Below are 52,744 nucleotides of genomic sequence, written 5' to 3'. Positions count from 1 at the left end.
GCCAGCAGGCGATAAAGCGGAAGCTCAGGCGGTTAAGTCTATCTTCGGCGAATCTGCCAGCCGCGTAATGGTGAGCTCCACGAAATCCATGACCGGTCACCTGCTGGGTGCGGCGGGTGCAGTAGAGTCAATCTACTCCATCCTTGCGCTGCGCGATCAGGCTGTTCCACCAACCATCAACCTGGATAACCCGGATGAAGGTTGCGATCTGGACTTCGTTCCTCACGAAGCGCGTCAGGTTAGCGGTATGGAGTACACCCTGTGTAACTCCTTCGGCTTCGGCGGTACCAACGGTTCTCTGATCTTCAAAAAGATCTGATCCTGACGTCCCGATAGCTTTTAAAAAGGTCCGCTTGCCGGGCCTTTTTTATTAAGCCTAATCTTCTTGTCGGCTGCATGACATCCTGCCAGACTAAATGCCCACGCATAAGGAGCCACCATGTTTTTAATCAATGGCCTTGAGCAGGACACGCTGCCTGCCAGCGACAGGGCGATACAGTTCGGTGATGGTTGCTTTACGACGGCGCGCATTCTGGATGGCGATGTCTGCCTGCTGGAGGCGCACATTCGACGTCTGCAGCATGGCTGTGAAAAGTTAATGATTCCCTTTAGGCACTGGGACATATTGCGCCAGGAAATGTGCCAGCTGGCAACCGGGAAGGACACCGGCGTACTCAAAGTCATCATCAGTCGCGGCAGTGGTGGCCGGGGCTACAGCGCCGCATCGTGTATCAACCCAACGCGTATTCTCTCCGTTTCTGCTTATCCTGCGCATTATTCTCGCTGGCGAGAAGACGGCGTCACGCTGACGCTGAGCCCGGTTCGACTGGGACGGAACCCGATGCTGGCCGGGCTTAAGCATCTCAATCGCCTCGAGCAGGTGCTCATTCGTACTCATCTTGAACAGACGGACGCCGAAGAGGCGCTGGTTCTTGACAGCGAAGGGTTCATTACGGAATGCTGTGCGGCTAATTTACTCTGGCGGCAGGGGGGAGAGGTGTTCACTCCGTCGCTGGAACACGCTGGCGTAAATGGGTTAATGCGTCAGTTTTGTCTGCAACAGCTGGCACGCTCTGGCTTTCACGTTGTCGAAGTTAGCGCAGGAGAAGCCGCGCTACAGACTGCCGATGAAGTCATCATCTGCAATGCGCTGATGCCTGTTATACCCGTCCGTGCGTATGGCCAACAACGCTGGTCTTCGCGCGAGCTGTTTCAGTTTTTAGCCCCGATATGTGAGCAAACCAGATAGTCATGAAAAAAATGTTGCGCTTTGTCCTTATCCTCATCGTTGCGCTGGGCGTCGCTGGCGGAGCTGGCGTATGGAAAGTTCGCCAGCTGGCTGACAGCAAGATCCTGGTTAAAGACGAAACGATCTTTACCCTGAAAGCGGGAACCGGCCGCCAGGCGCTTGGGGAACAGCTCTATGGCGACAAGATTATCAATCGTCCACGGGTATTCCAGTGGTTATTGCGCGTGGAGCCTGAGCTGTCACATTTCAAAGCCGGTACCTATCGCTTTACGCCGGGAATGACCGTCAGAGAGATGCTGCAGCTGCTGGAAAGCGGCAAGGAAGCCCAGTTCCCCCTGCGATTTGTGGAAGGGATGCGCCTGAGCGATTACCTCAAACAGCTGCGCGATGCGCCGTATATTAAGCATACCCTGAAGGATGACAGCTATCAGACGGTGGCCGACGTGCTCAAGTTTGAGCATCCTGAGTGGGTGGAAGGTTGGTTCTGGCCGGATACCTGGATGTATACCGCAGGCACGACCGATGTGGCGATTCTTAAGCGGGCGCACAAAAAAATGGTCGCCGCCGTGGATGCCGCCTGGGAAGGGCGAATGGACGGGCTGCCGTATAAAGATCAAAACCAGTTTGTCACCATGGCCTCAATTATCGAGAAAGAGACCGCCGTTGCCGCCGAGCGCGATCGGGTGGCGTCAGTATTTATCAACCGTCTGCGCATCGGCATGCGTCTGCAAACCGACCCTACCGTTATCTACGGCATGGGCGAGAGCTATGCCGGCAAGATCTCAAGAAAAGATCTGGAGACGCCAACGGCGTATAATACCTACGTGATTAGCGGATTACCGCCAGGTCCGATTGCCACGCCGAGCGAAGCGTCGCTTAAAGCCGCCGCGCATCCGGCGAAAACACCGTATCTCTATTTTGTGGCTGATGGAAAAGGGGGACACACCTTTAACACCAACCTTGCCAGCCACAATCGCTCTGTTCAGGACTATCTGAAGGCACTTAAGGAAAAAAATGCGCAGTAAATACATTGTCATTGAGGGACTCGAAGGGGCGGGTAAAACCACCGCCCGCAACGTGGTGGTGGATACGCTGAAATCGCTTGGCGTCGCCGACATGGTCTTCACCCGCGAGCCGGGCGGTACGCAACTTGCGGAGAAACTGCGCAGCCTGGTGCTGGATATTAAATCCGTCGGCGACGAAGTTATCACTGACAAAGCCGAAGTGTTAATGTTCTACGCGGCGCGCGTACAGCTGGTTGAGACGGTGATCAAACCCGCCCTGGCCGATGGCAAGTGGGTAATCGGCGATCGTCACGATCTGTCGACTCAGGCTTATCAGGGCGGTGGACGCGGTATTGACCAGACCATGCTGGCAACGCTGCGCAATGCCGTACTGGGGGATTTTCGTCCCGACCTGACGCTCTATCTGGATGTGACCCCGGAAGTGGGTCTTAAACGCGCCCGCGCGCGCGGCGAGCTCGACCGCATTGAACAAGAGTCGTTTGATTTCTTTAACCGCACCCGTGCGCGCTATCTTGAGCTGGCCGCACAGGACAGTTCCATTCGTACCATCGATGCAACGCAATCCCTGGATGAGGTGACGCGTGACATTCAGCAAACCGTGACGCTGTGGGTGCAGGAGCAGCAGGCATGAAATGGTATCCATGGTTGCGCCCGCACTTTGAACAGCTGATCGGCAGCTATCAGGCGGGGCGGGGGCATCATGCGTTACTGATTCAGGCATTGCCGGGAATGGGCGATGATGCATTGATTTATGCCATCACCCGTTTTCTGATGTGTCAGCAGCCGGAAGGGCACAAGAGCTGTGGTAAATGCCGTGGCTGTCAGCTGATGCAGGCGGGCACGCATCCTGACTACTACACCCTCGAGCCTGAGAAGGGCAAAAGCGCGCTCGGTATTGATGCTGTGCGGGAAGTCAGTGAAAAATTGTACGAGCACGCGCGACTGGGCGGCGCTAAAGTGGTCTGGCTCAAAGACGCCACACAGCTTACCGAGGCGGCGGCTAACGCCCTGCTGAAAACCCTGGAAGAGCCGCCGGTTAAAACGTGGTTTTTCCTCTCGTGTCGTGACCCGGGACGATTACTGGCGACGCTGCGCAGCCGTTGTCGTCTTCATCACCTGGCGGTGCCCCAGGAATCGTGGGCGCTGAGCTGGCTTGAGCGTGAGGTGACAACGTCACCTGAGAGTGCGCTGACCGCCTTGCGCCTGAGCAGCGGCGCGCCCGCGGCGGCGCTGGCATTACTGCAGCCTGACGTCTGGTCAGAGCGAGAAACGCTCTGCCGGGCTGTTGAAACGGCACTGAATAATCACGACTGGCTAAGCGTATTGCCTGCGCTTAACAGCGATCGGGTCGTTGAGCGTCTGCACTGGCTGGCCTCGTTGCTGCTGGATGCACTCAAAACTCAGCAAGGGGCAACGCTGCTGACCAACCCGGATGCGTGGTCGCTGGTGAATACGCTGGCGAACCGCCTCTCAGGGACGATTCTTCATGCGATGCTTCATGAAATTTGCCAGAGCCGAGAACAGCTTTTAACCGTGACGGGCCTTAATCGCGAGCTTTTACTGACCGGCCAGTTACTGCGTATCGAACATTACCTGCAACCCGGCTTCACACCGCCTGTTTCCCATCTCTGAGAGAGACATTATGTTTTTAGTCGACTCACACTGCCATCTTGATGGCCTGGATTATCAATCCCTGCATAAAAACGTGGATGACGTGCTGGCAAAAGCCGCTGCCCGCGATGTGAAATTCTGTCTTGCGGTGGCAACCACGCTGCCGGGCTACCGCTCCATGCGTGAGCTGGTGGGCGTTCGCGATAACGTGGTGTTCTCCTGCGGCGTGCATCCGTTGAATCAGGACGAGGCGTACGACGTTGAGGATCTGCGCCAACTGGCAGCAGAAGAGGGCGTGGTGGCGATGGGCGAGACCGGGCTGGACTACTTTTACACGCCGGAAACCAAACCGCGTCAGCAGGAGTCCTTCCGCAACCATATTCGCATTGGCCGGGAGCTGAACAAGCCGGTTATCGTCCACACCCGCGACGCGCGTGCGGATACCCTGGCGATCCTCCGGGAAGAAAACGTGACGGATTGCGGTGGCGTACTACACTGTTTCACAGAAGACAGAGAAACGGCGGGTAAGCTGCTTGATTTGGGGTTTTATATCTCGTTTTCGGGGATCGTGACGTTCCGTAACGCTGAGCAGCTGCGTGATGCTGCACGTTATGTTCCGCTCGATCGCATTCTGGTGGAGACCGATTCTCCGTATCTCGCACCGGTACCGCATCGCGGTAAAGAGAACCAGCCCGCTATGACGAGAGATGTGGCTGAGTACATGGCCGTACTGAAGGGCGTCAGCATTGATGAGCTGGCCCGCGTGACGACGGAAAACTTCTCCACGCTGTTCCATATCGACCCCGCCCGCCTGCAATCTGTCTGATACACCTGTTTTTTTTAGGCTCGTAATTAATAAGTAAAGCGAGTAAAGTTCACCGCCTCATTTGGGGCGGTGAGGGTGTTTTTAGACACATCCGGACATGCTTTTTGTAAATAACTGAAAGTTTTTCGACCGCCTTAAGCTGAAACGTGATAGCCGTCAAACAAACTCAGAGGGAATTATTTTACTCTGTGTAATAAATAAAGGGCGCTTAGATGTCCTGTCCACGGCACGGTACTCCCCCCGGGCCAATGCGTGAAAGCGTAAAAAAAGCACAAATACTCAGGAGCACTCTCAATTATGTTTAAGAATGCATTTGCTAACCTGCAAAAGGTCGGTAAATCGCTGATGCTGCCAGTATCCGTACTGCCTATTGCAGGTATCCTGCTGGGTGTCGGTTCTGCTAACTTCAGCTGGCTGCCAGCCGTAGTCTCCCACGTGATGGCCGAAGCAGGCGGTTCTGTCTTTGCTAACATGCCGCTGATCTTCGCGATCGGTGTGGCTCTGGGCTTCACCAATAACGACGGCGTTTCTGCTCTGGCTGCAGTGGTTGCCTACGGCATCATGGTGAAAACCATGGCTGTGGTTGCGCCGCTGGTTCTGCATTTACCGGCAGAAGAGATCGCCGCGAAACACCTGGCGGACACCGGTGTTCTGGGCGGTATCATCTCCGGTGCGATTGCAGCGTATATGTTCAACCGCTTCTATCGCATCAAGCTGCCTGAGTATCTGGGCTTCTTCGCGGGCAAGCGTTTCGTTCCGATCATCTCTGGTCTGGCAGCGATTTTCACTGGCGTGATCTTGTCCTTCATCTGGCCACCAATCGGCTCCGCTATCCAGACCTTCTCTCAGTGGGCTGCTTACCAGAACCCGGTTGTGGCGTTTGGTATCTACGGCTTCATCGAGCGTTGCCTGGTGCCATTCGGTCTGCACCACATCTGGAACGTTCCATTCCAGATGCAGATTGGTGAATTCACCAACGCAGCAGGCCAGGTATTCCACGGCGATATCCCACGTTACATGGCGGGTGACCCAACTGCAGGTAAACTGTCTGGTGGCTTCCTGTTCAAAATGTACGGACTGCCTGCAGCGGCGATTGCTATCTGGCACTCTGCGAAGCCAGAGAACCGTGCAAAAGTGGGCGGTATCATGATCTCCGCAGCGTTGACCTCGTTCCTGACCGGTATCACCGAGCCGATCGAGTTCTCCTTCATGTTCGTTGCGCCGATCCTGTACGTTATCCACGCGATTCTGGCGGGCCTGGCGTTCCCAATCTGTATTCTGCTGGGTATGCGTGACGGTACGTCCTTCTCTCACGGCCTGATCGACTTCATCGTTCTGTCCGGTAACAGCAGCAAACTGTGGCTGTTCCCAATCGTCGGTGCGTGCTATGCCGTTGTTTACTACACCATCTTCCGCGTGCTGATTAAAGCACTGGACCTGAAAACCCCAGGCCGTGAAGATGCGACAGAAGACAGCAAAGCTGGCGCGACCAGCGAAATGGCTCCTGCACTGGTTGCCGCGTTCGGTGGTAAAGAGAACATCACTAACCTGGACGCGTGCATCACTCGTCTGCGTGTGAGCGTTGCCGACGTCGCGAAAGTAGACCAGCCGGGTCTGAAAAAACTGGGCGCAGCGGGCGTAGTTGTTGCAGGTTCTGGTGTACAGGCAATCTTCGGTACCAAATCCGATAACCTGAAAACCGAAATGGATGAGTACATCCGCAGCAACTAAGTTGTGACCTGGGGAGACTAAGGCAGCCGAATGGCTGCCTTTTTTATTTGTGTCGCAAAAAACGCCACTGAGACGCGCAAGCGGTCACTCTTCACTCAGCTGATGAACATTCAGGAAAGAAATCGAGGGAGGAGGTTGAAAGGACAGGAGAAACTCGCTCATACTCTTGAATTGTGTCACACACCGATCCCGGGAGTGTGTTTACAGCGGACGCATTGCGCCAGATTAAACAAAAAAGGAAAAGGTCATGGCTGAAGAAACGATTTTCAGTAAAATTATCCGTCGCGAAATTCCGTCGGATATCGTCTATCAGGATGAACTGGTGACGGCTTTCCGGGACATTTCCCCTCAGGCCCCGACGCACATCCTTATCATTCCCAATATTCTGATTCCGACTGTAAACGACGTAAAAACCGAGCATGAAGTGGCGTTAGGTCGTATGCTGACGGTGGCCGCGAAAATCGCTGAACAGGAAGGGATTGCAGAAGACGGTTACCGTCTGATCATGAACTGCAACCGTCATGGTGGCCAGGAAGTGTATCATATTCACATGCATCTGCTGGGTGGACGTCCTCTGGGGCCGATGCTGGCACATAAAGGTCTTTGACATGCGTAAAGGGCGTATTGCAGCGCTGGTAGTGACGATGATGATTGTGGGGTGCAGCACGCGCCCGGCGATCCCCGTGAACGATGAACAGACGCTGGTCATGGAATCCTCCGTGCTTGCCGCGGGCATCACGGCGCAACAGCCTGCGCTGACCATCAGTGAAATCAACTCATCTGCCTCCTCTACGCTCTTTAATGAAAGACACGAACCCGTGACGGTCCACTACCGTTTTTTCTGGTATGACGTAAGAGGTCTCGAAATGCATCCGCTGGAGGCGCCGCGCAGCGTCACCATTCCGGCCAGGTCGTCGGTAACGCTCTATGGCAGCGCCAACTATCTGGGTGCGCATAAGGTGAGACTTTATCTTTATCTCTGAGGGGTGAACCTTGATTAAAAACTTGAGCCGCTATGCGCTCGTGACAGCTTTCGCGCTGTTCCTGGCAGGGTGTGTGACCCGAACTGAACAGCCTGCGCCTGTGGAAGAGGCGAAACCGGGCACAGAACAGCCGACGCAGCCAACGCAGCCGCAGCCAACCGTGCCGTCCGTACCGTCTATACCGGCGCAGCCTGGCCCGATTGAGCATCCGGACCAGACGTCGCAGCCTGCACCGCGCGTGCGCCACTACGACTGGAACGGGGCAATGCAGCCGATGGTCGGTAAAATGCTGCAGGCGCAGGGCGTGACGGCGGGCAGCGTATTGCTGGTCGACAGCGTCAACAACCGTACCAACGGTTCACTGAACGCGGGCGAAGCGACAGAAACCCTGCGCAATGCTCTGGCTAACAACGGCAAGTTTACGCTGGTCTCGGCTCAGCAGCTCGCGGTAGCTAAACAGCAGCTGGGCCTGTCGCCGCAGGATAGTCTCGGCACACGCAGCAAGGCGATCGGCATTGCCCGTAACGTTGGCGCACAGTATGTGCTTTACTCTAACGCCACCGGTAACGTGAATACCCCAGCCCTGCAGATGCAGCTGATGCTGGTTCAGACAGGCGAAATTATCTGGTCAGGTAAAGGTGCGGTTACGCAACAATGACAGCACGCGTGAAGAGATTCTGACGCGCTATTTTCCTCAGCACCGCCTTATCGCGCCGCAGGCCCACTCCGGGCTTGGCGGCGCGAGTTGCATTATAGCGCAGGGCGAACGACGTCTGGTCTTGCGGCAACATCACGACCCCTATGCGCCCGCCTCCCATTTCCGTCGTCAGTTTCGCACCCTGAGGCGTCTTCCGTCAGATCTCGTGCCTGCCCCCCGTTTTTTCAGAGAGAGCTGGATGGCCGTCGACTATCTGGACGGTGACGTGAAAAGCGCGCTGCCGGACACGCCGGCGCTCGCGGCGATGCTGTATCATCTGCACCGGCAGCCACGTCTGGGATGGCGAATCACGTTATACCCGCTGCTGGAACGCTACTGGCAGCAGGCCGCGCCTGACAGACGCACCCCAGTGTGGCTGGCGCATCTCAAGCGGTTGCGTAAAACGGGCGAGCCGCAGCCGATTCGGCTCTCGCCGCTGCACATGGATGTTCATGCCGGAAATATTGTGCATACGCCAGCGGGCATCAGGCTTATCGACTGGGAGTATGCCGGAGATGGCGATGTGGCGCTGGAACTGGCGGCAGTCTGGACGGAGAGTGACGCCGCGCGGCAAATGCTCATCAGGGACTACGCCCAGGTGGCTCATATTGACCCCGAGGCGCTGAGGCGTCAGGTCAGATGCTGGCGACCCTGGGTCGTCATGTTAATGGCTGGCTGGTTTGAAATGCGCTATCGCCAGTCCAGAGACAAACACTTTATTGCGCTGGCAGACGATGCCTGGCGTCAGTTACAAACGAAAGGATAAGAGAGGTGGATGTGGGTCCAGTCATGTTGGATGTAGAAGGGTTTGAGCTGGATGCGGAGGAGCGTGAAATTCTGGCGCATCCGCTGGTGGGTGGCCTGATCCTGTTTACCCGCAACTATCACGATCCGGCGCAGCTGCGTGAGCTGGTGCGTCAGATCCGCGCCGCGTCGCGCAATCATCTGGTGGTCGCCGTCGATCAGGAAGGCGGCCGCGTGCAGCGTTTTCGCGAAGGGTTTACCCGCCTGCCGGCTGCCCAGTCTTTTGCCGCGCTGTTAGGCACGGAAGAGGGGGGGAAACTGGCGCAGGAGGCCGGCTGGCTGATGGCCAGCGAAATGATCGCCATGGATATCGACATCAGTTTTGCCCCGGTTCTGGACGTGGGGCATATCAGCGCCGCCATTGGCGAGCGTTCATACCATGAAGATCCGCGTATTGCGCTGGCCATGGCGACCCGGTTTATCGACGGTATGCACGATGCCGGAATGAAAACCACCGGGAAACACTTCCCGGGCCACGGCGCGGTGACGGCGGACTCACACAAAGAGACCCCGCGCGATCCGCGCCCGGAAGCGGAAATTCGCGCCAAAGATATGTCGGTGTTCAGGTCGCTGATCACCGACAACAAGCTTGATGCCATTATGCCTGCGCACGTGATTTACAGCGACGTTGACCCGCGCCCTGCCAGCGGCTCTCCGCACTGGCTGAAAACCGTTCTGCGTCAGGAGCTGGGGTTCAATGGCGTGATCTTCTCTGACGACTTATCGATGGAAGGGGCGGCGATTATGGGCAGCTACGCTGAACGCGGTCAGGCGTCGCTGGATGCAGGTTGCGATATGATCCTGGTCTGCAATAATCGTAAAGGTGCCGTGAGCGTGCTGGATAACCTGTCGCCGATCAATGCAGAGCGTGTTACACAATTGTATCATAAAGGTTCATTTAGCCGTCAGGAGCTGATGGATTCGGCGCGCTGGAAGACGGTCAACGCCCGGCTTGAAGACCTGAATGAGCGCTGGCAGGCATATAAAGCCAGCCTGTAAACCCTCCCGGAAGGCGTAGCGTGGTGAGAAGACGATGATCATCTATTTACACGGTTTTGACTCAAACAGTCCTGGTAATCATGAGAAGGTGCTGCAGCTGCAGTTTATCGATCCGGATGTACGGTTGATCAGCTACAGCACGCGCCATCCGAAGCATGATATGCAGCATCTGCTCAAAGAGGTGGACAAGATGTTGCAGCTCAACGTCGACGATCGGCCGCTTATTTGCGGCGTGGGGCTGGGTGGCTACTGGGCGGAGCGGATTGGCTTCCTGTGCGACATTCGCCAGGTGGTGTTCAATCCTAACCTGTTCCCGAACGAGAACATGGAAGGCAAAATTGACCGCCCGGAAGAGTATGTCGATATTGCGACCAAGTGCGTCAGCAATTTTCGTGAGAAAAACCGCGACCGCTGCCTGGTGATCCTTTCACGTAATGATGAAGCGCTCAACAGCCATCGGGCAGCAGAACTGCTGCATCATTACTATGAGATCGTCTGGGACGAAGAACAGACCCACAAGTTCAAGAACATCTCCCCGCATCTGCAGCGTATCAAAGCGTTTAAAACGCTGGGTTAATCCCTTATCCGCAGGCATCAAAGCCCGGCCGCGAAAGCGTACCGGGCTTTCTTTTTGACCAGAATTGTCTACTTTTAAGCCATCAAAACTTGATGCATATCAATTTTGGTATGACCAATGCGCCTGACGTGGTATTCTCAATGCACCTGAATGGTTTCAGTGCTGTAACCTGTTGTTAATTAAGGGTTATTTTTATAACTTTTAATTAACAATTGGTTAATAATTTGAGGGGGTCACGTTGACTACGCCATTGAAAAAGATAGTGATTGTAGGCGGTGGTGCTGGCGGGCTGGAGCTGGCTACACAGCTGGGCAAGAAGCTGGGTCGCGGTAAAAAAGCCAAAATTACGCTGGTGGATCGTAACCACAGCCACCTGTGGAAACCGCTGCTGCACGAAGTGGCGACCGGTTCTCTGGATGAGGGCGTGGACGCGCTCAGCTATCTGGCGCACGCGCGCAACCACCATTTCCAGTTCCAGCTGGGCTCGGTGGTGGACATCAACCGTGAAAGCAAAACCATCACCCTGGCAGAGTTGCGCGATGAAAAAGGGGAGCTGCTGGTTCCTGAGCGCAAGCTGCCGTACGACACGCTGGTCATGGCGCTGGGCAGTACCTCCAACGACTTCAACACGCCGGGCGTGAAAGAGCACTGTATCTTCCTCGATAACCCGCACCAGGCGCGTCGTTTCCATCAGGAAATGCTGAACCTGTTCCTGAAGTACACCAGCAATATGGGTGCGAACGGTAAGGTGAATATCGCCATTGTCGGCGGTGGTGCGACGGGCGTTGAGCTGTCTGCGGAGCTGCACAATGCAGTGAAACAGCTGCACAGCTACGGTTACAAAGGGTTAACTAACGAAGCGCTGAACGTCACGCTGGTCGAAGCCGGTGAACGCATCCTGCCTGCGCTGCCTCCGCGAATTTCCGGTGCGGCACACAATGAGCTCACCAAACTGGGCGTACGGGTGTTGACGCAGACCATGGTGACCAGCGCCGACGAAGGCGGCCTGCACACCAAAGACGGCGAGTATATCAAAGCGGATCTGATGGTCTGGGCGGCAGGTATCAAAGCGCCTGACTTTATGAAAGAGATCGGCGGTCTGGAAACGAACCGCATTAACCAGCTGGTCACCGAGCCAACGCTGCAAACCACGCGTGACCCTGACATCTTTGCTATCGGTGACTGTGCCTCCTGCGCGCGTCCTGAAGGTGGATTCGTGCCGCCGCGCGCGCAGGCCGCTCACCAGATGGCAAGCCTGGTGCTGCACAACATTCTGGCGCAGTACAAAGGCAAGCCAATGAAAGCCTATGTCTATAAAGACCATGGTTCACTGGTATCGCTGTCAAACTTCTCTACCGTCGGCAGCCTGATGGGCAACCTGATGCGCGGCTCAATGATGGTAGAAGGGCGCATTGCCCGCTTCGTGTATATCTCCCTCTACCGTATGCACCAGATTGCGCTGCACGGCTACTTCAAAACCGGGCTGATGATGCTGGTGGGCAGAATCAACCGCGTGATCCGTCCGCGTCTGAAGCTGCACTAATCTTTCACTCCCTCCGGGTCCTCCGGAGGGGGTTTTTAGCATTTCATGCTGTAGATCACAGTTTGAGTGCTTAAGAGTTCTCCTAAATACAATATATCTCCTCTCAACGCCCCTTTTTTGATCCTTTATCTTATTGGCGAAGCGATGCCTCCATTGCAAAATTGTTACCAATAGCAACAAAGGAGGAAGTCCCGTGAATAAATCAATGTTGGCGGGTATAGGGATTGGCGTCGCGGCTGCGTTAGGTGTGGCTGCCGTTGCCAGTCTCAACGTATTAGATCGCGGCCCGCAGTATGCGCAGGTGGTTTCTGCTACACCGATTAAAGAAACGGTAAAAACGCCTCGTCAGGAGTGCCGTAACGTCTCCGTGACGCACCGTCGTCCGGTGCAGGATGAAAACCGCATTGCCGGTTCTGTTCTGGGCGCGGTAGCGGGTGGCGTGATTGGTCACCAGTTCGGCGGCGGCCGGGGTAAAGATGTGGCGACCGTGGTCGGTGCGCTGGGTGGCGGCTATGCCGGTAACCAGGTACAGGGCGCGATGCAGGATAATGATACCTACACCACGACTCAGCAACGCTGCAAAACCGTCTATGACAAGTCGGAAAAAATGCTGGGCTATGACGTGACGTACAAAATTGGCGATCAGCAGGGCAAAATCCGCATGGATAAAGACCCGGGCACGCAAATTCCACTGGATGGGAATGGCCAGCTGGTTCTGAATAACAAAGTGTAAAAAAGATGTTCTCTGAATTTAGCTCCTCATGCGCTCAGGCTGAGGAGCTTTTTTTTGCTTCAGATTTTCAGTAGCTCTGGCCACAGTCGCAGCGTGGTTTCGCTAATATTCTGCAGTTTTTCCAGCGTAGCCCCTTCACGGGCGCTGATCGACATCCCCTGCAAAATACAGCTCAGGTATTGCGCCAGCAGTTGAGGGTTGCATTGCGCAGGGATTTCACCGCGCTGCTGGCGCTGAGCCAGAAAGGCGCTGAGCGTCTCCTCCTGCATGGCATGCCGCGATTTCACCGTATTGGCAATCTCTTTCGAGGACGCCGCCAGGGTGGCAGAGGTGTTAATCATAAAGCAGCCCGCAGGCGTCTCTTTACTGGTGAAGCAGGTCGCGACGGCGGTGAAATAGTCGCGAAGCGCCTGTTCGACGCTTTTCTCTTCACAGAACAGCTGGGCTTCGTGTTTCGCCGCAAAGCGCGAAATGTATCTGTCCAGCACTGCCCTGAACAGCCCCTCTTTATTGGTAAATTCGGCATACAGCGTCGGCGCTTTGGCTCCGGTGGCTTCTACCAGATCGGAAAGCGAGGTTGCTTCATACCCATGTTGCCAGAAGAGAGTCATGGCCTTATCAAGCGCTGCATCCCTGTCAAACACTTTTGGTCGGCCACGGCTTTTCTTCGCACAACTCGTGACATCGGTTGTCATGTGCCGTTGGTCCTCTGTTGGTTTGGTGAATAACCATTATAAAAATAAACGCAACCCACCACCAGTGCTGAATGCTTAAAAATATATTAATCATATCTATATGAAAAATAACGACTTTAAAATTAAGTTAATGGTCGTTATAAAATTATGTTGACGCGTGACCTGGATCACATTTATGATTTACCTATCGATCGTTAACTAAATAGATAACGACCTCCAAATTCATCTGCTAAAGGTAAACATCATGAAAAACGTAAAAACCCTCATCGCTGCTGCTGTCCTGAGTTCACTCTCTTTCGCAAGCTTTGCTGCTGTACAGGTACAATCCACTCCGGTCGATCAGCATAAAGTCGGGACAATCTCTGCGTCTGCCGGGACTAACCTGGGTTCCCTGGAAGATCAGCTGGCGCAAAAAGCGCAAGAGATGGGTGCAAAATCTTACCGCATCACCTCTGTGACCGGTCCTAACACCCTGCACGGCACGGCTGTCATCTACAAATAAGCCGGGCATAAACCCTCATTTATGCCACTGCAATAAAAAAACGCCCTGCTGAGCAGGGCGTTTTTTTTATTTATGATTTACATCGATTGCTGGATTACATCGTGATGCAGGGTGACATCGGTCGGCATGCCTGACCGGGCCTCCATCGCGTGCTCCATCACCACGCTGTTGGTATTCGCATTCGTTTTGAAGCTCACCATCGCGGCATTCAGGTTAATGGGCAGCGTCTGCGGATCATCGCCAATGTTTTTCGATAGCGGCTGGTGAATTTCGACCAGCCGCACGCCGCCCGGCTCCTCAGAAACCTTAATCGGCGTATTGATAATATTCACTTTGGTTCCCGGTGTAACGACGTTAAACAGCGTTTTGATATCGTCATCGCGCAGACGAATACATCCGGAACTGACGCGCATGCCGATGCCAAAGTCCGCATTCGTGCCGTGCAGCAGGTAAACACCACCGTAGGCTGCCAGGCGGATCGCGTGGTGTCCCATTGGGTTATCCGGGCCTGCCGGCACCACGGCTGGAAGATCGATGCCCTGAGCTTTATAACGGGCTCGAATATTGGCCGTCGGGGTCCAGGTTGGATTCGCGCGTTTATCCGAGACGGTGGTGACCATCGTCGGCGTCAGGGTGTCGCCGCCCAGCTGACCAATACCAATCGGGTAGACGGTCACCTCATTTTTACCCGGCGGGTAATAGTACAGACGCAGCTCGGCCAGGTTTATCACCATCCCCTCGCGCGGGGCGTCCGGCAGAATCGTCTGTAACGGGATAGTCAACACGCTGCCCGCTCGCGGAACGTACGGGTCGACGCCGGGGTTCGCCTGCAGCAGAGCCAGAAAACCGACGTTATATTTTTTGGCAATGGCTTCCAGTGAACCGCCATTATTTTCAACCACATGAAAGCGGTTTTCACCCACCACCTTGCTGCCGGGCGGAGGAAGGGGCCAGGTATTTGCGCGAGCGGGAAGCGCCACCGCAACGGTGGCTGCCAGCGCAAACAGGGTTAACCAGCGAGTAAAACGCGAAAAGGTCATCATCACCATAATCCATGCAAATGATAAGGTTATTGTTTTATAAGGCGTTAATGATAATTATGACGAATGGGTGTGTCGGGAAGATCGGGTGAAGTGCAAAGAGTTTGTAAATTGTCCCCCCGTAGCACTGGGCTAACAGGGGGAAGGGAGGTTATGCGATCGCGTTCTCTTCCAGCTGACGCATAAAGTTACGCACCCAGTCCATACGGGTTTTGCGCTCCGTCAGCTCCTGGGTAAATTTCAGACGGGTTGGGCCATCCAGACGGAAATGCTGCGGCTGTTTTTGCAGCAGGCCGATGAGCCACATCGGGTTGACGTGGTTCTTCTCGGCGAATTCAATCACGCCGCCTTTTTCATTGCCTTCGAGCTTACGAATCCCCAGCTTCTGCGCCTGCTGGCGCAGTCTCGCGATATCCAGCAGATTTCTCGCCGCATCGGGCAGCAGACCAAAGCGATCGATAAGCTCAACCTTGATCTCTTCCAGCTCGTTCTCCTTCTTCGCGCTGGCGATGCGTTTGTAGAATGAGAGTCGGGTATTCACGTCCGGAATGAAATCATCCGGCAGCAGGGAAGGCATACGCAGCTCGACCTCGGTCTGCTGGCTGGTGAGGTCTTCCAGCGACGGCTCGCGTCCGGCCTTCAGGGCATCAACCGCGTTCTCCAGCAGCTCCATATAGAGCGAGAAGCCGATGGTTTCCATCGAGCCGCTCTGGTCTTCACCCAGCAGTTCGCCGGCACCGCGGATCTCGAGATCGTGCGTGGCCAGCGCAAAGCCTGCGCCGAGGTCTTCCAGCGAGGCGATGGCTTCCAGACGCTTTTGCGCGTCGGTGGTCATCGCTTTCGGATGCGGCGTCAGCAGCCAGGCGTAGGCCTGATGGTGTGAACGCCCGACGCGACCGCGCAGCTGGTGAAGCTGCGCCAGACCAAAGTGATCCGCGCGTTCAATGATGATGGTGTTTGCCGTCGGAATGTCGATCCCGGTTTCGATGATGGTGGTGCACACCAGCACGTTAAAGCGCTGGTGGTGGAAGTCGTTCATCACCCGTTCCAGCTCGCGCTCGCGCATCTGCCCGTGACCGATAGCGATACGCGCTTCCGGTACCAGTTCCGCCAGCCTGTCCGCCGCTTTCTGGATATTTTCCACGTCGTTATAGAGGTAGTAGACCTGCCCCCCACGAAGCACTTCACGCAGAATGGCCTCACGCACCACCAGATTATCGTACTCGCGGACAAAGGTTTTCACCGCCAGACGGCGAGCCGGCGGCGTGGCAATAATCGACAGATCGCGCATGCCGCTCATCGCCATGTTCAGGGTTCGCGGGATCGGCGTTGCGGTCAGGGTCAGGATGTCGACGTCGGCGCGCATCGCTTTGATGCGCTCTTTATGACGCACCCCGAAGCGGTGCTCTTCGTCGACGATCAGCAGCCCCAGATCTTTCCACTTCACGTCGCTTTGCAGCAGCTTGTGGGTGCCGATCAGAATGTCGATTTTACCCTCGCTGGCCTGTTCCAGTATCTGGGTCTGCTCTTTGTTGCTGCGAAAACGCGACAGCATCTCGATGCGAACCGGCCAGTTGGCGAAGCGGTCGCGGAAGTTGTCGAAGTGCTGCTGAGCGAGCAGGGTGGTCGGCACCAGCACCGCCACCTGCTTGTTGTTTTCGACCGCAAGGAAGGCGGCGCGCATCGCCACTTCGGTTTTGCCGAAGCCAACGTCGCCGCAGACTAAGCGGTCCATTGCCAGCGGCTGGCACATGTCGCTCAGCACGGCGTTGATGGCCTGAGCCTGATCCGGCGTGGTTTCAAACGGGAAGCTGTCACAAAACAGTTGGTACTGTTCCTTATCATGCTTAAAGGCGAAGCCCTCTTTGGCCGCGCGCTGGGCGTAAATATCCAGCAGCTCGGCGGCCACGTCGCGCACTTTTTCCGCGGCCTTCTGGCGCGCGCGCGCCCAGGCATCGCCGCCCAGCTTGTGCAGCGGCGCGTTCTCTTCGGCACCGCCCGCGTAGCGGCTGATCAGATGCAGGGACGACACCGGAACATACAGTTTGGCGTCGTTAGCGTAGGTCAGCATCAGGTATTCACCTTTAATGCCGCCCGCTTCCAGCGTGGTCATCCCCTGATAGCGTCCAACGCCATGCTCCAGGTGAACAATCGGCTGGCCCGGGTGCAGCTCGGCCAGGTTACGGATCAGCGTGTCCGGGTTGATGGTCCGACGGCTGTCCTGACGGCGGCGTGCGACGCGCTCGCCCAGCAGGTCGCTTTCGCAAATCAGCGCCAGGTTATTGAGCGTGTCGATAAAACCGTGCTCGGCGGCGCCAATCATCAGGTAACGACCGTTTCCGGTCGCTTCGCTCAGGCGCAGGATGCGCTTCGGCGCCACCTTAATGCGTCCCAGCAGCTCACCTAACGCTTCGCGGCGGCCTTCACTCTCAACGGAGAACACCACCGGGCCGGTAAAGGACTCCAGAAACTTGCGCAGATTATCCAGCGGGGATTTCTGCTGCGCCTGGACGGCCAGGTCCGGCAGCGTCCGGAAGGCGAGGTTGGTGTTGGCGGCCTTGTCGGCAAGCGAATCGGTTTTCAGCTGCATGCGCGGCCAGCGCTTCAGCTCGGCGTTGAGCTCGTCGGTACGCAGCCACAGCGCTTCCGGCGGCAGTAGCGGGCGCATCGGGTCAACGCCCCGGTTTTCGAAGCGCGCGCGGGTTTCACTTTCAAAGCGGCTGGCGCTGGCGTCGATATCGCCGGTAGTAACAATCAGCGTATTCGCCGGGAAGTAGCTGAACAGGGCAGGGAGCGGCTCGTTGAAGAACAGCGGCTGCCAGTATTCGATCCCGGCAGGCAGCGTGCCTTTACTGACCTGCTGATAAATATGTTCCGCGTCGCGCTTCACCTCGAACTTATCGCGCCACTGGCTGCGAAACAGTTCGATAGCGGTTTTGTCCGTGGGGAACTCATGCGCGGGCAGTAAATTGATGGACTCCACTTCTTCCAGCGTGCGCTGCGTGTCGGCGTCGAAGACGCGCAGGCTGTCGATTTCATCATCGAAAAAGTCCAGACGATACGGCTGGTCGCTGCCCATCGGGTAAAGGTCGAGCAGCGCGCCGCGGGTCGCGTATTCCCCGTGCTCCATCACCTGGTCGACGTGGCGATAGCCGGCCCCGTCAAGCTGCGCGCGCAGGGCATCACGGGACAGTCGCTGGCCTTTTTTCATCACCAGCGCGTGACCGTGCAGATAGCTGTGCGGACAGACTCGCTGCATCAGGGTGTTCACCGGCACAATCAGCACGCCGCGCTGCATGGTCGGGAGTTGATAGAGCGTCGACAGGCGCGAGGAGATAATCTCCTGATGCGGAGAGAAGCTGTCATACGGCAGCGTTTCCCAGTCGGCCAGGCTGAACACCAGATTATCGGTGAACTGGCGAATTTCGTCGTGCAGACGCAGGGCGTTTTGCATATCCGGGGCAACCAGAATCACCGGGCCTGGATGACGCTCGGCGATTTCCGCCACCAGCGTGGCGCACGCCGCGCCCGTGAGTTCACCCAGCTGGCGTTGGTCGCCCGCTTTGACAGGTAAGGAATAACGATAGTGTTCAGGCATGGCTATGTCAGAGTCTCTTATGGATATACCAACAGTATTGGGGCATATCACTGATACGCAATGTCTTTATTATCCTCGATCGTTTTACATAAGCAAATCGTAACCGCACGGCTGGGCTAAACGCCCCCGAAACGGGGGCGAAGAGGGCATTAACGCGTTGAAGGTGACAGGGTCAGCGTAGCGGGAGGAGAGAAGAAAACGTCGCCAAACAGCGCGGTGGAGATCTTACGCACCCCGAGTCCGGCCAGGGTACAGACCAGCAGGCTGGCAAACGGATAGACAAGAATTAGGGATAGCTCGGCCCAGACCGGCCAGTAAGCGGCATTCATCTCGCCGATCAGGAACAGGCTAAAGGCCTCAATCAGGATGCGGTGGGTGGTATAAATCGCAATGGTGTTTGAGCCAATCACGTTCAGCAGATTGTTCGGGTGAACGGCATAGCGCTGCTCAAGGCTATAGAACAGCTTCATGATCAACACAATCGACAGCAATGAGAGCAGCAGCGGAACGTTAGCAAACCACAGCACCACGGAGACGGCGGCGAAAGCGCCGGTTGCCAGCCAGATGCGGCGCAGGTTGACGCTTTTCATCCACGCCATCAGCGCTGCGCCATACCACGCCCCGAGGCTGTAGTAGATCATGTTGCGTACCACGCTGTTCATTCCCCACCACGGCAGCGGCATGAAGTTGATCGCGATGCTTGCCAGCGCCAGCAGCCCCAGTACCGGCAGCTTCCAGCGGCTCAGCAGTTTACACAGCGTGAAGTAGACCACCAGAGCATACAGATACCACAGGCTGGTGCTGGCGGTGAGCATGCCTTGCACAAATCCTGAGAGCGAGTCGGCGTAGGCCGCGTTCGACGAGGTGGCAAGCTCACGCTCGGGCGCCAGCCACGCGTTCAGGTGGGCCAACGCCTGCCATTGCAGGACACCCCATAGCGCCAGCACCCAGACAATGCTCCAGATCCGCTTGTCGAGACTGGTTCGCCAGTCCACCTCGTCGATATAACGACGGATCAGGTAGCCGGAGATAAAGAAGAAGACCGGCATACGAAACGGTGCGAGATAGAGGTTAAAATAGACCCAGCATTTGGCGAGAAGGCCGGAGAGCGGGTGTTGCAGCCCGATCAGATGCGGATAAAACGTGATAACCGAATGATAGATAACCACCAGGCAGATACACAGCCCTTTTATCTGGTTAATCCATAATGCTTTTTGCTTCATTGTTCGCCACTACCTTATTGCCATAAACGAACGAGCAATTGTTGTAAAACGACACCAGGATGTAATGGGTAACAGTCTGTATCAGGAGGTTTTTCGGAAAAGGTGGAGGTTGCGAGGTGAGTATTCAGACAATAGCACCCTGATTTATCTGAATTTTTCGGAAAAATGATTACCAAAGCTTACTGTTTCAGTCATTTACGCTTAACGGATTCGCTTATATACTCGTGGGTCTGCTATCAGCAAACAGACGGATTTCATGTATCAACCTGTCGCACTCTTCATAGGCTTACGCTACATGCGTGGGCGCGCCGCGGACCGCTTCGGTCGCTTTGTCTCCTGGCTTTCGACTATTGGCATTACGCTTGGCGTGATGGCACTGGTGACGGTGCTTTCCGTCATGAATGGCTTTGAGCGCGAGCTGCAAAATAACATCCTGGGGCTGATGCCGCAGGCCGTTCTCTCATCGACTAACGGTTCGGTTAACCCACAGCAGCTGCCGGAAAGCACGGCGAAGTTACAGGGCGTCACGCGCGTTGCGCCGTTGACCACCGGTGACGTGGTGCTGCAAAGCGCCCGCAGCGTGGCGGTCGGCGTGATGCTGGGTATCGACCCGACGCAAAACGATCCGCTGACACCATATCTGGTTAACGTGAAGCAGACCGATCTGGAAGCCGGAAAATACAATGTGATTCTGGGTGAACAGCTTGCCGGCCAGCTTGGCGTCAACCGTGGTGACCAGCTGCGGGTGATGGTCCCTTCTGCCAGCCAGTTTACGCCGATGGGACGCCTGCCAAGCCAGCGCCTGTTCAACGTGATTGGTACCTTTGCCGCTAACAGCGAAGTCGATGGCTACCAGATGCTGGTGAACATTCAGGATGCTTCACGCCTGATGCGCTACCCGGCGGGGAATATCACCGGCTGGCGCCTGTGGCTCGACGCACCGCTGAAGGTCGATACCCTCAGCCAGCAAAAACTGCCGGACGGCACCAAATGGCAGGACTGGCGCGAGCGCAAAGGCGAATTGTTCCAGGCCGTGCGGATGGAAAAAAACATGATGGGGCTGCTGCTGAGCCTGATCGTGGCCGTGGCCGCATTTAACATCATTACCTCGCTGGGCCTGATGGTGATGGAGAAGCAGGGCGAAGTTGCCATTCTGCAAACCCAGGGGCTCACGCCGCGCCAGATCATGGCGGTGTTTATGGTGCAGGGGGCCAGTGCCGGTATCATCGGCGCGCTGCTCGGCGCCGTGCTGGGGGCATTGCTTGCCAGCCAGCTCAATAACTTAATGCCGATCATTGGCGCGCTGCTTGACGGCGCGGCGCTGCCGGTGGCTATCGAGCCGCTGCAGGTGGTCGGTATTGCGCTGGCAGCGATGGCCATTGCGCTGCTTTCTACGCTTTATCCTTCCTGGCGCGCCGCCGCCACTCAACCCGCTGAGGCTTTACGTTATGAATAAGATCCTGTTGCAATGCGACAACCTGTCCAAACGCTATCAGGAAGGTACTGTGCAAACCGACGTGCTGCACAATGTGAGCTTTAGCGTGGGTGAAGGCGAGATGATGGCGATTGTCGGCAGCTCCGGCTCGGGCAAAAGTACGCTGCTGCATCTGCTGGGCGGGCTGGATACGCCAACCGAAGGCGACGTGATTTTCTCCGGCCAGCCGATGAGCAAAATGTCCTCGGCGGCGAAGGCCGAGCTGCGCAACCGCGAGCTGGGCTTTATCTACCAGTTCCACCATCTGCTGCCGGATTTCACGGCGCTGGAAAACGTGGCGATGCCGCTGCTGATTGGCAAAAAGAAACCGGCAGAAATTAACGCTCGCGCCAGCGACATGCTGAAAGCGGTAGGGCTGGGTCATCGCGGCAACCATCGTCCCTCTGAGCTTTCCGGCGGCGAGCGTCAGCGCGTGGCGATTGCCCGTGCGCTGGTCAACAACCCGCGTCTGGTGCTGGCGGATGAGCCTACCGGTAACCTGGACGCCCGCAATGCGGACAGTATTTTCCAGCTTCTGGGCGAGCTGAACGCCTCGCAGGGCACCGCGTTTCTGGTGGTGACCCACGATCTGCAGCTGGCAAAACGCATGGGGCGTCAGCTTGAGATGCGCGACGGCCATCTGAACGCGGAACTGACCCTGATGGGAGCAGAGTAATGGCGTCACCGTTATCGTTACTCATCGGTTTACGTTTTAGCCGCGGCCGCCGTCGCGGCGGCATGGTGTCGCTGATCTCCGTCATCTCGACCATCGGTATTGCGCTGGGTGTGGCGGTGCTGATTGTCGGCTTAAGCGCGATGAACGGTTTCGAGCGCGAGCTGAATAACCGCATTCTGGCGGTCGTGCCGCACGGGGAGATCGAACCGGTTAACCAGCCATGGACGAACTGGAGCGATGCGCTCGCCAAAGTTGAAAAAGTGCCGGGCATCGCCGCGGCCGCGCCCTATATTAACTTTACCGGGCTGGTGGAGAGCGGGGTAAACCTGCGCGCCATTCAGGTGAAAGGAGTCAACCCAGTCCAGGAAGCGCGTCTCAGCGCGCTGCCGAACTATGTGCAGAACGGCGCGTGGGCCAACTTCAAGGCGGGCGAGCAGCAGATCATCATGGGTAAAGGCGTGGCCGATGCCCTGAAGGTGAAGCAGGGCGACTGGGTGTCAATCATGATCCCGAACGCCAGCGCCGACCACAAACTGCAGCAGCCTAAACGCGTGCGCCTGCACGTTACCGGTATTCTTCAACTGAGCGGCCAGCTTGACCACAGCTTTGCGATGGTGCCGATGGAAGATGCGCGCCAGTATCTCGACATGGGCGACAGCGTGACGGGTATTGCCATTAAGGTAAACGACGTCTTTAACGCCAACAAGCTGGTACGCGACGCGGGCAGCGTGACCAATAACTATGTCTACATCAAAAGCTGGATCGGCACTTACGGGTATATGTACCGTGATATCCAGATGATCCGCGCCATTATGTATCTGGCGATGGTGCTGGTGATTGGTGTGGCGTGCTTTAATATCGTCTCGACGCTGGTGATGGCGGTCAAGGACAAGAGCGGCGACATCGCCGTGCTGCGTACGCTGGGGGCGAAAGACGGTCTTATTCGCGCCATCTTCGTCTGGTACGGTTTGCTGGCGGGGCTGTTCGGCAGCCTGTGCGGCGTGGTGATTGGCGTGGTGGTTTCCCTGCAGCTGACGCCGATTATCAACGGGATTGAAAAACTTATTGGTCACCAGTTCCTGTCGGGTGATATCTATTTTATTGACTTCCTGCCGTCTGAACTGCACTGGCTGGATGTTTTTTATGTGCTGCTTACAGCACTTTTACTGAGTCTGCTGGCAAGCTGGTATCCGGCGCGTCGCGCAAGCCGAATTGATCCGGCGAGGGTATTAAGTGGCCAGTAATTACGTCATGATCTAGCGGCTTTCGGGTCGCCAGATCGAAAGAGGAATGCGTTATGTATTATGGATTTGATATTGGCGGCACCAAGATTGCGCTCGGCGCGTTTGATAAAGACCTCAAACTGCAGTGGGAAACCCGCGTTCCCACGCCGCGCGAAAGCTACGACGAATTTTTAACCGCCATTGCCGCGCTGGTGGCGCAGGCAGATGAACGTTTCGGCGTGAAAGGCAGCGTCGGCATCGGTATTCCGGGCATGCCCGAAACCGACGACGGTACGCTTTACGCGGCCAACGTGCCTGCCGCCAGCGGTAAACCGCTGCGCGCCGATCTCTCTGCTCTCCTTGAACGCGACGTGCGTTTAGACAATGATGCCAACTGCTTTGCGCTCTCTGAAGCCTGGGATGATGAATTCCGTCGCTATCCGCTGGTGATGGGGCTGATCCTCGGTACCGGCGTCGGCGGAGGAATCGTCGTCAACGGTAAGCCCATCACCGGCCGCAGCTACATTACCGGCGAGTTTGGCCATATCCGCCTGCCGGTGGATGCTCTTGAGGTGGTGGGGCGTGATTTCCCGCTGACACGCTGCGGCTGTGGCCAGCACGGCTGTATTGAGAACTACCTTTCCGGCCGCGGGTTTGCATGGCTTTACGAACACTTCTATCATCAGAAACTTGAGGCCCCTCAAATCATTACCCTGTGGGAGCAAGGGGATGCGCAGGCGCGTGAGCACGTCGAGCGCTATCTGGATCTGCTGGCGGTGTGTCTGGGAAATATTCTCACCATCGTCGACCCGGATCTGCTGGTGATCGGGGGAGGGCTCTCAAACTTTACCGCGATTACGGAACGGTTGTCCGGGCGTTTGCCCCGACATTTATTGCCGGTTGCCCGCGTGCCGCGTATTGAACGCGCGCGACACGGGGACGCAGGAGGGATGCGCGGAGCCGCATTCCTTCATCTCACCGATTAGTTTACGAGGTTTCTATGCTGTCGCGTCGCCAGGGTCGACTCAGCCGTTTTCGCAAAAACAAACGCCGCTTACGTGAGCGCTTGCGCCAGCGGATCTTTTTCAGAGACAGAATAATGCCAGAAGCGATGGATAAACCCAGAGTGGTGGTGCTGACCGGGGCGGGGATCTCCGCCGAGTCAGGAATTCGAACCTTCCGCGCGGCGGACGGGCTGTGGGAAGAGCACCGCGTGGAGGATGTCGCCACGCCGGAAGGTTTTGCCCGCGACCCGGATCTCGTGCAGGCGTTTTACAACGCCCGCCGTCGTCAGCTTCAGCAGCCTGACGTTGCGCCTAATGCGGCGCATCTGGCGCTGGCGAAGCTGGAAGAGGCGCTGGGCGATCGTTTTCTGCTGGTAACGCAGAATATCGACAACCTGCACGAGCGGGCCGGCAACAAGAACATCATCCATATGCACGGTGAGCTGCTCAAGGTTCGCTGCGCCTGGAGCGGTCAGGTGCTTGACTGGAAAGAAGACGTGCTGCCGGAGGATAAGTGCCACTGCTGCCAGTTCCCGTCGCGCCTGCGACCGCACGTGGTCTGGTTCGGCGAAATGCCGCTGGGAATGGATGAGATCTACAGCGCGCTGGCGATGGCCGACGTGTTTATCGCCATCGGCACATCCGGCCACGTTTATCCGGCGGCGGGGTTTGTCCACGAAGCGCGACTGCACGGTGCGCATACGGTTGAACTCAACCTTGAGCCAAGCCAGGTGGGCAGCGAGTTTGAAGAGAAACACTACGGTCTGGCAAGCACGGTTGTCCCGGAGTTTGTCGACAAGCTGCTGAAAGGTCTGTAACGCGAATCGCGTGAAAAGGCACCCGCTGGACGGGTGCCTTTTTATTTAAGAATGAAAGAACGCCAGCGTCTTCTCCAACGATTTAGCCTGCTCGTCCAGCGAGAGCGCCGCCGCTGAGATCTGCTGAACCAGAGAGGCGTTCTGCTGGGTGGTGCTGTCCATCTGGTTAACGGCAGTGCTGACCTGGCTAATCCCGCGGTTCTGCTCGTCCAGCGCCTGAACAATGTCGTTGATGACCAGATGCACGTGCGACACCGCCTCAATCACCTGTTTCATCATTACGCCGGTCTCATTGACCAGCTCAACGCCTTTACTGACGCGGCCTGAGGACTCGGCAATCAGCTGAGAGATCTCTTTGGCCGCGTTAGCGCTTCGCTGGGCAAGATTGCGCACTTCACCTGCGACTACCGCGAAACCGCGCCCCTGTTCGCCGGCACGCGCTGCTTCAACGGCCGCATTCAGCGCCAGGATATTGGTCTGGAAGGCGATGCCATCGACGATGTTGTTAATCTCACCGATCTTACGCGCGCTCTCGTCAATCTCCCCAATCACCACGACTACGTCGTTCACCAGCGTTTCGCCATGCCCGGCGAGGCTCGCGGCGCGATCGGTCAGCGTCGTCGCCTTATGGGCGTTGTCGGCGTTATTCTTCACCGTGACCGAAATCTCTTCCATGCTGGCTGCCGTTTCAACAATTGCCGCCGCCTGTTCTTCGGTTCGCGAGGCGAGATCAAGGTTGCCCGCCGAAATTTCGCTGGTCCCGCCGTGCACGGAATGGCTGGCTTCGCTGATATTGTCGACGATGCGCTTAAGCTGCATCTGCATGGTGTGCAGGGCATAAAAAATGCTGTGGGTATCTCCGGAGCGAACCGGGATGGTGTTGTTCAGCTCCCCCCGGGCGACGGCCAGGGCGATCCCGGCGGCCTCGGAAGGTTCTCCCCCCACCGGACGGTCAACCTTGCGGGTAAAGATCTGCGCCATCACCAGGCTAACCGCCACGATGCTTAACACCATCAGGATGATGGCTTTCAGCAAAAATGCGCGCGCTTCGGCCATCACTTCGCTGACCGGGGTGATAATGGCGAGTTTCCACGGCGTCTGGCTATTACCGACGGCGATGTCCTGCCAGGTGATAAACACATCTTCCTTCAGCAGCGGATCGTTTATCCGGGTGACGTCATGACCGGCAATCTGACCGGCGTAAGGCTTGCCTGCCGCGCGCTTGTCCGGGCTGGACACCACGTTATTACCCGCGGAGAGGAGCAGAGCGTAGCCTGTGCCGTTCCACGGTTTAATCGCGCCGATCGTCGATTGCAGCGTGGCGAGTGAGAAGTCAGAGGTGACCGAGCCCAGAAACTGACCGTCACGCATGATGGGGGCGGCAATCGAGGTGAGCATCACGTCCACGCCGTTGTAGGGGTAAATATAGGGTTCGATGATCACATCTTTATGCCGCTGTTTCGGCAGCAGATAATAATCACCGCTGCCGGGCGTTTCGATGTCCGTCAGCAGGTGTAAAGCCGGTTTGCCGGTAGCGTCGCGGTCGACGTAGCGGGCGTAGCGTCCGGCAGGATCTTCACCGCTCTGACCGGCAAAGGCGGCATCTTTATCGTCAAACGCGTTGGGCTCAAAGGCCATCGACATAGAGAGAAACTGGGGATGAGCCGACAGATAGTGGATGAGCAGCTGGTTCAGGCTCTGGCGATCGAATACCCCCGCCTCGCGCAGCGCCAGCGCGCTGTTGCCCATGTCCCGGGCGGCAGTCAGGGCAGAATCCAGCTGTTTGCTGACCTGTAAAGCCTGTACCTCGGCTATCTGGCGGATATGTTTTTTGGCCAGCACCTCCTGCTGCGCCATCCACTGCCACATCATAAACCCGATCGTTGCCGTAAAGCCCACCGTCACGGTGAGGAAAATGGACAATAGCATCAACGTCTTGACTCTTATTTTAGATCTTCGGACCATGGCGTCTTTCATTCTCATCTCCCGTAATGTTGTGCGTGTCGGGCAGGCACATATTCCTTATCGGATATATTTCCTTCTTTCTGTAGAGGGCCGGGGATATTTAATTTAAATTCCAGAATAGTAAATCCCGTTAATTAGTGTGGATGCTTTTATTTTGTGCATTCAATCAAAATAGTGCTCGATAATGCTCGTTATCGTCGTGTAGAAAGAGGATGCTAATAAATATAAAGTGGTAGAGGAGGATGGGATATGTACGGATTTATTGCGCGACAACCCATTTTTAACCCTGAAATGAATACGGTGGCCTATGAGCTGCTCTTCAGAGACGGGATGACAAATCGTTTTCCGGATGTGTCGGCGGAATATGCCACGTCCAGAATGATATCCGATCAGTTTTTATGCGTGCCGTCCCAGCGCATCGCCGGGGCGCATACGTCGTTTATTAATTTCCCGTCGCGAATGGTCATTGACCGCAGTGGTGAAGCGCTGGATAAAGAGAGCGTGGTCATTGAGATCCTTGAAGATGCTGTGCCAGGGGCCGAGCTGCTGCAGGCCGTCAGGGAGATGAATGCGCATGGCTATCAGTTTGCGCTTGATGATTTTACCCTTGCACCAGAATGGGATGCATTTTTACCCTATATTTCAATCCTGAAATTCGACGTCAGAAATTACACCTTAGCGCAAATTAAAGCGTATCTGAAAGCGCGTAAACACCTGACCGGACATATTAAATATCTTGCTGAAAAAATTGAGACTAAAGAGGAATTCAACCAATACAAGGAGGAGGGATTCTCGCTGTTTCAGGGTTATTTTTTCTGCCGTCCGGAGGTCATTAAATATAAACGGCTGTCGCAAAATCAGCTGGCGATTTTTAGGCTGCAAATGGAGGTCGGACGCAATAAGCCTGATTTTCGGATCGTCGAGTCGTTGATAAAAACCGATCTCACGCTCTCTTATAAAATCATGCGCTACATGAAGCATACGGCGTTTAAGCATGTGGGTGCCTGTAATTTCAGCAAGTTAACCCTGAGTGAGGTGCTCAGATACCTCGGGGAAAACCAGCTTAGACGGTTTGTTGCCGTCGTGGTCCTCGCCAGTGCGGGCAATGATACCGTCAGCGAGCTTTACCCGTTGAGTATGATGCGCGGTAAGTTCTGTGAACTGATAGCTGAGACGATGAAAGAACCGGCGCTGGCTGAAAATGCGTTCATGTGCGGCCTGTTTTCTTTGCTCGATACCCTCCTTGAGCTGCCGATGGCAGAGTTAATGAAGCAAATTGCGGTGCCGCAGAGCGTGAGCAATGCGCTATGCGACCAGGAGGGACGGCTAGCCGATATGGTGAGCCTTTGCCGTTACTATGAACAGCAACAGTGGGACGAGGCGACCCGGGTTCGTCAGGCGCTGGGTCTGTCGGATGAGGACGTGGTGGAGGCGATGAGAAAGGCGACGATCTGGGCAGGAGAGAATGCGGTCAGTTAATCCTTCCTCACGTCGTACAGACGGCGCGAGGAAGAACGCGATACCGTTTATCGGCCCGCTTTTAATTTCTGATAATACTCTTCATAGAGGCGGCTGGCGTCACCGACATCGTTCTGCCATTCACCTTTACTGATGGTTTCAGCATCCGGGTAGAGCGATTTATCGTTAGCCACTTCCGGCTTCAGCAGCTTGCGTGCCGCGAGGTTTGGCGTCGGGTAGCCAATCGTCTCGGCAACCTGTTTCGCTACGTCCGGGCGCAGCAGGAAGTTAATCAGCTTCAGCGCCCCTTCAACGTTTTTCGCGTTGGCCGGAATCGACAGACTATCCATCCAGAAGATCCCGCCCTCTTTCGGCCAGACCACCTCAAGCGGCGTACCGGCCTGGCGGGCCACATACGCGGAGCCGTTCCACACCATCCCCAGATTCACTTCGCCTTCCATATACGGGTTAGCCGGGTTATCAGAGTTGAACGCCGCCACATTAGGCATCAGCTTTTTCAGCTCGGTATACGCCGCTTCAATCTCTTTTGGATCCGTCGTGTTGCCCGAGTAGCCCAGCTTGCGCAGCGCCACCTGGAATACTTCACGCGCGTCGTCGGTTAACAACAGGCTGCCTTTGTACTCCGGTTTCCACAGGTCGGCCCAGCTCGTCACCGTTTTCGGATCGACGGCCTCGCTGTTAACGCCAATCGCAGTTGCCCCCCAGATATACGGAATGGAGTAGTCGTTATTCGGGTCGAACGGCTTGTTGAGCATCTCCGGATCGAGGTTTGAAAAATGAGTTAGCTTTGTTTTATCGATCTTCTGGATCATGCCCTCTTTGCGCATTTTGTCGACAAAGTAGGTGGAAGGAACCACCAGATCGTACGCGCCGTCTTTGTAGGTTTTGAGCTTGGCATACATGGTTTCATTCGACTCGTAGGTCGAGTAGATCACCTTGATGCCCGTCTCTTTGGTGAACTGTTCCAGCAGGCCCGGCGGCACATACTCGGTCCAGTTGTAGAAGTAGAGCGTTTTGCTGTCATCAGCGTGCGCGGCACCCATGCCAAGCACCAGCGCCGCAGCGGCGAGCATTTTTTTCATTTCATTGTCCCCTGAGATTTTGTTTTATCACGAGCAATAACCTGGCTGGCGATCACCAGAACCAGCGAAAACACCAGCAGAATGGTCGCCAGCGCGTTCACCTCCGGTGAGACGCCGACTTTCACCATTGAATAGATCTTCAACGGCAGAATTTCATAGCTCGGCCCGGTCACGAAGGAGGACACGACCACGTCATCCATCGACAGGGTGAAGCTAAGCAGCCATCCGGCCGCCACGGCGGGCATCGCCAGCGGCAGGATGATTTTACGCAGGATGGTCATCTCGCTGGCGCCAAGATCCTTCGCCGCCTCCAGCATGCGTACGTCGAACCCTTTCAGGCGCGCGAAGACGGTCACCACCACAAACGGCAGGCAGAAGGTGATATGGGAAAACAGCAGCGACCAGAAGCCAAGCTGAACGCCCAGCAGCATAAACAGCACCAGCAGCGAAATCGCCATCACGATATCCGGCGACATCATCACCACAAACAGCATGCCGCTGACGAACGGCTTACCGCGAAAGCGATAGCGATAGAGCGCCACGGCGGTCAGGGAGCCAATCAGCGTGGCGAAGGTGGCGGAGAAGATCGCCATCGTCAGCGAGTGCTGAGCGGCCTGCAGCAGGCTGTCATTGTTCATCAGCAGGCTGTACCAGTCGGTGGTAAAGCCCTGCCAGTTAATCCCAAAGCGCGAGCTGTTAAACGAGTTCACGATCAAAATTATGATCGGGATATACAGGTAAGCGTAAATGGCGGTCATAAAACCGCAGCGAAGCAGTCGACCGATCATTCGAGTTCCACCTTCTTATTCAGCAGCCGTGAGGCGCGCCAGTAGACCAGCAGCATCAGACCCATCACCACCGTCAGCGTGATGCTGGTGGCGGACCCAAACGGCCAGTCGCGAATATTCAGGAACTGGCTCTTGATCACGTTACCGATCAGCAGATTTTTCGCCCCGCCCATCAGGTCAGAAACGTAGAACAAGCCCATCGCCGGGAGCATCACCAGTAGACAGCCCGCAATAATACCGGGCATCGTCAGCGGAATAATGATACGGATAAAGGTCTGCAGCCTGTTGGCACCCAGATCTTTTGCCGCTTCCAGCAGCGGTTTATCCAGCTTCTCAATGCTGGAGTAGAGCGGCATCACCATAAACGGCAGCAGGATATAGACCAGGCCGACAATCACCGCGCTCGGGGTAAACATGATGCGTATCGGCGTATCAATCACCCCCAGCCACAGCAGAAACTCATTCAGGTAACCCTTTGTGCTGAGGAAAATCTTCAGACCATAAATACGGATGAGCGAGTTCGTCCAGAAGGGAACAATCAGTAAAAACAGCAGCAGGGGGCGCACCTTTTGCGGCAGGCCCGCGAGGAACCACGCGAAGGGATATCCCAGTACCAGGCAGGCAATCGTGGCAATCAGCGCCATATTGAGCGAGTGCAGCAGCACGTCAAAATAGAGCGGATCGAGCAGACGCGCGTAGTTGTCCAGCGTAAAGACCAGCGAAACGAAGCTTGCGTCGTCGCGGGTCAGGAAGCTGGTGGCAATGATCATCAGGTTGGGTAAAAAGACAAACAACACAAGCCAACCGACGATCGTGGCAATCACCACATTCTGGAATTTACTTGTGTTCTTCATCAGCCAGCACAACCTCCCAGCTTTCTACCCAGTTGATAACCATTTTCTGGTCGAGAGAGTGGTCGAAGTCAGGGTCGTCTTCGTTAAAGAATTCGCTGACCATCACCATTTTGCCGTTCTCCAGCTCGACGACAGACTCCAGCGTCATCCCTTTGTAGTTGCGCTCGCGGATATAGCCGATTAACCCTTCGGCCTCGGTATTGCCGTGAATTTCATCGACGCGCAGATCTTCCGGGCGCAGCAGAACGTTGAGCTTTTGTCCCTTTTCGACGGGGAAATTTACCGTGATATTGCACTCGCGTCCTTCGACGCTGGCGCGCACGCGCTGGTCGTCCAGACGCTCAATCACCGTGGCGTCAAAGATATTGATCTCGCCAATGAAGCTGGCGACAAACAGATTCTTCGGCTCTTCGTAGATTTCACGCGGCGTGCCGTCCTGCTCGATTTTGCCGTCACGCATCACCACGATGCGGTCGGACATGGTCAGGGCCTCTTCCTGATCGTGGGTGACGAAGACAAAGGTAATGCCGAGCTTGCGCTGCAGGGCTTTGAGCTCATTCTGCATCTGCTTGCGCAGCTTGTAATCCAGCGCCGAGAGGGATTCATCCAGCAGGAGCAGACGCGGCTTGTTGACCACGGCGCGGGCGATGGCCACGCGCTGCTGCTGGCCGCCGGAAAGCTGATGGGGTTTACGCTGAGCAAACGTCTCAAGCTGCACCATTCGCAGGGCGTCGGTAACGCGCGGTTCGATCTCGCTCGCCGGGGTTTTTTGCATCCGCAGGCCAAATGCCACGTTCTCAAACACGGTCATGTGCGGGAAGAGGGCATAGCTCTGAAAGACAGTGTTGACGTGGCGGTCTTCGGCGGGAACCCGGGTGATGTCCTGGTTCTCAAGATGGATATGGCCGTTATCGACGCTTTCCAGCCCGGCGATAAGGCGCAGTACGGTTGTTTTGCCGCAGCCGGAGGGGCCAAGCAGCGTCAGAAACTCACCGTCATTGATGGTGAGAGTGAGGTCAGAAATGACGTCCTTGCCATCAAAACTTTTACGAATTCGTTCCAGTTTCACCAGCGGTGAACGGGTTTGTGTATTCAATTTTTGCGCTGTCCCATATAGACGCCTCAGGCAGCAGACTGAAGCGGGGTTTGTGTGTAACCACCTTGGTGACTCGTAATGAGGGCGGACATTCTACGGCAATCCCCTGCAATCGCCAATCCTTGTCACTGATTCATAAGCTACATTTACTAACGCATAACGATATAAACGGAAAATATTCTCGTTTGCGGGATAAAAGTGACCTGACGCAATATTTGCGTTTTGATGCTTATTGATAATGTTGTCACAAAAAGTGAGGGTGACTGCATGGATAAATTACTTGAGCGTTTTTTACAGTACGTTTCGCTGGATACCCAATCTAAGCCGGGTGTTCGCCAGGTGCCGAGCACCGAAGGCCAGTGGAAGTTATTAAATCTGCTCAAAGAGCAGCTTGACGCCATGGGGCTGGTCAACGTCACGTTAAGCGAGAAAGGCACTGTGATGGGAACGCTGCCGGCGAATGTCCCGGGTGACATTCCGGCAATTGGCTTTATCTCCCATGTCGACACCTCTCCGGATTTTAGCGGTAAACATGTGAACCCGCAGATTGTGGAAAACTACCGCGGCGGCGACATTGCGCTGGGCATTGGCGACGAAGTGCTCTCGCCTGTCATGTTCCCGGTGCTGCACCAGCTGCTGGGCCAGACGCTGATCACCACCGACGGCAAAACGCTGCTGGGGGCGGATGATAAAGCGGGGATCGCGGAGATCATGACCGCGCTGGCGGTGCTGAAGGATAAAAACATTCCGCACGGGGACATCCGCGTGGCCTTTACGCCGGACGAAGAGGTCGGCAAGGGCGCGAAGCACTTCGACGTAGAGGCCTTTAACGCGCAGTGGGCCTATACCGTTGACGGCGGCGGCGTCGGTGAACTGGAGTATGAAAACTTCAATGCCGCGTCCGTTACGATCAAAATTGTCGGCAATAACGTTCACCCCGGTTCGGCGAAAGGCGTCATGGTGAACGCGCTGTCGCTGGCGTCACGAATTCATGCGGAAGTCCCGGCGGAAGAGAGCCCTGAACAGACCGAAGGGTATGAAGGTTTCTATCACCTGACCAGCATCAAAGGCACCGTGGACAGCGCGCAGATGCACTACATCATCCGCGATTTCGACCGCAAAGCCTTTGAGGCGCGCAAGCGTAAGATGATGGAGATCGCCAAGAAGGTGGGTAAAGGATTACACCCTGATTGCTACATTGAACTCATCATCGAAGACAGCTATTACAACATGCGCGAGAAGGTGATGGCGCATCCGCATATTCTCGATATCGCCCAACAGGCGATGCGCGACTGCGATATTGAACCGCAGCTGAAGCCGATTCGCGGCGGCACCGACGGTTCTCAGCTGTCGTTTATGGGGCTGCCGTGCCCGAACCTGTTTACCGGTGGCTATAACTACCACGGCAAGCATGAGTTTGTGACGCTGGAAGGGATGGAAAAGGCGGTGAAGGTGATTGTGCGGATAGCGGAGTTGACCGCGAAGCGGTAAGAAAAAGCCCGGTGGCGAAGCGCCACCGGGCATTACAGCAACTCAGTCCTCAAAGAACCAGTACCCGCTGTTGACCAGCGCGGCAAGCATCGCGAGGAAGGATGGGTCTTCCAGCGCATCACCAAAGGTGTCGGCAGTCAGCACCAGATGGCTGGCAATGGCTTCCAGCGCCGGACGGTGCGGTGAGTCCAGCTTCTCGCCGTTGACGAACACGTCCTCACCAATGCGCAGCACGCGTAATCCGCCCAGACGTACCAGCTTATCGCCCTGCTGGAGCGCATCATAAATCTCGTCAGCCTGATACGGCGGCTCCGGCGGCGCAACGTCCAGCTCGTGACGAGACTGGCTGATAAACTCGCCAAACCACTGTTTGAAGTGCTCCGGCTCGTTAATCAGATCCAGCATCATGCCGCGCAGCTTATCCAGCTCTGCGGGCAGGATATCGGCCGGATGCTCGCGCGCAGGTACATCAGGGTCGCTGTAACGATAGCTGCCCAGCTCGCGTTGCAGAACGTAGTCGGCAAATCCGCTGATCATCTCGCGGCCGCTTGGCGCGCGGAATCCTACGGAGTAGTTGAGTGAGTTTTCCAGCGAGTAGCCCTCGTGAGGGAATCCCGGCGGAATGTAGAGAATGTCACCCGGCTCCAGCTCTTCGTCGATAATCCCTTCAAACGGGTCAACCTGAAGCAGGTCCGGATGCGGGCAGTGCTGCTTCATTGGCACTTTTTCGCCCACGCGCCAGCGGCGGCGGCCCGTACCCTGAATAATAAACACGTCGTACTGGTCCAGATGCGGACCGACGCCACCGCCAGGAACGGAGAAGGAGATCATCAGATCGTCCATGCGCCAGTCGGGCAGGGCGCGGAACGGACGCATTAAGGCGGCCGTTGGCTCGTGCCAGTGGTTGACCGCCTGCACCAGCAGAGACCAGTTGTTTTCACCGAGGTGATCGTAGCTTTCGAAAGGACCGTGGCTAACCTGCCATTTCCCGTCCTGGTGGCTGACCAGACGGCTGTCGACTTCGTTTTCCATGGCCAGGCCGGCCAGTTCGTCAGGCGAGATGGGGTCGACAAAGTTGCTGAACCCGCGCTTCAGAACCACCGGGCGTTTCTGCCAGTAACGTTCAATAAACTCGGGCCAGTTAAGTGTTAAGTGATAATCCATAATTTTTTTATTCCGCAGGCTCTTACTGACTCGGATTATAACGGAAGCTCAGCCCCCCGGCTGCGAGATCCTCGCATTTTTCACATAACGGGTTAACTATCGTTCGATGTGGGCTGCTGGCGACCAAAAATGACCTCCATTCTGGCGCCGCCCAGCAGGCTTTCGCTGGTTTCGATTTTTCCGTCGTACTGATCGACAATCTCGCGCGCGACGGCTAATCCTACGCCCTGGCCTGGACGTAGCGTATCGGCGCGCTGACCGCGATCGAACACCACGTCACGTTTATTGCGCGGGATCCCCGGGCCATCATCCTCAACGATGATATGCAGCTCGGTTTCCGTCTGACGTGCAGACACTTCCACGAACTCCAGACAGTATTTGCAGGCGTTATCCAGCAGGTTACCCATGACTTCCATGAAGTCATTTTTTTCACCCACAAAGCTTATCTCTGGCGAGATATCGAGGCTGATGTTCACCCCTTTACGCTGATACACCTTGTTGAGGGCGGACGTGAGGTTATCCAGAAGCGGCGCTACCGGATGCAGCTCGCGGCTCAGAAGTGCGCTTCCTGAACGCATGCTGGCGCGATGCAGGTAATAGCCAATTTGCTGTGAAATACGGCTGATCTGTTCCAGCATCACCGGCTCGGCATCGTCAACGCTCAGCTTCGAACTGCGCATTGAACGCAGGGTACTTTGCATCACGGCCAGCGGGGTTTTCAGGCTGTGGGTCAGGTCGGTAAGGGTGGTACGGTATTTATCGTAGCGTTCGCGTTCACTTTTCAGCAGGCGGTTGAGGTTACGCACCAGGCTGGTGAGCTCGCGGGTGGTTTCCGGGTTAAGCTTTTCGCGATGATGTTCTTCCAGTTCCCGAACCTCTTTCGCCAGTGATTCGATGGGGCGCAAGCTCCACCACGCCGCCACCCACAGCAGCGGGATCACCAGCAGCAGATTTGCCGCCAGAACGTAGATGAACCAGCTCCAGACCATATAAGAACGCTTCAGCTCGACCGGAATGGTGTCGATCACCACGATGGTCAGCTGCGGCATGTTCAGCGTCGCCGGGTAGAGGTTAATCGCGACGGAGTGCGTCATCTCCGTTTCGGCGTTGTCGGCGCGGATCTCGTTCAGCTTTTGCTGCAGGGAGCGATCTTCACGGATCAGCGAGCTGGTGGTGTTGAGATCGGCTTCAATTTCATGAAAACCGTTGGTTTTGAGCCAGTCCGGACGAATACTTTTGACCAGCCACGGGATGTCCCGCTGCGCCCACAGTAGCTTCCCCTTTTCGTTATAAATCAGGGCCAGCGTGGGACTCTGCTGATTGAGGTTTTCCGGCATTTCGACGGTGATTTTATTGTTTTCCCACTTCGCCAGGGTATAAAACAGGTTGCTTTCGCCACGCAACAGGCGAAAGGTGGTTTTATCAAAGCTGACGCTGTAGCCCACCAGGGCGACCATGCCGTAGGAGAGCGACAGCACCAGCACGACGGCTGCCGTTGCCAGTAAAAAGCGCACCCGCAGCGAGAGGGGCAAAATATGGCGCAAGATCCGTCTCATTTAGCGTAATTCGAACAGGTAGCCCTGGCCACGGACGGTAGTAATCACATCCTGCGGATATTGCGCCTGAATTTTCTTACGTAAACGTCCCATCAGCACGTCAATAGTATGGCTCTCGCGCAGTTCAGCATCAGGATAGAGCTGTAGCATCAAGGAGTCTTTGCTCACTACCTTGCCGTTGTTACGGATCAGCGTTTCCATAATGGTGTATTCGAAGGCGGTGAGCTTGATCACTTCATCATTGATGGATAATTCCCGGCGGGAGAGATCGACCTGGAAAGGCGGGATGGAAATAACCTGTGAAGCCAGCCCGCTGTTGCGGCGTAACAGCGCCTGCATGCGCGCCGCCACCTCTTCAATATGGAACGGCTTGGTGACGTAATCATCCGCACCCGCGCTGAGCACTTCAACCTTATCCTGCCAGCCTTCACGGGCGGTCAGCACCAAAACCGGCAGGGAGACATCATGGCTGCGCCAGCGGCGAATTAACGACAGACCGTCTTCGTCAGGCAACCCTAAATCGACAATGGCGATATCCGGCAGGTGTTCATTGAGATAATAATCGGCTTCTTTTGCATCTTCAGCATCGTCCACCTGATGTCCCATCTCCTGAAGCTGAACCTTCAGGTGATGACGTAGCAATGCGTTATCCTCAACAACCAGTACGCGCATCATCTCTTCTCCCTAAATAATTGGTATGAATAGTTTAACGCTGATTATGTTGTTGTGGGGATAAACATTGAGTAAACCGGGGAAAAGCATCCCCCTTTTCGGGCGAAAAGGGGGAGAGGGGCGTTACTTCAGCTCGTCGACCATGGTGATGGCGCGGCCAATGTAGTTCGCCGGGGTCATCGCCTTCAGGCGCGTTTTCTCTTCTTCCGGCAGCGCCAGACCGTCGATAAACTGCTTCATGCCTTCGGCGTCAACGCGTTTGCCGCGGGTCAGCTCTTTCAGCTTCTCGTACGGTTTTTCGATACCGTAACGGCGCATCACGGTCTGGATTGGCTCTGCCAGCACTTCCCAGTTGTGATCCAGCTCGTCCAGCAGACGGTCACGGTTCACTTCCAGCTTGCTCACGCCTTTCAGGGTGGACTGATACGCGATCAGCGCGTAGCCGATGCCCACGCCCAGGTTACGCAGTACGGTGGAGTCGGTCAGGTCGCGCTGCCAGCGGGATACCGGCAGTTTGCTCGCCATATGCTGCAGCACGGCATTCGCCAGGCCCAGGTTGCCTTCGGAGTTTTCGAAGTCGATCGGGTTCACTTTGTGCGGCATGGTGGAAGAGCCGATTTCACCCGCGATAGTTTTCTGTTTGAAGTGGTTCAGGGCGATGTAGCCCCACACGTCACGATCGAAGTCGATCAGGATGGTGTTGAAGCGCGCGATGCAGTCAAACAGCTCGGCGATATAGTCGTGCGGCTCAATCTGGGTGGTGTACGGGTTCCACTGAATGCCCAGAGAGGTCACGAACTCTTCGCTGAACTGGTGCCAGTCCACTTCCGGGTAAGCGGCGATGTGGGCGTTATAGTTACCGACCGCGCCGTTGATTTTGCCGAGGATCTCAACCTGCTCCAGCTGACGGTACTGGCGCTCCATACGGTACGCGACGTTCGCCATCTCTTTACCCATCGTGGATGGGGTGGCTGGCTGGCCGTGGGTACGGGAGAGCAGCGGAATGTCGCGGTATTCCACGGACAGCGCTTTTACCGCGTCGATGATTTTACGCCAGTAAGGCAGCACCACCTCTTTGCGCGCGGTGGAGAGCATCAGCGCATGAGACAGGTTGTTGATGTCTTCAGAGGTACAGGCGAAGTGAATGAACTCAGACACGGCGTGCAGCGCAGGGACGCTTTCCACTTTCTCTTTCAGGAAGTACTCAACCGCTTTCACGTCGTGGTTGGTAGTGCGTTCAATGGTTTTAATGCGCGCGGCGTCTTGTTCGCTAAACTCAGCAACGATTTTATCAAGGTAATCGTTTGCCTTTTCGTCAAAAGCAGGAACTTCCTTGATTGCTGCCTGGGCGGCCAGCTTTTGCAGCCAGCGTACTTCAACCTGAACACGGAACTTCAGCAAACCATATTCGCTGAAGATCCCGCGCAGCGCGCTGACTTTATCGCCGTAGCGTCCATCGACAGGGGATACGGCGGTCAGTGAGGATAATTCCATAATTCGCAACTCCGGGAGGTTAACAATGAGCAAGAATTTGTTTTGCCTGAGTGGTCAGGCGATTACGAGAAAACATTAACTGCAGGCGGCCACCGCCAACCTGATGCCACAGCACGGCGGCGCGGATCCCAGCCAGCAGGGACGCACGCACTTTTGCCTGTACCTGCGGACTTTGCAGCACGGCAGGGGAACCGGTGACCTGAATACGCGGGCCCAATGGGCTGATAACGTCAACATAAATGCCGGCCATGGCGCTGAGCAGCGTGTCGGACTGCAGATCAAAATGGTCGAGCTGACGCTGTAACCCGGCAATACGATCGCCCAGGGTATTGAGCGCGCCTTTTGCTGCGCTCAGCTTACGCTCCAGCACCATCAGGCTCAACGTGTAGCGGGTCAGCTCCGCGTTTAATCCCTGACGGCTGCTGGCGTTAAGCACGCCAAGCAGGGTTTCAAGACCGAGACGAAGATTGGTTTCACTGCCGCCGAACACACCCAGGGTCGAGCCGGGGTTGAGATCGATAACGCTGTTGAGTGAAACGTGCAGGGCGTCAGCATCGCAATGACCCTGATGCGCCAGCTGTTGCACCAGACGGGCTGACTGGCAAATTCCCGCCAGTGCCAGGGTGATGTCATAGTAGTTCTTCGCCACACGGTCTCCTTTATGTGTGCAATCGTATTAAACAGCAGGCAGCGGCAGGCGCTGTTCAATGATCCCGCCGCCCAGGCAGATCTCACCGCTGTAGAAGACAGCAGACTGACCCGGGGTGACGGCGGCGACCGGCTCGTCGAAGCGCACCTCAATGCGATCGTCATCAAGCGCGGTAATGGTGCAAGGAATATCGGTCTGGCGGTAGCGGGTTTTCACCGTGCAGCGCAGCGTGCCTTTCAGCGGCTCACGATCGACCCAGTGCAGCTGCTGGGCGATAAGGCCAACGGACATCAGACGCGGATGATCGTGACCCTGGGCAACAACCAGAATATTGTTTTCGACGTCTTTGTCGACAACATACCACGGATCTTCGCTACCTTCTTTGGTCCCGCCGATACCCAGGCCTTTACGCTGGCCGAGCGTGTGGTACATCAGCCCCTGATGCTGGCCAATCTCTTCACCGTCGACGGTGACAATTTTACCCGGCTGTGCGGGCAGGTAACGTCCCAGGAAATCGCGGAATTTGCGCTCGCCGATGAAGCAGATGCCGGTAGAGTCTTTTTTCTTCGCGGTGATCAGGTCCAGCTCTTCGGCGATTTTACGCACCTGCGGCTTTTCCAGCTCGCCGACCGGGAACAGGCTCTGGGCGATTTGCTCGTGGCTCAGCGTATAGAGGAAATAGCTTTGATCTTTATTGCCGTCCAGACCGCGCAGCAGCTGGCTTTTGCCATTCATGTCTGCACGACGCACGTAGTGACCGGTCGCGATGTAGTCTGCGCCCAGATCTTCTGCAGCGAATTCGAGGAAGGCCTTAAATTTGATCTCTTTGTTGCACAGAATATCCGGGTTCGGCGTGCGGCCCGCTTTGTACTCTTCGAGGAACAGTTCAAAAACGTTGTCCCAGTATTCTGCGGCAAAGTTAACGGTGTGCAGTTCAATGCCGAGCTTATCGCATACGGCCTGCGCGTCGGCGAGATCCGCAGCGGCAGTGCAGTATTCCTCGCCATCATCTTCCTCCCAGTTCTTCATGAACAGGCCCTCCACCTTATAGCCCTGTTGCTGTAACAGGTAGGCGGAAACGGAGGAATCGACACCGCCGGACATGCCGACGATCACTTTTTTCTGGCTATTATCTGACATGGAATACTCACGACATTGAACTTCAAGGCGGCGTATTCTATCACGCCCCCCCACCATTGGCACCCTCTGTAAACGGCCAGTTAAATGCGCCGATGACATCCAGCGGTAAGCGGCCAGCAGACTGCCAGCAGCGAATGCTTTCCGCAACCAGCGGCGAGCGCAGGTTTGGCGCGTTCAGGATCTCGTTGGCAGTGACCCACAGACAGCGGTCGATATCGTCATCCTGCGGCTCTGTGGCGCACGTTTCGCTAAGCTCAACGGCAAATAAAAAGCGCAGGAACGGAGTGTGATCGGGCGCGATCCACTGGTGCATACGGATGAAGTGCTGGGGTTCAGCGTGAATGCCGGTCTCTTCCCACAGCTCGCGTTTCGCGGCCTGCAGCAGGGTCTCATTGGCTTCAAGATGCCCGGCAGGCTGGTTCCACAGCGCTTTGCCGTTAATGCTCTCTTCGACAACAAGGAATTTACCCTTAGCGTGGACCACGCAGGCAACCGTGACATGAGGTTTAAACATAGTGACTCCTTAAGGGGTGACGTCTCGCCATTCGCCGTTTGCCAGCGTTTCCAGCGTGTAGCTGCCCATGGCGTAGCGAATCAGACGCAGGGTAGGGAAGCCGACGTGCGCGGTCATGCGGCGAACCTGGCGGTTGCGGCCTTCATAAAGGGTAATTTTGAGCCAGCTTGTAGGAATGGATTTGCGTTCGCGAATCGGCGGGTTGCGCGGCCACAGCCACTCCGGTTCATTCACGCGTTCAATACCTGCGGGCAGGGTGGGGCCGTCGTTCAGCGTCACGCCGCTGCGTAATTTTTCCAGCGTTTCTTCGTCCGGCTCGCCTTCGACCTGGACGAAGTAAATTTTACCGGTGCGTTTCCCGGGCTGCGTGAGCTTCGCCTGCAAGGCGCCGTCGTTGGTTAAGACCAGCAGGCCTTCGCTGTCGCGGTCCAGACGGCCCGCGGCGTAGACGCCCTGAACAGGTATATAGTCCTTCAGCGTGCTGCGCCCGGCTTCATCGGTAAACTGCGGCAAAACATCGTAGGGTTTATTGAACAAAATAACCCGCTTCGGCTGGGTTTCCTGCGGTCTTCTGGCGGCTTGTCGCGAGCTGAATCGCTCAACCCGGTGTTTTGTAAAAGAAGTTTTCTTCATGGTATTTTCAGGCGTTATCAATTGCCGCATTATAGCCTAATAACGAAGACCTTTCATGGCGCAGGACAATCAGGTACTATCGAAGGGCTCATTACAATTTATTAACATAAGATCAGTAACAACCAGAAGCGCTCGAAGGAGAGGTTAATGGAAAGCAAAGTAGTTGTTCCGGCGGAAGGTAAAAAGATCACCCTGCAAAACGGCAAGATTAACGTTCCTCACAATCCGATTATCCCGTTCATCGAAGGTGACGGTATCGGTGTAGACGTTACCCCGGCAATGCTGAAAGTGGTTGATGCCGCTGTTGAGAAAGCCTACAAAGGCGAGCGTAAAATTTCCTGGATGGAAATTTACACCGGTGAGAAATCTACTCAAGTTTATGGCCAGGACGTCTGGCTGCCAGCAGAAACGCTGGACCTGATCCGCGACTACCGCGTTGCTATTAAAGGCCCACTGACGACGCCAGTTGGCGGCGGTATCCGTTCCCTGAACGTGGCACTGCGTCAGGAGCTGGACCTGTACGTATGTCTGCGTCCGGTTCGTTACTATCAGGGCACCCCTAGCCCGGTTAAGCACCCTGAACTGACCGATATGGTTATCTTCCGCGAAAACTCAGAAGACATCTACGCGGGTATCGAATGGAAAGCCGACTCTGCTGACGCAGAAAAAGTGATTAAATTCCTGCGCGAAGAGATGGGCGTGAAGAAAATTCGCTTCCCTGAGCATTGCGGTATCGGCATTAAGCCGTGCTCCGAAGAAGGGACCAAGCGTCTGGTGCGTGCAGCCATCGAATATGCAATCACCAACGACCGTGACTCTGTGACCCTGGTTCACAAAGGCAACATCATGAAGTTCACCGAAGGCGCGTTCAAAGACTGGGGTTACCAGTTGGCGAAAGAAGAGTTCGGCGGTGAGCTGATCGACGGTGGCCCATGGCAGAAGATCAAAAACCCGAACACCGGCAAAGAGATCATCATTAAAGATGTGATCGCCGATGCGTTCCTGCAGCAGATCCTGCTGCGTCCTGCAGAATACGACGTGATTGCCTGTATGAACCTAAACGGTGACTACATCTCTGACGCTCTGGCAGCACAGGTTGGCGGTATCGGTATCGCCCCTGGCGCGAACATCGGTGACGAGTGCGCCCTGTTCGAAGCGACCCACGGTACTGCACCAAAATACGCAGGTCAGGACAAAGTGAACCCAGGCTCTATCATCCTGTCCGCAGAGATGATGCTGCGTCATATGGAATGGTTCGAAGCCGCAGACCTGATCGTTAAAGGTATGGAAGGCGCGATCAACGCGAAAACCGTAACTTACGATTTCGAACGTCTGATGGAAGGCGCTAAGCTGCTGAAATGTTCAGAGTTTGGCGACGCGATTATCGCGAACATGTAATCCAGTTTCTGGGTTAAACAAGAGCGGGGGCCTGAGGGTTCCCGTTTTTTTTGCCTCTGCCTGCGGGAGACAACACGATGCTAGCTACTGTCCTTATCGCTGTCGTTGCACTCATCCATCTCTACATTCTTGTGCTGGAAATGTTCCTGTGGAATACCAAAACAGGGCACAAGGCCTTTAATCTGCGTCCCGACTTTGCGCGCGACACCCGCGTGCTGGCTGCAAATCAGGGGCTGTATAACGGTTTTCTGGCGGCCGGCCTGCTCTGGAGCCTCTGGCTCGGCGAAAAGGGGATTCAGGTGGCTATCTTCTTCCTGGCCTGCGTGTTGATTGCCGGACTTTTTGGCGCGGCCACCGCCAGTCGAAAAATTTTGTATGTACAGGCCGTGCCCGCACTCGCTGCGCTGCTTGCGTTACTTATCTGAAGCAATGCTTTGGTTGAGATAACGCGTCCGATATACTCGTGACGTTACCCTTAAAGGCCAGAGACGAGACTGTTATGAATAACGATATCCCACTGAAATATTATGACATTGCCGAGGAGTATGCGACGGAAGCCGCAGAGCAAGTCGCGGAGTCAGAACTCGACGCGCTGGCACATTATTTCCAGCTGCTGCTCACCCGTTTATCGAATAATGAGGAGATCAGCGAGGAGGCTCAGCAGGAGATGGCCGCTGAGGCCGGGATCCGTGCGGGTCGTATTGATGATATTGCGAATTTCCTCAATCAATGGGGAAATGAATAGTCTGCTTTAAAAACCGTTATGCTGATGCTTTGCGATACAGCTCAGCATCACGCTATCGGACCACATGCATTTTTTCCGCAGAATATGCGAAGCAGGTTTGTCGATAAACAGCACGAAAATCACGGTCAGAAAAAAGAGTACCACTGGAAAAAGTAAGGATAATTTCACGTTTTTAACCAAAATAAGAGTGTGTTTCCGGGGAATCTACCATCTGATTGTGACGACTATATGTTTTTGCGTAAAAAATGGAAACGCCAAATCTAAAAAAAGGTCATGCCAGGCTTCTGGTTACGGTGCAACACCGGTGAGTCGTTTCGCCAGCTCGCTCCGGGTGAGTGCTTTTGAAAAATACCATCCCTGAATCAGCGCATCGGGATATCTGCTCGCAATAAAGCGATACTGAACTTCATTTTCCACGCCCTCGAAAACAAGCGTTTTATTCAACTTCGCGAGGGCATCGCTGAAGATAGCAAAGATGTTTTGCTTATAATGTTCGCTGATGCCATCCACCAGTGACTTATCGATTTTAATCTCATCATATTCAAGCAACGACAGGCGGGCGAGGTTTGAATTTTGCACGCCAAAATCATCTATTGATATTTTAACGCCGAGCGACTTGAGCTCCTGACAGAACCCCTCGAGGATATCTGCCGTGGAAACGGCTTTCTCAGAAAGTTCGACCTTCATCAGAGAAAGGGGAAAGTGATTGGCTAAACACGCTCGACGCAAAATGTTAATGAACTGCCCATCTTCAATTTCCTTCCGCCCAACGTTAATGGAGACGATCAGCTGATGTTTAATCGCCAGCGGGGCAATTTCTGAGAGGGATTTTTCGATAATATTATTATAATATTTTTTATACAGACCGATTTTTTTTATTAATGGGATAAACAGCTCCGGAGAGACGTCCCCATGCTTTTGGTCGCGCCATCGCGACAGAACTTCTACACCCACGATTTTTTGATCGTGAATGCGGATAATAGGCTGGTAGTTAACGCTGATGGTATTGGTCAGGACGGCCTTGATCAGCGTACGTTCCAGAGAAAAACGGTCTTCATAGATACGGAAGATAAATAACGTTATCGCGACCCAGATAAAAAAGAGTATGGCCGTGAGAAACGAAAAGATAAACAGGGGTAACGAGGCCAGCCCTGCATCGTGATGCTTCACGATGACGCACAGGTCCCAGAAGGCGCTGCACTGCGTCAGGGTCAGGGTAAACAACGACGAATGCAGCCAGCTCTGCTGTGTTAGCTCAGGGGAGGTCGTAAAAAAGGTTCTGCCGAAGTCTTTGGTGGTGGTACTCAGGGAATAGCTTGCCGTAACCGGGGTGAATTTATCGTAAGCATAGCGAGTGGTGAAGATAATAATATTATTATAAATTGCCGCATTGCCCGTGAAAAAATCTTTTCTGGAAAACTGCGCCAGAAGAAAGCCTCTCGGCGTTTTATGCAGTTCCGCAGGAAGCGCTACGGGCGTTGCAAGTTTACCCCAAAAAGCAGTACAGACTATTTTTCCCTTCTCGATAAAGCCAATATCGTCGAAATAATAGTTATTCAGCGTTATTTGTCTGTAACTATCAAGACTGGTTTTATCACATCCCTGCGTAGTAATGCTTTTAAGGGCCAGCGCTATGCTTTGGGACAGGTCTTCCGAATAATGTAATAGGGTAAGGGATATCTCACGCTGTTTGCTCTTCTGCTGCCCCACGATAACAGCATTGACCGCATAAAGAGACAGGATGACCAGGAGCGTTGAAACGATCGCAACGGCAACGAGTTTTTTCATTTTCCAGTTATCCTGTCCGCTCCCTGATTTGACAAATCTTAACACAGCCAGGGCAAGGCACAAGCCTGATAATCACGTCAGGTGATCAAATTCGGGCAGGTGAACTCATACGAAAGTATCAGTTTTTTAAGACAATTCTCAGCTAAGCTATTTTCATTGTTATAAGCAATACCGGGTAAGTACAGGCTCTTCTTCCAGAACATCGATGCTTGTTTTTTCTATTAAGGAAAACATCGTGCGCAACGTGATGAACCCTATTCTGAGTGCCTTGTTTCTTTTTCTGAGCGGCATTCTGATTATTAACTGGCAGCTATGGCAGATGGCGAAGGCTAATAATAGTCATACCGCCATGGCAAGCACCCAGAAAATAGAAAATATCCTGGCGGAAGCCGTCAGTGCGGCCAGCACGGCGAAGCGCGTTGCTGAGCAGGGGTGTACCAGCAGCGGACAGCTGGCGCTGGGGACAGAAGCCGCGCTAAAACCACATCTGCGCGCCATCATGATCCAGCAGCAGGGTAAAATCATCTGTACTTCCCTTCCCGGGAATGGCGTATTGATTGTGCATCCGGAGACGTTACCTGAACATAAATTAATGCTGCTGCCCGGCAATCGACTGGTGAACGGCGTCCCGGTGCTTGTCTTCCAGATGCCCATCTCGGGAGGGCGTGTCATCGTCAGCGTCAGTGATGCGCATTTGCAGGACGTCATCGCGAACGCATCAAACGGCGTTGATCTGGGGTTGGTTGTCGGCAATAGCATGCTTGGGCGCAATGGTGATGTGACCGGCTGGAAAGCGGCCTCGTGGACGGGGTTACTTACGGCATCTACACAATTCCCCTTTAGTCTGGCCTGGCAACCGCCTGCCTTTTTTAGCCTGACGCGGCTGCTGCAACAGGGATGGAGCCTGATACTACTGATTCTCGTGCTATCGGTGGCGGTGGGCATTTTGATCCGCCGTTACAAGGGGAAATGCACCTCATTTGAAGACGACTTACGTAAGGCCATTTTGCAGGGGGAGATCGTGCCGTATTACCAGCCGATCGTGAACGGTGATACCGGCGGGCTGTATGGCGTTGAAGTCCTGGCAAGATGGAAGCATCCAAAGTCAGGCTTTATTCCACCGGATGTCTTTATTCCAATTGCCGAACGTAGCGGTTTGATTATTCCGCTAACCAAAGGGTTGATGGCGAAAGTGGTGATGCAGCTTAAGCCGCTTTTGCCTAAGCTCCCGGACGGGTTTCATATCGGGGTGAACATCAGCGCCAGACACATCAATGCGCCATCCTTCATCGGTGACTGTCGTGTCTTCGGGAAGGGGTTTCAGGGTAAAGAAGTCAAACTGGTTCTCGAGGTGACCGAGCGTGAACCGCTGATCGATAATCCTCACCTGGTGGAAAACCTTAACATGCTGCATAACGCCGGTTTTGTCATTGCACTGGATGATTTTGGTACCGGCTATTCAGGTCTTTCATGCCTTAATGCGCTTGCCATTGATTATATTAAAATTGATAAAAGCTTTGTGAACCGGGTTTCAGATGAAAAAGACTCAACGATCCTGCTGGACTGCGTCATTGACCTGGCGAAAAAACTCTCATTACGCATTGTGGCTGAAGGCGTAGAAACGAAAGCGCAGCTGGAGTATCTCAACCGTAATGAGATTACGCTGTTACAGGGTTATTATTTTGGTAAGCCCGTCTCCTATATCGATTTTATTAAAGTCATTTTATCTAAGCCCCGGGAGACGGTAAGTTTGTAAAACGAAATTACGACGAGCTTCTGTTGCATGCTTAAGTGCAATTCATTTTCCTCTTATCCTGAGCTTTGTTACAGTGACAAGAGTTGTCAGCCAGGGATGTCAGGCGTGATAAGGTGGAAAAGCTCGTGCATGTGAAAAATACTTTTTACACAACAACCATTACCGTCATCATTGTCTCATTGATCATCTCGCTGTCGCTTGCCGTCCAAATTGCCACGTCCAGACAGCAGTCAATCCAGCAAATTAATACCAGCGTCGCTAACCTGAGCCATACCCTTGATGTGTACACCGAGGGGATCATGCGCCAGAGTGAAATGTTAATTACTACCGTTTCCGACATAATCGAAATTTATGGTATGACCCCGCAGCAGGCGACCCATATTCAGCGGATGATAAATAATCAGGATAATCTCCTTACCCAGATTAATAATGTGGTTGTTTACGATGCTCAGGGCGATATCTTTACCGCGTTGCACGAAACTTTTACGGGCCCACGCAAAGGATCGGACAGGTCATTTTTTATCTATCACAAGGAAAATAAAAATCAGCAGATTTTTATTGGCGAGCCCGTAGTCAGCAGAACCAATGGTAAATGGGTCATCACCATTAGTCGGCGCCTTGAAACCCACACCGGGGCATTTAACGGTGTTGTGGTGGTGACCCTGGGTATCGAAAATTTTCTCGCGCTCTACGGGCAGATTAATATTGGTCACGCGGGCGTCATTGGCTTAACAACAGAGTCAGGCGTGCTGCTGGTCCGTTATCCTTTTAAAAATACCTATATTGGCACGATTGTTTCCGATTCACCGCTCTTCAGGAAATACCTCAAGGTACAAAATACCGGGATAGCCAGTTCCATTTCGCGGTTTGATAAGATCGAACGCATTTATGCCTATGAGAAAAACAGACGCTACGGGCTGGTCACCACCGTGGCCGTCAGCATTGATGAGGCCCTTGCACCCTGGCGCAAGCAGGCGATTCAGTTGGCGGTACTCATTTTCGTGTTCACGGCGATACTCATCGTCGCGTCATACTTCCTGTATTCCGACTTATCCAGAAAAAACCGAGATAACAAGGCGCTGAAGATTATCGCCTCTGAGGATGCGCTGACCGGGCTTTACAACCGTCGCATTTTTGATGAAAAAATCCTCTCGGAAATCGCGCTTTGTGCCGCGCATGATGCACCGATTTCGATACTGATTGTGGACGTGGACTTCTTCAAAAAATACAACGATAACTACGGCCATCCGGAAGGGGACCGCTGTCTGGCGCTGCTGGGAAACAGTCTCAGGGAGAGTCTTACTCGTGGTAATCAGATCGTGGCGCGCTACGGCGGAGAGGAGTTTGCGCTGATATTACCTGATACGGACATCCAGGAAGCGCTTCGTCTGGCCCAGACGATTATTCGCAATGTGTTCTCGCTGCAAATCGCCCATGCCTTTAGCCCCTTCGGGCGGGTAACGGTCAGCGTCGGAATTTCTACCGCACGTGCCGTCGACATCGCGGGCAGCCAGCAGAATATCATTATCGCAGCTGACCAGGCGCTATATCAGGCAAAACGCGCGGGACGTAACCGGTACGCGTTTGTTGGGGTATGACAGGAAAAAACACATAGAGTGATGCTTGTCACAAATTTCCTTTCTCAGATCCTGTGCTATTCTTTTTTGTGTCGTTGATTTAATGACAAAAACCATACAGAGAGGAAAGTTATGGGAATTTTATCCTGGATTATCTTTGGGCTTATTGCGGGTATTCTGGCGAAGTGGATCATGCCGGGCAAAGATGGCGGTGGGTTTATCGTCACCGTAATACTGGGTATTGTCGGTGCGGTAGTCGGCGGCTGGATCAGTACGCTGTTCGGTTTTGGCAAGGTCGATGGCTTTAACTTCGGCAGTTTCGCCGTCGCGGTGATCGGTGCGCTGGTTGTTCTGTTTATCTACAGAAAGATCAAAAGCTAAGTTCTGAAAACGATGAAAAAGGCTGCCGGATGGCGGCCTTTTTACGTATCGGGTTTACCACCAGCCAAGCTGCGCGCCGGCAAACGCCGCAATGGCAACGATCAGCATAATGACGGTTGTCTTCCGCATTTATGCCCCCGGAGCCGCGTAGCCGCCGACAAAAAACCACGCTAAAAAAACCACCGCCGTTATAAATATAACGACCGGGAAGAGGATCCCTATTCTCATACCATCACCTGTTTCGGTTTCAATAACGCCGTAGAGTGTACGGGGTTAATCCATGGTGAGAAAGCGTGTTTTGCTTTTTCCTTTCTTATCCTGATACATCGCCACATCCGCGGCGCGTAACGCGCTGTCAGGATCGGTTACAGCAGGGTCCACTTCGATAACGCCGAAGCTGGCTCCCGGATAAATAATATGAACGCTGCCCAGCCAGTATTCGCCGGCGATGCAGGCGCTGAGGAGCGTTTTGAGCAACGTAAGCTGCGCGTTATCCCCGTCCTGGTGGGGCTGGCTCAGCGACGCGACCAGAAATTCATCACCCCCCAGACGACCGATAATATCGTCCTGCTGTTTCTCTTCGGTCAAACGCTTGCCCACTTCTATCAGGAACTGGTCGCCAGCCTCGTGGCCGTAACGATCGTTAATCAGCTTGAAATCATCCAGATCGATAAATGCGATGATGGCGTTACGCTTCAGGTGCCGGGCCAGAGAAAAGAGGGTGGTCAGATCTTCAAAAATGGCGCGACGGTTGGGTAAACCGGTAAGGGCATCCGTATAGGAGTGCGCGATGAGGGCCGCATTGGCTTCGCGAAGCTGGGTCACCAGCGACTCTTTCTGAATGGACTGGGCAATCAGCCCGGCGAAGAGCTTCAGAACCTGTTCACCGCGCTCGCTCAGCGGCTTTCTGGCCGTGCTGGTGGCGCAGAGCGTTCCGTAAAGTGAACCATCCGCAAGATGGACTGGAATACTCATGTAGGTGGTAATGCCAAGCGCTTTTGCAGCTTCACACTCGGGCCAGCGTTCGGGCACGTCGTTGCTGAACATCGTGTCACTGTCCAGCGCGCGTTTGCACAGCGTCTCATCCCATGGGACGCTCAACCCCTCCGGGATCGTCATCTGTTTGCTGTTGCGGGCATAGAGGATGTGCTGCAGCCGCGCCTCGATATCCACCTTCGTCAGGTAGGTCGACTCCATGTCGGTGACAATCTCCAGCATCTCCAGCAGCTGGCGAACGAGGCTTTCAAGGGATTGCTCGGTGGCAAGGGTTTCTGAAACGCGAGCGAGGATAAGATCCGACATGACGTAGAATGACTCCCAGGCAGAAGACGTCTGCATCTGCATGTTATGCTGAGTTTTTAGGCTTCTGGCATAGTAAAACATGAATACAGAAAATTTAATATATGCAGGGAGCGGGCAGCAGGATAGAAAAAAAGCCCCGTTGTTGAGACCGGGGCAAAGACATCTTGATTACGGAATGATGTTCTCTGGTCATATCGAGAACATGCCACACTATAGTGCTGAAAAGTGCAGTTAAAATGGAGAAATCATGGAGAACGCGGCGATGACCCGTTACCCTTAGACTGTCATGATGTCACAAGGATCAATGAGATGAGATTTCTGCTTCTGGCGCTGGCGCTTCCCCTGGCCGCCTGCACCGCAAAAACCACGCCACCCGATGCACCGAAACCGCCGCACGTTATCGGTATGGCGAACCCGGCCTCCGTCTACTGCCTGGAGAAAGGCGGGGAACAGATCCCGGTTCAAAGTCCGCAGGGCGTTCGCACCGAGTGCAAATTACCGGGCGGCGAAGTGATCGATGAATGGACGCTCTATCGTCGCGATCATCCACAACCCACCAGGTGACAGACGGATACCGCCTGCGATACACTTCTCTTTAGGATTAATCTTAGCCAGTTTCTGGCGTTCGTTTCCGCGAGAGAAGTATGTTTCAGCTAAAACCGGGCAGCATGGCGATGATCGTGGGTGCCCGCACGGCGTCAGGCCGTCGAAATATTGGTAAATCTGTTGAGCTGTTTGGCCTGTGCCAGCCTGGCCTGCGCTTCGTTAACCCGGTCAACGGCGTGATGACGCAATTACCGACCACCGCAGATCGTGCGCTCTGGCTGGTGACGGGGGATGTCTACGCCTTTGACAATCAGCACGGCTTTGCGTTTGTCCGCGCCGAACATCTGATGCCGCTCACCCCCGATGAAGCGCCGCAAATCCTCGATGAGCTGGCGATCGGCTGATCACAGGTGGCGCAGCCAGTCGGCTAAGACCAGGGCGTGATTTTGCTCCGTGTTTTTGGCAGCAAAGAGCAGGGTGACGGTCTGCCTGTGCGCCAGCGTTGCCAGACGCACGCCCTCGTCAGCATGCTGCGCCAGCTCTTCCCGATAGGCCTGACTGAAGGCGGCGAAATCAATGGTTTCGCTATGAAAGGCCTTGCGTAGTTCAGTTGAGGGCGTGAGCGCTTTACACCATTCGTCATACGCGAGGTCCGTTTTCTTAACACCGCGCGGCCACAGCCTGTCCACCAGTACCCGATAGCCGTCGTCAGGGCCTGCCTGTTCGTACACGCGTTTGCATTGAATCATGATTCCACCCTCCCAATTTAAGGTATTGTGATAATTGCAAAAGATCGGTAGTCTGAGGTTCCTTATGTTATCTGATAATACTCTGGCATAAGGAACCTTTCATGGAACACCTCCCGGTTAAAACGACGCTGCGCATTGCGCTGGTTGGCGATTACAATCCCAGTGTAATTGCGCATCAGGCGATCCCGCTGGCCATCGACGACGCCGCCGCAGTGCTTGACCTCACCGCCGATTACGACTGGCTTGCCACCACGGAGCTGACAAGCCCTGAAGATCTGGTGGGCTACGATGCCATCTGGCTGGTACCCGCCAGCCCCTATAAAAACACCGAGGCCGCTTTTATCGCCGCGCGCTATGCCCGTGAAAACAGCATCCCGTTCCTGGGCACCTGCGGCGGGTTCCAGCATGCGCTGATTGAGTATGCCCGAAACGTGCTGGGCTGGGCTGATGCGGCACACGCTGAGACGGATACCGAAGGCACCATGGTGATTGCGCCGCTGACCTGCTCGCTGGTGGAAAAAACCGATGCGATTGAACTGCGCAAAAATACGCTGATCGCCAAAGCGTACGGCAAGCCGGAAATTGAAGAGGGATATCACTGTAACTATGGCGTGTCGCCGGCGTTTGCGCAGGCGCTGGAAAGCGGTGATATGCATGTTACGGGCTGGGACGACCAGGGAGAAATTCGCGCCGCAGAACTGGTCACGCACCCGTTCTTCGTGATCACCTTATTCCAGCACGAGCGTGGTGCGCTGGAAGGACGTCCGGTCGTGCTGGTGCAGGCGATGCTGCGCGCGGCCCGCGGTTAAAAAAGGCAGACCCGAGGGTCTGCCACACTGTTTAACGGGGCGCGATCTCCCGGTCTCGCCCGGCTAAGATGCCGCAGAGGGCCAT

Annotated in this window: 52 protein-coding genes and 1 pseudogene; 32 read left to right on the top strand and 21 right to left on the bottom strand. The window is 55.0% G+C overall.

Features of this window, described 5'->3' with window-relative positions; all coding sequences use genetic code 11:
* The 15 genes and pseudogenes from DOU50_RS14455 to DOU50_RS14385 form a co-directional block, all read left to right on the top strand.
* Nucleotides 1-319: pseudogene (locus DOU50_RS14455) on the top strand (beta-ketoacyl-ACP synthase II); the annotation flags it as partial.
* Nucleotides 320-439: 120 nt separating this feature from the next.
* On the top strand, nucleotides 440-1,249 hold the full coding sequence (gene pabC / locus DOU50_RS14450; RefSeq protein ID WP_148769625.1) for an aminodeoxychorismate lyase: 810 nt from the start codon (nucleotides 440-442) through the stop codon (nucleotides 1,247-1,249).
* Nucleotides 1,250-1,251: 2 nt separating this feature from the next.
* Nucleotides 1,252-2,274, top strand: coding sequence for a cell division protein YceG (gene yceG, locus DOU50_RS14445; RefSeq protein WP_032650855.1), 1,023 nt, complete (start codon nucleotides 1,252-1,254; stop codon nucleotides 2,272-2,274).
* A complete protein-coding gene (gene tmk / locus DOU50_RS14440; protein ID WP_148769624.1) occupies nucleotides 2,264-2,905 on the top strand; it encodes a dTMP kinase in 642 nt (213 codons plus the stop codon). The genes yceG and tmk overlap by 11 nt, the downstream gene beginning before the upstream one ends.
* The gene (holB, locus tag DOU50_RS14435) at nucleotides 2,902-3,906 is read left to right on the top strand and encodes a DNA polymerase III subunit delta' (RefSeq protein WP_148769623.1); all 1,005 of its coding nucleotides are present in this window, start codon (nucleotides 2,902-2,904) and stop codon (nucleotides 3,904-3,906) included. The genes tmk and holB overlap by 4 nt, the downstream gene beginning before the upstream one ends.
* Before the next feature lie 10 nt (nucleotides 3,907-3,916).
* A complete protein-coding gene (locus DOU50_RS14430) occupies nucleotides 3,917-4,711 on the top strand; it encodes a metal-dependent hydrolase (RefSeq protein WP_032650858.1) in 795 nt (264 codons plus the stop codon).
* A 297-nt stretch (nucleotides 4,712-5,008) separates the two neighbouring features.
* Complete coding sequence (gene ptsG / locus DOU50_RS14425) at nucleotides 5,009-6,442, top strand: PTS glucose transporter subunit IIBC (RefSeq protein ID WP_023311158.1); 1,434 nt, start codon at nucleotides 5,009-5,011, stop codon at nucleotides 6,440-6,442.
* A 247-nt stretch (nucleotides 6,443-6,689) separates the two neighbouring features.
* Nucleotides 6,690-7,049, top strand: coding sequence for a purine nucleoside phosphoramidase (gene hinT / locus DOU50_RS14420; protein WP_006809243.1), 360 nt, complete (start codon nucleotides 6,690-6,692; stop codon nucleotides 7,047-7,049).
* Nucleotide 7,050: 1 nt separating this feature from the next.
* Nucleotides 7,051-7,425: a YcfL family protein gene (locus DOU50_RS14415; protein ID WP_024909034.1), complete on the top strand. Its 375-nt coding sequence runs from the start codon at nucleotides 7,051-7,053 to the stop codon at nucleotides 7,423-7,425.
* A 10-nt stretch (nucleotides 7,426-7,435) separates the two neighbouring features.
* Nucleotides 7,436-8,083 carry a penicillin-binding protein activator LpoB gene (lpoB, locus tag DOU50_RS14410; RefSeq protein WP_024909035.1) on the top strand — a complete coding sequence of 216 codons (648 nt, stop codon included), beginning with the start codon at nucleotides 7,436-7,438 and terminating at the stop codon, nucleotides 8,081-8,083.
* Entirely contained in the window at nucleotides 8,064-8,888 is an 825-nt protein-coding gene (gene thiK / locus DOU50_RS14405) for a thiamine kinase (protein WP_148769622.1), read from the top strand. Before lpoB ends, thiK begins: the two co-directional genes overlap by 20 nt.
* 11 nt (nucleotides 8,889-8,899) lie before the next feature.
* Nucleotides 8,900-9,925, top strand: a complete 1,026-nt coding sequence (gene nagZ / locus DOU50_RS14400) for a beta-N-acetylhexosaminidase (protein WP_148769628.1) — start codon at nucleotides 8,900-8,902, stop codon at nucleotides 9,923-9,925.
* Nucleotides 9,926-9,959: 34 nt separating this feature from the next.
* Nucleotides 9,960-10,502 carry an alpha/beta hydrolase YcfP gene (gene ycfP / locus DOU50_RS14395; protein ID WP_008500781.1) on the top strand — a complete coding sequence of 181 codons (543 nt, stop codon included), beginning with the start codon at nucleotides 9,960-9,962 and terminating at the stop codon, nucleotides 10,500-10,502.
* Nucleotides 10,503-10,740: 238 nt separating this feature from the next.
* A complete protein-coding gene (locus DOU50_RS14390; RefSeq protein ID WP_061715538.1) occupies nucleotides 10,741-12,045 on the top strand; it encodes an NAD(P)/FAD-dependent oxidoreductase in 1,305 nt (434 codons plus the stop codon).
* A gap of 193 nt (nucleotides 12,046-12,238) precedes the next feature.
* Nucleotides 12,239-12,778, top strand: a complete 540-nt coding sequence (locus DOU50_RS14385) for a glycine zipper 2TM domain-containing protein (protein ID WP_008500779.1) — start codon at nucleotides 12,239-12,241, stop codon at nucleotides 12,776-12,778.
* A 59-nt stretch (nucleotides 12,779-12,837) separates the two neighbouring features.
* Here DOU50_RS14385 and DOU50_RS14380 read toward each other — a convergent pair whose 3' ends face one another.
* Nucleotides 12,838-13,473, bottom strand: coding sequence for a TetR/AcrR family transcriptional regulator (locus tag DOU50_RS14380; RefSeq protein ID WP_024909039.1), 636 nt, complete (start codon nucleotides 13,471-13,473; stop codon nucleotides 12,838-12,840).
* A gap of 244 nt (nucleotides 13,474-13,717) precedes the next feature.
* On the opposite strand from DOU50_RS14380, the gene bhsA reads away from it, so the two are divergent.
* The gene (gene bhsA, locus DOU50_RS14375) at nucleotides 13,718-13,975 is read left to right on the top strand and encodes a multiple stress resistance protein BhsA (RefSeq protein WP_008500777.1); all 258 of its coding nucleotides are present in this window, start codon (nucleotides 13,718-13,720) and stop codon (nucleotides 13,973-13,975) included.
* A 77-nt stretch (nucleotides 13,976-14,052) separates the two neighbouring features.
* Here bhsA and ldtC read toward each other — a convergent pair whose 3' ends face one another.
* The 3 genes from ldtC to DOU50_RS14360 all read right to left on the bottom strand — a co-directional run bounded on the left by ldtC (nucleotide 14,053) and on the right by DOU50_RS14360 (nucleotide 19,836).
* Nucleotides 14,053-15,018: a L,D-transpeptidase LdtC gene (ldtC, locus tag DOU50_RS14370; RefSeq protein WP_148769621.1), complete on the bottom strand. Its 966-nt coding sequence runs from the start codon at nucleotides 15,016-15,018 to the stop codon at nucleotides 14,053-14,055.
* A gap of 148 nt (nucleotides 15,019-15,166) precedes the next feature.
* Nucleotides 15,167-18,613 carry a transcription-repair coupling factor gene (mfd, locus tag DOU50_RS14365; RefSeq protein ID WP_148769620.1) on the bottom strand — a complete coding sequence of 1,149 codons (3,447 nt, stop codon included), beginning with the start codon at nucleotides 18,611-18,613 and terminating at the stop codon, nucleotides 15,167-15,169.
* Between the two features lie 149 nt (nucleotides 18,614-18,762).
* On the bottom strand, nucleotides 18,763-19,836 hold the full coding sequence (locus tag DOU50_RS14360) for an acyltransferase family protein (protein WP_148769619.1): 1,074 nt from the start codon (nucleotides 19,834-19,836) through the stop codon (nucleotides 18,763-18,765).
* Nucleotides 19,837-20,092: 256 nt separating this feature from the next.
* Between DOU50_RS14360 and lolC the strand changes: the two genes are divergently transcribed.
* Genes lolC through cobB form a run of 5 tightly spaced genes read left to right on the top strand, consistent with a single transcriptional unit; the run spans nucleotide 20,093 to nucleotide 25,031 of the window.
* On the top strand, nucleotides 20,093-21,292 hold the full coding sequence (lolC, locus tag DOU50_RS14355) for a lipoprotein-releasing ABC transporter permease subunit LolC (RefSeq protein ID WP_194266151.1): 1,200 nt from the start codon (nucleotides 20,093-20,095) through the stop codon (nucleotides 21,290-21,292).
* Nucleotides 21,285-21,986 (top strand): lipoprotein-releasing ABC transporter ATP-binding protein LolD, encoded by a 702-nt coding sequence (lolD, locus tag DOU50_RS14350; protein ID WP_010429765.1) that lies wholly within the window; start codon nucleotides 21,285-21,287, stop codon nucleotides 21,984-21,986. Before lolC ends, lolD begins: the two co-directional genes overlap by 8 nt.
* On the top strand, nucleotides 21,986-23,230 hold the full coding sequence (gene lolE / locus DOU50_RS14345) for a lipoprotein-releasing ABC transporter permease subunit LolE (RefSeq protein ID WP_032650869.1): 1,245 nt from the start codon (nucleotides 21,986-21,988) through the stop codon (nucleotides 23,228-23,230). The genes lolD and lolE overlap by 1 nt, the downstream gene beginning before the upstream one ends.
* A gap of 53 nt (nucleotides 23,231-23,283) precedes the next feature.
* Nucleotides 23,284-24,195 carry an N-acetylglucosamine kinase gene (gene nagK / locus DOU50_RS14340; RefSeq protein ID WP_148769617.1) on the top strand — a complete coding sequence of 304 codons (912 nt, stop codon included), beginning with the start codon at nucleotides 23,284-23,286 and terminating at the stop codon, nucleotides 24,193-24,195.
* 14 nt (nucleotides 24,196-24,209) lie between these two features.
* A complete protein-coding gene (gene cobB, locus DOU50_RS14335) occupies nucleotides 24,210-25,031 on the top strand; it encodes a Sir2 family NAD+-dependent deacetylase (protein WP_032650873.1) in 822 nt (273 codons plus the stop codon).
* Between the two features lie 45 nt (nucleotides 25,032-25,076).
* Here the strand turns inward: cobB and DOU50_RS14330 are convergent, their stop codons facing one another.
* Nucleotides 25,077-27,008, bottom strand: a complete 1,932-nt coding sequence (locus DOU50_RS14330; RefSeq protein ID WP_148769616.1) for a methyl-accepting chemotaxis protein — start codon at nucleotides 27,006-27,008, stop codon at nucleotides 25,077-25,079.
* 237 nt (nucleotides 27,009-27,245) lie between these two features.
* Between DOU50_RS14330 and DOU50_RS14325 the strand changes: the two genes are divergently transcribed.
* Nucleotides 27,246-28,475 (top strand): EAL and HDOD domain-containing protein, encoded by a 1,230-nt coding sequence (locus DOU50_RS14325; RefSeq protein WP_148769615.1) that lies wholly within the window; start codon nucleotides 27,246-27,248, stop codon nucleotides 28,473-28,475.
* Between the two features lie 47 nt (nucleotides 28,476-28,522).
* Here the strand turns inward: DOU50_RS14325 and potD are convergent, their stop codons facing one another.
* The 4 genes from potD to potA are packed head-to-tail and all read right to left on the bottom strand — an operon-like array spanning nucleotide 28,523 to nucleotide 32,325.
* The gene (gene potD / locus DOU50_RS14320) at nucleotides 28,523-29,557 is read right to left on the bottom strand and encodes a spermidine/putrescine ABC transporter substrate-binding protein PotD (RefSeq protein WP_024908601.1); all 1,035 of its coding nucleotides are present in this window, start codon (nucleotides 29,555-29,557) and stop codon (nucleotides 28,523-28,525) included.
* The gene (gene potC / locus DOU50_RS14315) at nucleotides 29,554-30,345 is read right to left on the bottom strand and encodes a spermidine/putrescine ABC transporter permease PotC (RefSeq protein WP_148769614.1); all 792 of its coding nucleotides are present in this window, start codon (nucleotides 30,343-30,345) and stop codon (nucleotides 29,554-29,556) included. Before potC ends, potD begins: the two co-directional genes overlap by 4 nt.
* Complete coding sequence (gene potB, locus DOU50_RS14310) at nucleotides 30,342-31,199, bottom strand: spermidine/putrescine ABC transporter permease PotB (protein ID WP_032650877.1); 858 nt, start codon at nucleotides 31,197-31,199, stop codon at nucleotides 30,342-30,344. Before potB ends, potC begins: the two co-directional genes overlap by 4 nt.
* Nucleotides 31,183-32,325: a spermidine/putrescine ABC transporter ATP-binding protein PotA gene (gene potA, locus DOU50_RS14305; protein ID WP_175557795.1), complete on the bottom strand. Its 1,143-nt coding sequence runs from the start codon at nucleotides 32,323-32,325 to the stop codon at nucleotides 31,183-31,185. The genes potB and potA overlap by 17 nt, the downstream gene beginning before the upstream one ends.
* A gap of 237 nt (nucleotides 32,326-32,562) precedes the next feature.
* Between potA and pepT the strand changes: the two genes are divergently transcribed.
* Nucleotides 32,563-33,786 (top strand): peptidase T, encoded by a 1,224-nt coding sequence (gene pepT, locus DOU50_RS14300; RefSeq protein WP_024908598.1) that lies wholly within the window; start codon nucleotides 32,563-32,565, stop codon nucleotides 33,784-33,786.
* A 42-nt stretch (nucleotides 33,787-33,828) separates the two neighbouring features.
* On the opposite strand, the gene DOU50_RS14295 is transcribed toward pepT, so the two are convergent.
* The 8 genes from DOU50_RS14295 to rluE all read right to left on the bottom strand — a co-directional run bounded on the left by DOU50_RS14295 (nucleotide 33,829) and on the right by rluE (nucleotide 41,638).
* Nucleotides 33,829-34,950 (bottom strand): cupin domain-containing protein, encoded by a 1,122-nt coding sequence (locus tag DOU50_RS14295; protein ID WP_024908596.1) that lies wholly within the window; start codon nucleotides 34,948-34,950, stop codon nucleotides 33,829-33,831.
* A gap of 92 nt (nucleotides 34,951-35,042) precedes the next feature.
* Complete coding sequence (gene phoQ / locus DOU50_RS14290) at nucleotides 35,043-36,506, bottom strand: two-component system sensor histidine kinase PhoQ (RefSeq protein WP_024908595.1); 1,464 nt, start codon at nucleotides 36,504-36,506, stop codon at nucleotides 35,043-35,045.
* Nucleotides 36,507-37,178, bottom strand: coding sequence for a two-component system response regulator PhoP (phoP, locus tag DOU50_RS14285; protein WP_024908594.1), 672 nt, complete (start codon nucleotides 37,176-37,178; stop codon nucleotides 36,507-36,509).
* Between the two features lie 123 nt (nucleotides 37,179-37,301).
* On the bottom strand, nucleotides 37,302-38,672 hold the full coding sequence (purB, locus tag DOU50_RS14280) for an adenylosuccinate lyase (RefSeq protein WP_008500757.1): 1,371 nt from the start codon (nucleotides 38,670-38,672) through the stop codon (nucleotides 37,302-37,304).
* Nucleotides 38,673-38,691: 19 nt separating this feature from the next.
* On the bottom strand, nucleotides 38,692-39,321 hold the full coding sequence (gene hflD / locus DOU50_RS14275; RefSeq protein WP_008500756.1) for a high frequency lysogenization protein HflD: 630 nt from the start codon (nucleotides 39,319-39,321) through the stop codon (nucleotides 38,692-38,694).
* A gap of 27 nt (nucleotides 39,322-39,348) precedes the next feature.
* A complete protein-coding gene (mnmA, locus tag DOU50_RS14270; RefSeq protein WP_148769613.1) occupies nucleotides 39,349-40,461 on the bottom strand; it encodes a tRNA 2-thiouridine(34) synthase MnmA in 1,113 nt (370 codons plus the stop codon).
* Between the two features lie 40 nt (nucleotides 40,462-40,501).
* On the bottom strand, nucleotides 40,502-40,975 hold the full coding sequence (locus DOU50_RS14265) for an NUDIX hydrolase (protein WP_148769612.1): 474 nt from the start codon (nucleotides 40,973-40,975) through the stop codon (nucleotides 40,502-40,504).
* Between the two features lie 9 nt (nucleotides 40,976-40,984).
* Entirely contained in the window at nucleotides 40,985-41,638 is a 654-nt protein-coding gene (gene rluE, locus DOU50_RS14260) for a 23S rRNA pseudouridine(2457) synthase RluE (protein ID WP_032650888.1), read from the bottom strand.
* 117 nt (nucleotides 41,639-41,755) lie between these two features.
* On the opposite strand from rluE, the gene icd reads away from it, so the two are divergent.
* The 3 genes from icd (at nucleotide 41,756) to DOU50_RS14245 (ending at nucleotide 43,751) form a co-directional block, all read left to right on the top strand.
* Nucleotides 41,756-43,006 (top strand): NADP-dependent isocitrate dehydrogenase, encoded by a 1,251-nt coding sequence (icd, locus tag DOU50_RS14255; RefSeq protein ID WP_008500752.1) that lies wholly within the window; start codon nucleotides 41,756-41,758, stop codon nucleotides 43,004-43,006.
* A 77-nt stretch (nucleotides 43,007-43,083) separates the two neighbouring features.
* Nucleotides 43,084-43,431 (top strand): DUF1304 domain-containing protein, encoded by a 348-nt coding sequence (locus DOU50_RS14250; protein ID WP_032650890.1) that lies wholly within the window; start codon nucleotides 43,084-43,086, stop codon nucleotides 43,429-43,431.
* Nucleotides 43,432-43,505: 74 nt separating this feature from the next.
* Nucleotides 43,506-43,751 (top strand): DUF2543 family protein, encoded by a 246-nt coding sequence (locus tag DOU50_RS14245; RefSeq protein WP_024908590.1) that lies wholly within the window; start codon nucleotides 43,506-43,508, stop codon nucleotides 43,749-43,751.
* A 288-nt stretch (nucleotides 43,752-44,039) separates the two neighbouring features.
* Here the strand turns inward: DOU50_RS14245 and DOU50_RS14240 are convergent, their stop codons facing one another.
* On the bottom strand, nucleotides 44,040-45,539 hold the full coding sequence (locus tag DOU50_RS14240) for a cyclic diguanylate phosphodiesterase (RefSeq protein ID WP_148769611.1): 1,500 nt from the start codon (nucleotides 45,537-45,539) through the stop codon (nucleotides 44,040-44,042).
* A gap of 235 nt (nucleotides 45,540-45,774) precedes the next feature.
* Here DOU50_RS14240 and DOU50_RS14235 point away from each other — a divergent pair, with 235 nt between their 5' ends.
* The 3 genes from DOU50_RS14235 to DOU50_RS14225 all read left to right on the top strand — a co-directional run bounded on the left by DOU50_RS14235 (nucleotide 45,775) and on the right by DOU50_RS14225 (nucleotide 49,253).
* On the top strand, nucleotides 45,775-47,295 hold the full coding sequence (locus DOU50_RS14235; protein ID WP_148769610.1) for an EAL domain-containing protein: 1,521 nt from the start codon (nucleotides 45,775-45,777) through the stop codon (nucleotides 47,293-47,295).
* Nucleotides 47,296-47,408: 113 nt separating this feature from the next.
* A complete protein-coding gene (locus DOU50_RS14230) occupies nucleotides 47,409-48,893 on the top strand; it encodes a diguanylate cyclase (RefSeq protein ID WP_416202957.1) in 1,485 nt (494 codons plus the stop codon).
* 111 nt (nucleotides 48,894-49,004) lie between these two features.
* A complete protein-coding gene (locus DOU50_RS14225; RefSeq protein ID WP_008500746.1) occupies nucleotides 49,005-49,253 on the top strand; it encodes a GlsB/YeaQ/YmgE family stress response membrane protein in 249 nt (82 codons plus the stop codon).
* Nucleotides 49,254-49,382: 129 nt separating this feature from the next.
* Here the strand turns inward: DOU50_RS14225 and DOU50_RS14220 are convergent, their stop codons facing one another.
* Both DOU50_RS14220 and DOU50_RS14215 read right to left on the bottom strand, forming a co-directional pair.
* Nucleotides 49,383-49,481, bottom strand: a complete 99-nt coding sequence (locus DOU50_RS14220; RefSeq protein WP_014883431.1) for a YoaK family small membrane protein — start codon at nucleotides 49,479-49,481, stop codon at nucleotides 49,383-49,385.
* A gap of 45 nt (nucleotides 49,482-49,526) precedes the next feature.
* The gene (locus DOU50_RS14215; protein WP_148769626.1) at nucleotides 49,527-50,555 is read right to left on the bottom strand and encodes a sensor domain-containing diguanylate cyclase; all 1,029 of its coding nucleotides are present in this window, start codon (nucleotides 50,553-50,555) and stop codon (nucleotides 49,527-49,529) included.
* A 309-nt stretch (nucleotides 50,556-50,864) separates the two neighbouring features.
* Between DOU50_RS14215 and DOU50_RS14210 the strand changes: the two genes are divergently transcribed.
* Both DOU50_RS14210 and DOU50_RS14205 read left to right on the top strand, forming a co-directional pair.
* A complete protein-coding gene (locus DOU50_RS14210; protein ID WP_024908585.1) occupies nucleotides 50,865-51,119 on the top strand; it encodes a DUF333 domain-containing protein in 255 nt (84 codons plus the stop codon).
* 80 nt (nucleotides 51,120-51,199) lie between these two features.
* Nucleotides 51,200-51,505, top strand: coding sequence for a periplasmic protein (locus DOU50_RS14205; protein WP_032650897.1), 306 nt, complete (start codon nucleotides 51,200-51,202; stop codon nucleotides 51,503-51,505).
* Here the strand turns inward: DOU50_RS14205 and DOU50_RS14200 are convergent, their stop codons facing one another.
* Nucleotides 51,506-51,850 carry a DUF488 domain-containing protein gene (locus tag DOU50_RS14200; RefSeq protein WP_032650899.1) on the bottom strand — a complete coding sequence of 115 codons (345 nt, stop codon included), beginning with the start codon at nucleotides 51,848-51,850 and terminating at the stop codon, nucleotides 51,506-51,508. It lies immediately after the preceding gene.
* Nucleotides 51,851-51,951: 101 nt separating this feature from the next.
* Between DOU50_RS14200 and DOU50_RS14195 the strand changes: the two genes are divergently transcribed.
* On the top strand, nucleotides 51,952-52,659 hold the full coding sequence (locus DOU50_RS14195; protein WP_061715518.1) for a CTP synthase: 708 nt from the start codon (nucleotides 51,952-51,954) through the stop codon (nucleotides 52,657-52,659).
* Nucleotides 52,660-52,744 lie beyond the last annotated feature (85 nt).

The organism is Enterobacter sp. C6, from assembly GCF_008122455.1.
GTDB lineage: Bacteria > Pseudomonadota > Gammaproteobacteria > Enterobacterales > Enterobacteriaceae > Enterobacter > Enterobacter pseudoroggenkampii.
This window is presented reverse-complemented; position numbering and strand designations above follow the sequence as displayed.

What these genes read in the sequence shown, in the direction of transcription:
- pabC (WP_148769625.1), top strand. Translation starts at nt 440, where the DNA reads ATGTTTTTAATCAATGGCCTTGAGCAGGACACGCTGCCTGCCAGCGAC.
- yceG (WP_032650855.1), top strand. Translation starts at nt 1,252, where the DNA reads ATGAAAAAAATGTTGCGCTTTGTCCTTATCCTCATCGTTGCGCTGGGC.
- tmk (WP_148769624.1), top strand. Translation starts at nt 2,264, where the DNA reads ATGCGCAGTAAATACATTGTCATTGAGGGACTCGAAGGGGCGGGTAAA.
- holB (WP_148769623.1), top strand. Translation starts at nt 2,902, where the DNA reads ATGAAATGGTATCCATGGTTGCGCCCGCACTTTGAACAGCTGATCGGC.
- DOU50_RS14430 (WP_032650858.1), top strand. Translation starts at nt 3,917, where the DNA reads ATGTTTTTAGTCGACTCACACTGCCATCTTGATGGCCTGGATTATCAA.
- ptsG (WP_023311158.1), top strand. Translation starts at nt 5,009, where the DNA reads ATGTTTAAGAATGCATTTGCTAACCTGCAAAAGGTCGGTAAATCGCTG.
- hinT (WP_006809243.1), top strand. Translation starts at nt 6,690, where the DNA reads ATGGCTGAAGAAACGATTTTCAGTAAAATTATCCGTCGCGAAATTCCG.
- DOU50_RS14415 (WP_024909034.1), top strand. Translation starts at nt 7,051, where the DNA reads ATGCGTAAAGGGCGTATTGCAGCGCTGGTAGTGACGATGATGATTGTG.
- ycfP (WP_008500781.1), top strand. Translation starts at nt 9,960, where the DNA reads ATGATCATCTATTTACACGGTTTTGACTCAAACAGTCCTGGTAATCAT.
- DOU50_RS14380 (WP_024909039.1), bottom strand. Translation starts at nt 13,473, where the DNA reads ATGACAACCGATGTCACGAGTTGTGCGAAGAAAAGCCGTGGCCGACCA.
- bhsA (WP_008500777.1), top strand. Translation starts at nt 13,718, where the DNA reads ATGAAAAACGTAAAAACCCTCATCGCTGCTGCTGTCCTGAGTTCACTC.
- ldtC (WP_148769621.1), bottom strand. Translation starts at nt 15,018, where the DNA reads ATGATGACCTTTTCGCGTTTTACTCGCTGGTTAACCCTGTTTGCGCTG.
- mfd (WP_148769620.1), bottom strand. Translation starts at nt 18,613, where the DNA reads ATGCCTGAACACTATCGTTATTCCTTACCTGTCAAAGCGGGCGACCAA.
- DOU50_RS14360 (WP_148769619.1), bottom strand. Translation starts at nt 19,836, where the DNA reads ATGAAGCAAAAAGCATTATGGATTAACCAGATAAAAGGGCTGTGTATC.
- lolC (WP_194266151.1), top strand. Translation starts at nt 20,093, where the DNA reads ATGTATCAACCTGTCGCACTCTTCATAGGCTTACGCTACATGCGTGGG.
- lolD (WP_010429765.1), top strand. Translation starts at nt 21,285, where the DNA reads ATGAATAAGATCCTGTTGCAATGCGACAACCTGTCCAAACGCTATCAG.
- lolE (WP_032650869.1), top strand. Translation starts at nt 21,986, where the DNA reads ATGGCGTCACCGTTATCGTTACTCATCGGTTTACGTTTTAGCCGCGGC.
- nagK (WP_148769617.1), top strand. Translation starts at nt 23,284, where the DNA reads ATGTATTATGGATTTGATATTGGCGGCACCAAGATTGCGCTCGGCGCG.
- cobB (WP_032650873.1), top strand. Translation starts at nt 24,210, where the DNA reads ATGCTGTCGCGTCGCCAGGGTCGACTCAGCCGTTTTCGCAAAAACAAA.
- DOU50_RS14330 (WP_148769616.1), bottom strand. Translation starts at nt 27,008, where the DNA reads ATGAAAGACGCCATGGTCCGAAGATCTAAAATAAGAGTCAAGACGTTG.
- DOU50_RS14325 (WP_148769615.1), top strand. Translation starts at nt 27,246, where the DNA reads ATGTACGGATTTATTGCGCGACAACCCATTTTTAACCCTGAAATGAAT.
- potD (WP_024908601.1), bottom strand. Translation starts at nt 29,557, where the DNA reads ATGAAAAAAATGCTCGCCGCTGCGGCGCTGGTGCTTGGCATGGGTGCC.
- potC (WP_148769614.1), bottom strand. Translation starts at nt 30,345, where the DNA reads ATGATCGGTCGACTGCTTCGCTGCGGTTTTATGACCGCCATTTACGCT.
- potB (WP_032650877.1), bottom strand. Translation starts at nt 31,199, where the DNA reads ATGAAGAACACAAGTAAATTCCAGAATGTGGTGATTGCCACGATCGTC.
- pepT (WP_024908598.1), top strand. Translation starts at nt 32,563, where the DNA reads ATGGATAAATTACTTGAGCGTTTTTTACAGTACGTTTCGCTGGATACC.
- DOU50_RS14295 (WP_024908596.1), bottom strand. Translation starts at nt 34,950, where the DNA reads ATGGATTATCACTTAACACTTAACTGGCCCGAGTTTATTGAACGTTAC.
- phoQ (WP_024908595.1), bottom strand. Translation starts at nt 36,506, where the DNA reads ATGAGACGGATCTTGCGCCATATTTTGCCCCTCTCGCTGCGGGTGCGC.
- phoP (WP_024908594.1), bottom strand. Translation starts at nt 37,178, where the DNA reads ATGCGCGTACTGGTTGTTGAGGATAACGCATTGCTACGTCATCACCTG.
- purB (WP_008500757.1), bottom strand. Translation starts at nt 38,672, where the DNA reads ATGGAATTATCCTCACTGACCGCCGTATCCCCTGTCGATGGACGCTAC.
- mnmA (WP_148769613.1), bottom strand. Translation starts at nt 40,461, where the DNA reads ATGTCAGATAATAGCCAGAAAAAAGTGATCGTCGGCATGTCCGGCGGT.
- DOU50_RS14265 (WP_148769612.1), bottom strand. Translation starts at nt 40,975, where the DNA reads ATGTTTAAACCTCATGTCACGGTTGCCTGCGTGGTCCACGCTAAGGGT.
- rluE (WP_032650888.1), bottom strand. Translation starts at nt 41,638, where the DNA reads ATGCGGCAATTGATAACGCCTGAAAATACCATGAAGAAAACTTCTTTT.
- icd (WP_008500752.1), top strand. Translation starts at nt 41,756, where the DNA reads ATGGAAAGCAAAGTAGTTGTTCCGGCGGAAGGTAAAAAGATCACCCTG.
- DOU50_RS14250 (WP_032650890.1), top strand. Translation starts at nt 43,084, where the DNA reads ATGCTAGCTACTGTCCTTATCGCTGTCGTTGCACTCATCCATCTCTAC.
- DOU50_RS14245 (WP_024908590.1), top strand. Translation starts at nt 43,506, where the DNA reads ATGAATAACGATATCCCACTGAAATATTATGACATTGCCGAGGAGTAT.
- DOU50_RS14240 (WP_148769611.1), bottom strand. Translation starts at nt 45,539, where the DNA reads ATGAAAAAACTCGTTGCCGTTGCGATCGTTTCAACGCTCCTGGTCATC.
- DOU50_RS14225 (WP_008500746.1), top strand. Translation starts at nt 49,005, where the DNA reads ATGGGAATTTTATCCTGGATTATCTTTGGGCTTATTGCGGGTATTCTG.
- DOU50_RS14220 (WP_014883431.1), bottom strand. Translation starts at nt 49,481, where the DNA reads ATGAGAATAGGGATCCTCTTCCCGGTCGTTATATTTATAACGGCGGTG.
- DOU50_RS14215 (WP_148769626.1), bottom strand. Translation starts at nt 50,555, where the DNA reads ATGTCGGATCTTATCCTCGCTCGCGTTTCAGAAACCCTTGCCACCGAG.
- DOU50_RS14210 (WP_024908585.1), top strand. Translation starts at nt 50,865, where the DNA reads ATGAGATTTCTGCTTCTGGCGCTGGCGCTTCCCCTGGCCGCCTGCACC.
- DOU50_RS14205 (WP_032650897.1), top strand. Translation starts at nt 51,200, where the DNA reads ATGTTTCAGCTAAAACCGGGCAGCATGGCGATGATCGTGGGTGCCCGC.
- DOU50_RS14200 (WP_032650899.1), bottom strand. Translation starts at nt 51,850, where the DNA reads ATGATTCAATGCAAACGCGTGTACGAACAGGCAGGCCCTGACGACGGC.
- DOU50_RS14195 (WP_061715518.1), top strand. Translation starts at nt 51,952, where the DNA reads ATGGAACACCTCCCGGTTAAAACGACGCTGCGCATTGCGCTGGTTGGC.